The 57,671-nt window shown below is 43.4% G+C and carries 34 protein-coding genes, 2 tRNA genes, 2 rRNA genes and 1 riboswitch (1 of these 39 running past the window's edge); of the genes, 21 read left to right on the top strand and 17 right to left on the bottom strand.

Features of this window, described 5'->3' with window-relative positions; all coding sequences use genetic code 11:
- Together HMPREF1532_RS18140 and HMPREF1532_RS18135 are read left to right on the top strand one after the other, a co-directional pair.
- A protein-coding gene (locus HMPREF1532_RS18140; RefSeq protein WP_005933253.1) for a WD40 repeat domain-containing protein crosses the window boundary here: on the top strand, nucleotides 1-1,975 show its 3' portion. It extends 131 nt beyond the left edge of the window; 1,975 of the gene's 2,106 nt are visible here — the last part of the coding sequence; the start codon falls outside the window, past its left edge; it ends in the stop codon at nucleotides 1,973-1,975.
- 7 nt (nucleotides 1,976-1,982) lie between these two features.
- Nucleotides 1,983-4,769, top strand: coding sequence for a caspase family protein (locus tag HMPREF1532_RS18135; RefSeq protein ID WP_005933250.1), 2,787 nt, complete (start codon nucleotides 1,983-1,985; stop codon nucleotides 4,767-4,769).
- Between the two features lie 158 nt (nucleotides 4,770-4,927).
- Here HMPREF1532_RS18135 and HMPREF1532_RS18130 read toward each other — a convergent pair whose 3' ends face one another.
- The 3 genes from HMPREF1532_RS18130 to HMPREF1532_RS18120 all read right to left on the bottom strand — a co-directional run bounded on the left by HMPREF1532_RS18130 (nucleotide 4,928) and on the right by HMPREF1532_RS18120 (nucleotide 10,015).
- Nucleotides 4,928-6,091, bottom strand: a complete 1,164-nt coding sequence (locus tag HMPREF1532_RS18130; RefSeq protein ID WP_005933247.1) for a M24 family metallopeptidase — start codon at nucleotides 6,089-6,091, stop codon at nucleotides 4,928-4,930.
- A gap of 160 nt (nucleotides 6,092-6,251) precedes the next feature.
- On the bottom strand, nucleotides 6,252-7,589 hold the full coding sequence (gene gdhA, locus HMPREF1532_RS18125) for an NADP-specific glutamate dehydrogenase (RefSeq protein WP_005933243.1): 1,338 nt from the start codon (nucleotides 7,587-7,589) through the stop codon (nucleotides 6,252-6,254).
- 314 nt (nucleotides 7,590-7,903) lie between these two features.
- Nucleotides 7,904-10,015, bottom strand: coding sequence for a prolyl oligopeptidase family serine peptidase (locus HMPREF1532_RS18120; protein ID WP_005933241.1), 2,112 nt, complete (start codon nucleotides 10,013-10,015; stop codon nucleotides 7,904-7,906).
- 161 nt (nucleotides 10,016-10,176) lie between these two features.
- Here HMPREF1532_RS18120 and HMPREF1532_RS18115 point away from each other — a divergent pair, with 161 nt between their 5' ends.
- Entirely contained in the window at nucleotides 10,177-13,146 is a 2,970-nt protein-coding gene (locus HMPREF1532_RS18115; RefSeq protein ID WP_025819774.1) for a PEP/pyruvate-binding domain-containing protein, read from the top strand.
- Nucleotide 13,147: 1 nt separating this feature from the next.
- On the opposite strand, the gene HMPREF1532_RS18110 is transcribed toward HMPREF1532_RS18115, so the two are convergent.
- From HMPREF1532_RS18110 to HMPREF1532_RS18090, 6 genes are all read right to left on the bottom strand, one after another.
- A complete protein-coding gene (locus HMPREF1532_RS18110; protein ID WP_005933235.1) occupies nucleotides 13,148-14,728 on the bottom strand; it encodes an ATP-binding protein in 1,581 nt (526 codons plus the stop codon).
- A gap of 701 nt (nucleotides 14,729-15,429) precedes the next feature.
- A complete protein-coding gene (locus HMPREF1532_RS18105) occupies nucleotides 15,430-16,764 on the bottom strand; it encodes an NADP-specific glutamate dehydrogenase (RefSeq protein ID WP_005933232.1) in 1,335 nt (444 codons plus the stop codon).
- Nucleotides 16,765-16,928: 164 nt separating this feature from the next.
- Entirely contained in the window at nucleotides 16,929-17,105 is a 177-nt protein-coding gene (locus tag HMPREF1532_RS21390; RefSeq protein WP_005933230.1) for a hypothetical protein, read from the bottom strand.
- A complete protein-coding gene (locus HMPREF1532_RS18100) occupies nucleotides 17,102-19,390 on the bottom strand; it encodes an NADP-dependent malic enzyme (protein ID WP_005933229.1) in 2,289 nt (762 codons plus the stop codon). The genes HMPREF1532_RS21390 and HMPREF1532_RS18100 overlap by 4 nt, the downstream gene beginning before the upstream one ends.
- Nucleotides 19,391-19,555: 165 nt before the next feature.
- The gene (locus HMPREF1532_RS18095) at nucleotides 19,556-20,041 is read right to left on the bottom strand and encodes a PepSY-like domain-containing protein (protein ID WP_005933227.1); all 486 of its coding nucleotides are present in this window, start codon (nucleotides 20,039-20,041) and stop codon (nucleotides 19,556-19,558) included.
- Between the two features lie 274 nt (nucleotides 20,042-20,315).
- Nucleotides 20,316-21,164 (bottom strand): AraC family transcriptional regulator, encoded by an 849-nt coding sequence (locus HMPREF1532_RS18090; protein ID WP_005933225.1) that lies wholly within the window; start codon nucleotides 21,162-21,164, stop codon nucleotides 20,316-20,318.
- Between the two features lie 148 nt (nucleotides 21,165-21,312).
- Here HMPREF1532_RS18090 and HMPREF1532_RS18085 point away from each other — a divergent pair, with 148 nt between their 5' ends.
- The 5 genes from HMPREF1532_RS18085 (at nucleotide 21,313) to HMPREF1532_RS18065 (ending at nucleotide 29,028) form a co-directional block, all read left to right on the top strand.
- Nucleotides 21,313-22,515, top strand: a complete 1,203-nt coding sequence (locus HMPREF1532_RS18085; protein ID WP_025819778.1) for a multidrug effflux MFS transporter — start codon at nucleotides 21,313-21,315, stop codon at nucleotides 22,513-22,515.
- A 21-nt stretch (nucleotides 22,516-22,536) separates the two neighbouring features.
- Entirely contained in the window at nucleotides 22,537-23,655 is a 1,119-nt protein-coding gene (locus HMPREF1532_RS18080) for an efflux RND transporter periplasmic adaptor subunit (RefSeq protein ID WP_005933221.1), read from the top strand.
- A 138-nt stretch (nucleotides 23,656-23,793) separates the two neighbouring features.
- Nucleotides 23,794-26,991 carry an efflux RND transporter permease subunit gene (locus HMPREF1532_RS18075; RefSeq protein WP_005933217.1) on the top strand — a complete coding sequence of 1,066 codons (3,198 nt, stop codon included), beginning with the start codon at nucleotides 23,794-23,796 and terminating at the stop codon, nucleotides 26,989-26,991.
- A gap of 30 nt (nucleotides 26,992-27,021) precedes the next feature.
- On the top strand, nucleotides 27,022-28,398 hold the full coding sequence (locus tag HMPREF1532_RS18070; RefSeq protein WP_025819780.1) for a TolC family protein: 1,377 nt from the start codon (nucleotides 27,022-27,024) through the stop codon (nucleotides 28,396-28,398).
- A gap of 21 nt (nucleotides 28,399-28,419) precedes the next feature.
- Nucleotides 28,420-29,028 (top strand): TetR/AcrR family transcriptional regulator, encoded by a 609-nt coding sequence (locus tag HMPREF1532_RS18065; protein ID WP_005933210.1) that lies wholly within the window; start codon nucleotides 28,420-28,422, stop codon nucleotides 29,026-29,028.
- Nucleotides 29,029-29,197: 169 nt separating this feature from the next.
- Here the strand turns inward: HMPREF1532_RS18065 and HMPREF1532_RS18060 are convergent, their stop codons facing one another.
- The gene (locus HMPREF1532_RS18060) at nucleotides 29,198-30,538 is read right to left on the bottom strand and encodes an MATE family efflux transporter (protein ID WP_227096914.1); all 1,341 of its coding nucleotides are present in this window, start codon (nucleotides 30,536-30,538) and stop codon (nucleotides 29,198-29,200) included.
- Between the two features lie 82 nt (nucleotides 30,539-30,620).
- On the bottom strand, nucleotides 30,621-31,277 hold the full coding sequence (locus HMPREF1532_RS18055; RefSeq protein WP_005933205.1) for an HAD family hydrolase: 657 nt from the start codon (nucleotides 31,275-31,277) through the stop codon (nucleotides 30,621-30,623).
- Nucleotides 31,278-32,068: 791 nt separating this feature from the next.
- On the opposite strand from HMPREF1532_RS18055, the gene HMPREF1532_RS18050 reads away from it, so the two are divergent.
- The 4 genes from HMPREF1532_RS18050 to HMPREF1532_RS18035 are packed head-to-tail and all read left to right on the top strand — an operon-like array spanning nucleotide 32,069 to nucleotide 39,911.
- Nucleotides 32,069-33,307 (top strand): T9SS type A sorting domain-containing protein, encoded by a 1,239-nt coding sequence (locus HMPREF1532_RS18050; protein WP_005933202.1) that lies wholly within the window; start codon nucleotides 32,069-32,071, stop codon nucleotides 33,305-33,307.
- A 59-nt stretch (nucleotides 33,308-33,366) separates the two neighbouring features.
- Nucleotides 33,367-33,900 (top strand): leucine-rich repeat protein, encoded by a 534-nt coding sequence (locus HMPREF1532_RS18045; RefSeq protein ID WP_005933199.1) that lies wholly within the window; start codon nucleotides 33,367-33,369, stop codon nucleotides 33,898-33,900.
- Between the two features lie 24 nt (nucleotides 33,901-33,924).
- Nucleotides 33,925-35,016 carry a leucine-rich repeat protein gene (locus tag HMPREF1532_RS18040; protein ID WP_005933196.1) on the top strand — a complete coding sequence of 364 codons (1,092 nt, stop codon included), beginning with the start codon at nucleotides 33,925-33,927 and terminating at the stop codon, nucleotides 35,014-35,016.
- 8 nt (nucleotides 35,017-35,024) lie between these two features.
- Nucleotides 35,025-39,911 (top strand): C25 family cysteine peptidase, encoded by a 4,887-nt coding sequence (locus HMPREF1532_RS18035; RefSeq protein ID WP_005933193.1) that lies wholly within the window; start codon nucleotides 35,025-35,027, stop codon nucleotides 39,909-39,911.
- 107 nt (nucleotides 39,912-40,018) lie between these two features.
- Here the strand turns inward: HMPREF1532_RS18035 and HMPREF1532_RS18030 are convergent, their stop codons facing one another.
- Entirely contained in the window at nucleotides 40,019-41,299 is a 1,281-nt protein-coding gene (locus tag HMPREF1532_RS18030) for an O-acetylhomoserine aminocarboxypropyltransferase/cysteine synthase family protein (protein ID WP_005933191.1), read from the bottom strand.
- Nucleotides 41,300-41,676: 377 nt separating this feature from the next.
- On the opposite strand from HMPREF1532_RS18030, the gene HMPREF1532_RS18025 reads away from it, so the two are divergent.
- The gene (locus tag HMPREF1532_RS18025; RefSeq protein WP_005933189.1) at nucleotides 41,677-42,726 is read left to right on the top strand and encodes an N-acetylmuramoyl-L-alanine amidase family protein; all 1,050 of its coding nucleotides are present in this window, start codon (nucleotides 41,677-41,679) and stop codon (nucleotides 42,724-42,726) included.
- Nucleotides 42,727-42,813: 87 nt separating this feature from the next.
- A complete protein-coding gene (locus tag HMPREF1532_RS18020) occupies nucleotides 42,814-43,767 on the top strand; it encodes a homocysteine S-methyltransferase family protein (RefSeq protein ID WP_005933188.1) in 954 nt (317 codons plus the stop codon).
- 162 nt (nucleotides 43,768-43,929) lie between these two features.
- Here the strand turns inward: HMPREF1532_RS18020 and HMPREF1532_RS18015 are convergent, their stop codons facing one another.
- The 4 genes from HMPREF1532_RS18015 to hdhA form a co-directional block, all read right to left on the bottom strand.
- Entirely contained in the window at nucleotides 43,930-45,465 is a 1,536-nt protein-coding gene (locus tag HMPREF1532_RS18015; RefSeq protein ID WP_025819790.1) for an acyl-CoA carboxylase subunit beta, read from the bottom strand.
- Nucleotides 45,465-45,974: an acyl-CoA carboxylase biotin carboxyl carrier protein subunit gene (locus HMPREF1532_RS18010; RefSeq protein WP_005933184.1), complete on the bottom strand. Its 510-nt coding sequence runs from the start codon at nucleotides 45,972-45,974 to the stop codon at nucleotides 45,465-45,467. Before HMPREF1532_RS18010 ends, HMPREF1532_RS18015 begins: the two co-directional genes overlap by 1 nt.
- A 12-nt stretch (nucleotides 45,975-45,986) precedes the next feature.
- A complete protein-coding gene (accC, locus tag HMPREF1532_RS18005) occupies nucleotides 45,987-47,501 on the bottom strand; it encodes an acetyl-CoA carboxylase biotin carboxylase subunit (protein WP_005933180.1) in 1,515 nt (504 codons plus the stop codon).
- A 130-nt stretch (nucleotides 47,502-47,631) separates the two neighbouring features.
- Nucleotides 47,632-47,847, bottom strand: a riboswitch (cobalamin riboswitch).
- Between the two features lie 230 nt (nucleotides 47,848-48,077).
- A complete protein-coding gene (gene hdhA / locus HMPREF1532_RS17995) occupies nucleotides 48,078-48,857 on the bottom strand; it encodes a 7alpha-hydroxysteroid dehydrogenase (protein WP_005933176.1) in 780 nt (259 codons plus the stop codon).
- Between the two features lie 154 nt (nucleotides 48,858-49,011).
- Here hdhA and HMPREF1532_RS17990 point away from each other — a divergent pair, with 154 nt between their 5' ends.
- Nucleotides 49,012-50,319 carry an SIR2 family protein gene (locus tag HMPREF1532_RS17990; protein WP_005933173.1) on the top strand — a complete coding sequence of 436 codons (1,308 nt, stop codon included), beginning with the start codon at nucleotides 49,012-49,014 and terminating at the stop codon, nucleotides 50,317-50,319.
- Between the two features lie 278 nt (nucleotides 50,320-50,597).
- On the opposite strand, the gene HMPREF1532_RS17985 is transcribed toward HMPREF1532_RS17990, so the two are convergent.
- Nucleotides 50,598-51,230: a hypothetical protein gene (locus tag HMPREF1532_RS17985; protein ID WP_005933171.1), complete on the bottom strand. Its 633-nt coding sequence runs from the start codon at nucleotides 51,228-51,230 to the stop codon at nucleotides 50,598-50,600.
- Between the two features lie 215 nt (nucleotides 51,231-51,445).
- Here HMPREF1532_RS17985 and HMPREF1532_RS17980 point away from each other — a divergent pair, with 215 nt between their 5' ends.
- The 6 genes from HMPREF1532_RS17980 to HMPREF1532_RS17955 all read left to right on the top strand — a co-directional run.
- On the top strand, nucleotides 51,446-52,306 hold the full coding sequence (locus HMPREF1532_RS17980; protein ID WP_005933167.1) for a DUF6845 domain-containing protein: 861 nt from the start codon (nucleotides 51,446-51,448) through the stop codon (nucleotides 52,304-52,306).
- A gap of 55 nt (nucleotides 52,307-52,361) precedes the next feature.
- Nucleotides 52,362-52,826, top strand: a complete 465-nt coding sequence (locus HMPREF1532_RS17975) for a MaoC family dehydratase (protein ID WP_005933164.1) — start codon at nucleotides 52,362-52,364, stop codon at nucleotides 52,824-52,826.
- A gap of 1,437 nt (nucleotides 52,827-54,263) precedes the next feature.
- Nucleotides 54,264-55,786, top strand: a 16S ribosomal RNA gene (locus HMPREF1532_RS17970).
- A 153-nt stretch (nucleotides 55,787-55,939) separates the two neighbouring features.
- Nucleotides 55,940-56,013, top strand: a tRNA-Ile gene (locus HMPREF1532_RS17965).
- A gap of 82 nt (nucleotides 56,014-56,095) precedes the next feature.
- A tRNA-Ala gene (locus HMPREF1532_RS17960) sits at nucleotides 56,096-56,169 on the top strand.
- A 192-nt stretch (nucleotides 56,170-56,361) separates the two neighbouring features.
- Nucleotides 56,362-57,671, top strand: a 23S ribosomal RNA gene (locus tag HMPREF1532_RS17955); the annotation flags it as partial.

The raw sequence follows: 57,671 nt of genomic DNA, 5'->3' as shown, positions 1-57,671 counted from the left end.
GGCATTTGACAATACGACTTTCTGTACCGCTTATCTGTCGGACGGAGTCATGTATACAATGCGTGATATTGCTATTACGGAGTTGAGAAACATCGATCGCATTGCTTTCAATCCGACAGGCAGTTCATTGGCTGTATTGCGTCCCAAGAAGCCGATTGCGATCTTTTCTTTCCGTGAAAGGAACAAAAAACTGTTTGAACTGAAAGACAAAAGGAAGGGATTGAAAGAGAAACCGCTGATGCTGGCCATGTGTTACGGAAGTGACGCGCGCAATTTCATTGCTTCCAATTCTTTGGGGGAGATAATCGTTTATGACACCAAAGCCTATTTGCCACAGGCTTACATTAAATGTAGTGCTCCGGCTACGGCGTTAGCATTGAGTTCCAACAATTATTTCATCGCTTCGGCTGTGGGGAAAAATATTGTTATCTGGAATTTCCAGACAAAAGAACAGCGTACTTCCATTCCGATGCCGGCAACGGTTAAGGAGGTTGCCTTTTCGACCGATGCTTCTTTATTGGCTGCAACTACCGATGACAACCGCCTGACGATCATCGATACGAAGAACTGGGAGAAAGTCGATATTTTCGATAAATTGGGTGGAAAGCTGACTTCTCCTTCTTTCCATCCGGAAGGAAAATATGTGAGTGTGGTTCGTGACAATAAGGATATTGTGATTGTGAACTTGAAAAACAGTGTGGTTGAGCAGGAATTGTCGGAGGCACAGCCGGGCGTAGTGGGTACCCGTTTCTTCAAGAACAATCAGAATAGTGAGGTATTCCTGCTCTCCAACCGTCCTTATAAAATGGTGTTCTGGGATGCCAACGGATTGAATCCTTTCTACGGGAAGATCATGAGTAAGGAAGTAGACGCCAAAATGAACGAATGGGTGAAGATGATGCAGGGGGAATCGATGGAAGATTATGCGATCCGCGTAAACGATGAATCCCGTTTGAAACAACAGCAGATGTTTGCACAGGAAGTGGCTACCGAACTTGCCGGAGACCGTATTGCTATCGATAATCCGTTTATCGGCGACTATGACGCTTCAAGCAATATGCTGAATATCGGATTCAAGCAACTGCCTTCTATCGCTCTGGAAGTGCCTGCCGGGGAAGCGGAAGGTTTCGGGGACGCAAAGAACCTGAAATTCGAAAATGCTGTTTATGTGCTGAATGACAAGGATGAGTTTGAACTTGCTTATGTAGAAGTGAAGAACGAAACTACCAATAAGGTATACATCTATGATAATATCGGGCGTACCAAATTGACCGCATTGGAAGCCGATGCAAACTTCGTTCCGCTCGAAATTATGCAGCAGGCTACCCGTGAGGAGGTTCAATTGAAAGAAATCAAGGAACAGGTAGTGGAAGAGAAAAAACAGGATAAGCTGATTACGGACAATACGCAGATCAATGTGAAAACAGAGGTTGTGCCGGGTGTGGACGCCGATGGAAAGAAGATTCTGAATTACAAGGTCGGCTATCAGTATGAAGTTATCAATAAGGAGTTTTCTGCAAAAGAAGATTTTCCTTCCGGTGGATATAACATTGAGAAGTCGAATGCGGCGATGTCTTTGATGAAGATTATTAAGAATGCTTTTGAAGGCGATTTCTCTAAGTACCTTGCCGAAGGGAAGCAAGTGAAGGTGATTATTACCGGTTCGGCCGATGCCAGTCCGATTCGCGGGCGCATTGCCTATGACGGGCGTTATGGTGAATTTACCGACGAACCTTATTACAAGGACGGGAATCTGGACAATATAACGGTTACCAAATCATCGGGTATTACCCAGAATGAACAGTTGGCGTTGCTGCGTGCCGCCGGAGTACACAGCTATATCGAAAAGAATGTAACGACACTGAATAATACAAAGAATGACTACGAATATCATGTGGAAGTGGCCAAAGAACGTGGTGGGGAATTCCGCAAGATCAATGTAGAATTCGTGATTATGGACGCATTCCAACAATAAACAAACAATGAAAAGACTTATTTTACTGACAATCATTCTCACTGCGGGGGCGGTAACAGGCAGGATAGCGGCACAGGATGCCGCTTCTGTTTCCAAACGGGCCAACCAGCAGTATGTGCTTTTTGAAAGCGAGCGCGATAAAGGAACGAACATAACTGCCATGTACGATTATCTGCTGGAGAGTTATGTCAACTTCATAAAAATAGTGGAGGCACCGGATAACGGTCAGTATCTGGAAGGGGCGAAGAATCGTTTGCGCTCCTTGTATCCTTACCTGTTGAATGGTGCAGTGTATTACTCGGAGCAGAAACAACCGGCAAAGGCGTTGGACTTTGCATCGGCTTATATCGATATGCCCCAGTTGGCGATATTCCGTAGTGAGCTGTTGCCTAAGGACAACCGTTATGCTTCGGTGGTATATTATGCGGCCGTTTCGGCTTACAACCTGCAAAAGAACGAGCTGGCCTTGAAGTATTTCCAGGAATACCTGAATACCGGTACGGAAGCGCAGGAAAAAGATTGCTACGTGTATATGAATATGATTTACCAGTCGCAGAAGAAGTATGCCGATCAGGAACGTATTTTGTTGAAAGCCAATGAAAAATATCCTGTGTCATTGGATTTTCTTTATAATCTGGTGAATGTGTACATTGCCACCAACGATATGGAAAAGTTACTGGGAGCCATCGATAGGATTCTCGCCGTGGATCCTAATAATGATAAGGTGTTGCCTATCAAAGCGCGTATTCTCGAACGGCAGGGAAAGAACATAGAGGCACTCGATATTTATAAACGTCTCTATGCGCTTTATCCCAATAATTTTGAATTGATGACGGGAGTGGCCCGTGCCAATTTCAATTGTGCGACGGAAATCGTGAACAACGGTGCCACGATTGCCAACGATACGGAATATGCATTGATCCGCCAGCGTGCATCGGGGTATCTTTTGGATGCAAAAGACTTGTTCCTGAAGATTCTGGAGAAAGAGCCTTCTTCCAAAATGTATATGCAGGGGCTTGCCGGCGTATATCAGTATATGGATATGAAAGCCGAGTATGAAGTATTGAATAAGATTATCGAGGACGGTGCTTCTTACACTTTATTTCCGGATCGGTTGCTTGCATACAATGAGTCTCTGAAGAAGACGGAAAATGTGGCGCAGGAGCAGTCGTCTGTTCCGGTTCCGGTAGATCCGGCTATGCTGGTGATACGTGTGGATAGCTTTATAGATGGCAATAACAATAAGGTGATCGATGCCGGTGAGAGTTTCGCCGTGCAGTTTACCGTTGAAAACCAGGGAAAGGGCGATGCTTATAATATCCGTCTCCGTTTGTCCGAACAGCAGGGATATGACCGGTATTTCGATGGCCCGCGAGAATTGGATGGAGGGAATATTCCTGCCGGAACTTCCAAAGAGTATACTTTTCGATATATCGTGAAGCAGGAAATGCCTACTGCATTGGCCCGAATCAATATCTATGCTTTCGAAGCCAATGGGTTCGATGCCGATCCGTCCGAACTGATTGTGAACACGATGGAGTATTCGATGCCGCGTTTGCGGATTGCCGATCATCAGTTCTTTGCGTCCGAAGGTTCTTCCATCACTATCGGTAAGAATGGAAAACTGACTGTTGCCGTACAGAATTTCGGAACGAAAACGGCACACAATGTAAAACTGAATTTTACTTTACCGAAGAATGTTTATACGACCGACAGCCCCGAAATGACAATCGACAGCATTGCACCGGGAGATGTGGCTACGTTGGATTACGGCTTTCTTGTGAACAAACGCTTTGACGGAGACTCCATAGCCGTGGTACTGGCAGTTACGGAATCTACCCGTTCTTCTGCCATCAACGAGGCTTATAAGGTGAAAGTGGGTGAATACCTCACTGCGGCAAGTACCATGAATCTGAGCGGAAACGTTGTTGCCCGCAGGGCGGTTGCCAAAGATTTCTCGTTGACTTTCAAGAGTGAGTTGATGGAAGATATTCCGGTAGGGGCCGTCAATCGTCACCGGTATGCACTGATTATCGGTAATGAGGATTATAGCATGACCGGTGCCAATGCAGAAATCAATGTGCCTTATGCTGTGAATGATGCGATGGTGTTCCGTGAATATTGTGTACGTACGTTCGGGGTACCCGACAATCAGATAAAGGTAGTTCCTAATGCCACGGCGGGTATGATGCACGAACAGCTCGATTGGTTAGTGAATGTGGCAAGTACCGATCCGGAAGCGGAGTTGATATTCTATTATTCCGGTCATGGTAATAATGACGAAGCCACGAAAGAGCCTTATCTGTTGCCGGTGGATATTACCGGTAAGAATATCCGTCTGGGAATTTCACTGACCGAATTGTATAGGGAACTGGCTACTTATCCGGTGAAAGGGGCTTATGTTTTTCTGGATGCCTGTTTCAGTGGCGGCTATAAGAGTGCTGCCCCTTTACTTGCCCAGAAAGGAGTGCGTGTAGTACCGAAGGTCGGATTGCCACAGGGGAAAACGTTGAGTTTCTCTTCAAGTAGCGGCGACCAGACATCCAGCGTTTATCACGATAAGAAGCAGGGGTATTACACCTACTTCCTGATTAAGACCATTAAAGATGCGCGGGGAGATCTCTCAATGAAAGATTTGTTTGAGAGAACGAGCGCAGCCGTGAAAAAGGCAACCGCTATGATCGGTAAAATGCAAGAACCGCAATGCATGGTTTCGCCTACCTGGTTTGGCTGGGAAAGTTTAAGATTGGAAACCCCGGTAGAACCGGCTCCTGTTGCTCCTCAGGGCGAGTAGGGACTGAATAAGGAGTATAAATCCGGATAAATACGGTGCGGTAGGATTATATGCTTTAAGTAAGAAAGGCTGCGAATGATGGAGTACATCGGTCGTAGCCTTTCTTTATGTGGTAATTTCCAAGATACGGTAGCTCACAGGCTTATTATATCGGATACTTATTTCAATTCGATAATCTCTTCGTTACAGATGGTTAGTTTTTCTACTCCTTCGCTGGTTACCACCCATGAGTTTTCGATTCCTACAGGGCCTATGCCCGGTAATACGATTTTCGGTTCGAGTGCAAATACCATGCCCGGTTCCAATTCCTGCTTCATGCGTGGTGCCAGCACCGGCATTTCATTTATTTCCAACCCGATGCCATGACCGATAAAGCGTGCCTGTTGGCTGATTCCCATGAAATATTCTGCAAATCCCGCTTTTGTAACCATGTCGATAGCCGTATTGTATAAATCTTCGCATACGGTTCCCGGTTTGGCTAACGAAGCGACCTCGTTTTGTATATCCAGACAAACCTGATGTGCTGTGTAAGCTTTTTCATTGAGTTTGCCAATGGAGAAGACACGGCTCATATCGCCCATGTATCCGTTGAAATTCCCTCCTAAATCTACCATTACGCTTTGTCCTTCTTTTAAAAGAGTGTTGTTGACACCGCCGGGTAGAGCAGGATCGAGCCCCTCGCCACCTAAGGCAAAGTCGTATGGGGAGGGAGTGGCGGCATTATCACCGGTCAATACGCTTCCCATGAAAATTTCCATACTCTGGCCGAACACCCGGAAGATACCCAAAGAGCCTTCAAGGCGCATCAAGCGTTCAATTTCGATGGATAGTTCACGGTCGGTCATTCCCGGACGATAAACAGAGGGAATCCGGTCGTATGCTTTGGCGTGTGCAATGCCCGAACGGCGAAACATTTCGATTTCAATGGCTGTCTTGGTGCTGCGTGCCTGACGGATAACCGGGGTTCCATTGACAACTTCTGCATCAGGGAATAAAGCTGCCAGCCGTATGTATTCCGTGTAAGGCAGTTCGTCACCTTCCAACATCAGTTTGGTAGGCATAGGTAATTTTTCTTCCTTCAGAATACCCGGAATCTGTTCCGGTTTACGGACAGAGAAAATATGTTCTCCCGAAATGGTATTCGGGCGCTTTATAAACAGACGGGCGGGAGCGTTAAGCGGCAGGTATAGATATCCGCTGACAACGCGGCCATACGTATAGAGCAGATTTACATTGCAAGTGATCAGTGCGGCATCGATGCCTTGTTGGGCCATAAGCCAGCGAATTTTATCGCGGCGTAATTTTAATTCCGGTTGTAACATTTCAATATTATGTTTTTTGATTTCATGATGCAAAGTTAGGTTATTTTAGTTGAAAATGAAACCTTCGGAAAAAAAAGTACGCTACCTACGTCCTGTCACAGGAGGTAAGCAGCGTAAACCACAAATACAAATACAACTAAACAAAGTTTTTACTATCCGATCAGATGATTCCTTGCCCCATCATTGCGTGGGCCACTTTCATGAATCCTGCAATGTTGGCACCTTTCATATAATTGATATAACCGTTATTTTCAGTACCATATTTTACGCATTGGGTATGGATGTCACTCATGATCTGATGGAGATGTTTGTCCACTTCTTCGGCACTCCAGGAGATATGCATTGCGTTTTGGGTCATCTCCAGACCGGAAGTCGCTACACCGCCTGCATTGACAGCTTTACCCGGGCCATACATGATTTTTGCAGCAAGGAAGGTGTCGATTGCTTCGGGACGGCATCCCATGTTCGATACTTCACCTACGCACATAACTCCGTTGGCAACCAGTTGTTTGGCATCCTCTTCGTTTACTTCGTTCTGAGTAGCGCAAGGCATGGCGATATCCACTTTCTGTTCCCAGGGTTTCTTGCCTGCATAGAATGTGGCATTCGGATATTGTTCTGCATAAGGTGCTACGATATCATTGCCACTGGCACGAAGCTCGAGCATATAATCGATCTTTTCGCCGGAGATGCCATCCGGATCATAAATGTAGCCGTCGGGACCGGAGATGGTAACTACTTTCGCTCCCAATTCCGTTGCTTTTGTTGCCGCTCCCCATGCTACGTTACCAAAACCTGAGATAGCCACTGTCTTGCCTTCGAAACTCGTTCCTTTATCTTTCAACATCTGCTGAACAAAATAGCAGGCGCCAAAACCGGTAGCTTCCGGACGAATGAGCGAACCTCCGAATTCCATGCCTTTACCGGTAAAGGTTCCGGTGTGTTCGCGTGTCAGCTTCTTGTACATACCGAACATATAGCCCACTTCACGGCCTCCTACGCCTATGTCACCGGCAGGTACATCCATGTCCGGCCCTATATGACGCCATAGTTCAAGCATGAAGGCCTGGCAGAAGCGCATAATTTCCGCATCGCTTTTACCACGTGGAGAGAAATCGGAACCACCTTTACCGCCGCCCATCGGAAGGGTAGTCAGTGCATTCTTGAAAGTCTGTTCGAAACCTAAGAATTTCAGAATAGACAGGGTTACTGAAGCATGGAAACGGATACCGCCTTTGTACGGGCCGATCGCATTATTGAATTGTACGCGATAACCTAAATTGGTTTGTACTTCACCTTTGTCGTCTACCCACGTCACGCGGAATGTAAAGATGCGATCCGGTTCTACAAGCCTTTCGATTATTTTGGCTTTTTCAAATTCTGGATGTTGATTGTATATATCTTCAATAGAGAGAAGTACTTCTTTGACTGCCTGGAGGTACTCAGATTCACCGGGATGCTTTGCCTCAAGAGAGGACATAATTTTCTGAATATTCATAATACTATGTTTTAAAAGGTTAATTCTGATAAAATGTCAACTGGTGACACTGCAAATATAGGAAAACTTTTCAATATATGTATGTTTTATGAATATATTTTCGCTAAATAATGATAAAATGATAGTTAGGGGGTGGGCAGATCAAAGGGATTATGATTAGACAAGAGGAAGGGATTTACGATTAGACGATTTACTATTTACGATTGAAGCAACTACTATATTCCGTAATAATATAAGGATATATGGGAGTTTGTGTAATTTCAATCGTAAATAGTAAATCGTCTAATCGTAAATCCCTTCCTCTTATTCTTTTTTTAGAATGCGGGCTTCATTTTTAGGTTGTACATGATAAACCCATAAATATCGGCTTGTTCCTCCAATACTTTGGCCATCGGTTTACCTGCCCCATGTCCGGCTTTACTGTCGATACGGATAATCGTCGGATTGGTGCCGTCATTGCATTCCTGCAAGGTGGCGGCGAATTTAAATGAATGCGCAGGAACCACGCGATCGTCATGGTCGGCTGTTGTAACCATGGTTGCCGGATATTTAGTGCCGGGTTTCAGGTTGTGTAACGGGGAGTAACCTTTCAAGTATTCGAACATTTCTTGGCTGTCTTCACTTGTGCCGTAGTCGCTTGCCCAGTTCCAGCCGATTGTGAATTTATGATAACGAAGCATATCCATTACTCCTACCTGCGGGATGGCTACTTTGAACAGGTCGGGACGCTGAGTCATGCACGCACCTACCAGCAGACCGCCGTTCGAACCGCCTACGATGGCAATTTTATCCGGATTGGTGTATTTGTTATTGATAAGATATTCGGCTGCTGATATAAAGTCATTGAATACATTCTGCTTTTGCATTTTGGTACCGGCTATGTGCCATTCCTCGCCGTATTCGCTACCGCCACGCAGATTGACCTGTGCATAGATACCTCCGTTTTCCAGGAACGGGATGCGGGAAGTTGTAAATCCGGGATTGAGACTGATGCCAAAACCGCCATAGCCATAAAGGAATACCGGATTGTTTCCATTTCTTTCCAGGTCTTTCTTATAAGTAAGGAACATCGGAATCATGATACCATCTTTACTGGGGAAGAATGCTTGTTCCGTTACAAAGTCATCGGAGTTGAATTCTACTTTCGGAGCGCGGTAGAGCTCGTAAGAATTCTTATCCATGTCATATTTATAAATAGTGCCCGGAGTAGTGAAAGAGGTGAATACAAAGAAACATTCTTTGTCGTCTTTCGTGCCGCTAAAACCGACGGAACCTAATGACGGAAGCTTGATTTCGTGCATGTGTTCTCCTTTTTGGCTGTAAACATAAGCATGATTGGAGGCATCCTTGTCATAAGTCAGGAATAGTTTTCCTCCGATGACTTCTGCGCTCGACAGAACAGATTCCATCTCAGGTATGAGTTCTTTCCAGTTTTCAAGTTTCGGATTATTGATATCGGCTACCATAATCCGGTTTTTAGGTGCGCCGTAATTGGTGAATATATAGACATTATTATCGATAACTTCAATCGGAGAATATTGATAATCAAAGTCTGTAGTCAACTGTATAAAAGGAGCATTGGCTTTCTTCAAGTCCTTTATGAACAGATTGTTACCTCTTCCTGCACCGGATTCGTATACAAAGAGAATCCGTTCGTCTTCGCTTGTGCCGGTATAATAGAAACGTTTCGGATATGCCGGATTCTGATAAATCAACTTATCCTCTGTCTGGGGAGTACCTATCTTATGATAATATACCTTATGGTTTTCGTTTACGTTAGAGAATTCTTTGCCTTTTACCGGGGCATCATAGGCGCTATAGTAGAAACCGTCTCCCTGCCAGGCTGCTCCTGTAAACTTTGCCCATTCGATGTGGTCGTCGAGCAACTGGCCGGTAGCGGTATCCAGCACGTATATTTCCGTCCAGTCCGACCCGCTGCGTGAAATGGTGTAAGCAGCATATTTTCCATCATGGGAGAAAGAAAGGCCTGTCAATGCTACCGTGCCATCGTCCGATAATTTATTCGGGTCGAGGAATACACGCGGTTCTCCTTCGAGTGAATCCTGCACGTAGAGCACGCTTTGGTTCTGGAGACCGTCATTTTTGTAAAAGTAATACTTACCGTGTTTTTTGAATGGCGCACCTATTTTTTCATAATTAGCGAGGTTGGTCAACCGCTCCAATAACTGTTTTCTGAAAGGAATCTGAGCCAGATATTCGTTGGTTACCTTGTTTTCTGCCTCTACCCAGGCGGCCGTAGCTGCACTCGTATCATTTTCCAGCCAACGATAAGGATCGGCTACTTCCGTTCCGAAATATACGTCTACGGTGTCTACTTTCTCCGCTTTGGGGTAAGTTAACTTCTTTTGTTGAGGTGTACATGACATAACCATGATTCCACTAAGTAATAGGATTGTTTTTTTCATTGTTAATAAGTTGTTTGTATTGACTTAAAATACAAATATAGAGAGAAGTAATGAAATTACCGCCTTTGTTATCTAAAAATTCATTTCTCTTCTCTCTTCATTTGCATTTCACGATAAAAGAAGCGAACTTTGTCTGTCGATTTTTAACCACAGGAAAACCCATGCTCAGTAAATACAAATTAAACCAGCTTTATTTCAAAGATACGCAGTTTGCCAATCTGATGACGCGGCGTATATTCAATGTTTTGTTGATTGCTAATCCATACGACGCATTTATGCTTGAGGATGACGGGCGCATCGATGAAAAGATCTTCAATGAATATACCTCTCTTTCCCTTCGTTATCCCCCTCGCTTTTCGCAGGTTTCTACAGAAGAAGAGGCATTGACGCTGCTTGAAAATATGACATTTGATCTCGTTATCTGTATGCCGAGTACGGGTGATAATGACAGTTTTGATATCGGAAGGCATATCAAGAGCTTGTACGAACATATTCCTATCGTGATTCTTACCCCGTTCAGCCATGGCATTACGGCGCGTATTGCCGATGAGGATCTGAGTGCGTTCGATTACGTGTTCTGTTGGTTGGGCAATACGGATTTGCTGGTGTCCATCATCAAGTTGATAGAAGATAAAATGAATTTGGAGCATGATGTGGCGGAAGTGGGAGTGCAGTTGATCCTGTTGGTTGAAGACGGCATCCGTTTTTACTCTTCTGTGCTTCCCAATCTGTATAAATTCGTTTTGAAGCAAAGCCAGGAGTTTTCTACGGAGGCTTTGAATGCCCACCAACGGACGTTGCGTATGCGTGGGCGTCCTAAAATAGTGCTGGCGCGTACCTATGACGAGGCTATCACGATATATGAGAAATATAAGAATAATATACTGGGAGTAATCACCGATGTTCGTTTTCCTCGTGTGGAGCGTGGCGAGAAAGACGGGCTGGCTGGTATTAAACTTTGTGCTGCTATCCGGAGGGAAGACCCGTTTGTGCCTCTTATCATCCAGTCGTCCGAGTCGGAAAATGCTTTGTATGCGGCGAAGTATGGTGCCAGCTTTATCGATAAGAACTCCAAAAAGATGGACGTGGATTTGCGTCGCATTGTATCCGATAATTTCGGCTTCGGTGATTTTGTTTTCCGTAATCCGGAAACAGGGGAGGAGATTGCCCGTGTGCGGAATCTGAAAGAGTTACAGAATATTCTGTTTGCCGTGCCTGCCGAATCGTTTTTGTATCATATTTCCCGCAATCATGTATCCCGTTGGCTGTATTCGCGCGCCATGTTCCCGGTTGCCGAATTTCTTAAACCGATCACCTGGAACAGTCTTCAGGATGTGGACGCTCACCGGCGGATTATCTTTGAAGCCATTGTGAAATACCGCAAGATGAAGAATCAGGGAGTGGTTGCCGTTTTCAAGCGCGACCGTTTCGACCGTTATTCCAATTTTGCCCGTATCGGTGATGGCTCTTTGGGTGGAAAAGGCCGTGGTCTGGCTTTCATTGACAATATGGTGAAGCGGCATCCGGAATTTGAGGAGTTTGAGAATGCCCGTGTTGCCATTCCGAAGACAGTGGTGCTCTGTACCGATGTCTTTGACGAGTTTATGGATAGCAACAATCTGTATCAGGTAGCTCTTTCGGATGCCGATGATGATGTCATTCTTCGCTATTTTCTGAAAGCGAAGCTGCCCGACCGTCTGGTAGAGGATTTCTTCACGTTCTTCGATGTGGTGAAGTCGCCCATTGCCATTCGTTCGTCTTCGCTCCTTGAAGATTCTCACTACCAGCCGTTTGCCGGTATTTATAATACTTATATGATTCCTTATCTGGATGATAAATATGAGATGCTCCGGATGCTTTCCGATGCAATCAAAGGAGTATATGCTTCAGTTTATTTCAAGGATAGCAAGGCATATATGCAGGCAACGTCCAATGTGATCGATCAGGAAAAGATGGCCGTTATTCTGCAAGAAGTAGTCGGCAATCAATATGGTGACCGTTATTATCCGTCCATGTCGGGTGTAGCCCGTTCGCTTAATTACTACCCTCTCGGAGACGAAAAGGCGGAAGAGGGTACGGTGAATCTGGCTCTCGGTCTCGGAAAGTATATTGTGGAAGGAGGAATGACGCTTCGTTTCTCTCCCTATCATCCCAATCAGGTGTTGCAGACCAGTGAGATGGAGATTGCCCTGAAAGAGACACAGACCCGCTTCTATGCGTTGGATTTAAAGAATGCCGGTGAAGATTTTTCCATTGACGACGGATTTAATCTGCTGAAACTTCACGTCAAAGAGGCGGAAAAAGACGGTTCGTTGCGTTATCTTGCTTCTACTTATGATCCTTATGACCAGATCATCCGGGACGGACTTTATCCGGGTGGGCGTAAGGTGATTACTTTTGCCAATATCTTGCAACACGACGTGTTCCCATTGGCGCGTATCCTGCAATTGGTTCTGAAGTATGGCGAACGTGAGATGCGCCGTCCTGTGGAGATTGAATTTGCAGCGACCATGAGCCGTGAGCAGGATAAGACCGGTACTTTTTATCTTTTACAGATACGCCCGATCGTCGATACGAAGGAGATGCTGGATGAGGATCTCACAGCCATTCCGGACGAAGATGTCATTCTGCGTTCCAACAATTCTTTGGGACATGGCATTATGAATGAGGTGTATGATATTGTTTATGTCAAAACCGATGGGTACAGTGCTTCTAATAACCAGACCATTGCTTGGGAAATAGAAAAAATGAATCAGCAGTTCCTTAATGAAGGAAAGAATTATGTGCTGGTTGGTCCCGGAAGGTGGGGAAGCAGTGATACCTGGTTGGGTATTCCTGTCAAGTGGCCGCATATCTCAGCAGCTCGTGTTATCGTTGAGGCCGGATTGACCAATTACCGGGTAGATCCGAGTCAAGGTACTCATTTCTTCCAGAACCTGACTTCGTTTGGAGTGGGATATTTCACCATCAATGCTTTTATGAATGATGGAGTTTATAATCAGGACTTCCTGAACGCACAGCCGGCCGTTGAAGAAACAAAGTTCTTGCGGCATGTGCGTTTTGAAAAGCCGATAGTGGTAAAAATGGATGGTAAGAAGAAACAAGGAGTGGTGATGATGCCGGAAATGTGAATTACTCCGTTAACCAACGGTTGAGGTTACGTTTCTCGGCACTGAACTCTACTCCTATCTTTATGAGTTTACGCCCGTCTGCCTGATAAGGAATCAAGTATCCTTTATCGTCTATTTGCTGTAAGGCTTCTTCGGCCGTACCATTAAGTTTGAACTCAAAAACATAGATGTATTGGAGGGTCCTCACTACAGCATCCGCCCGCCCGCGACTGCTGCGTACTTCGACATCTGTGAACTGCCCCATGAGTTTGAAGACGAGATAGAATACTACCTGATAATGGCGTTCGGTCTTCGTGTTAAGCTCATAAGGGAAGTCTGCAAAAAAGGCTTCCATGCGGTTTAGAAAAGCTTCGACGTCGCCTGTTTCCAACTCATGGACAAACTTGCCTATGTAAAAAGCCGTGTCCCTCTCGGAGACAGGTGTATAAAAAGGAGCGGCAAAATTGAGAAAGCCGTATTCCACCTCTTCGTTCGGAAATCCGAGCGTGTATATGCGGAAGCGTTCATCAAATTTCTTGATAGTCAGGTAACCGCTTTGATAAACCATGGGGATGGGATTGTGTATATCCGCCCGATCGTCACTGAGCGATGTGGCAGAGACTTCGATACCATCGAGTTCCCGTAGGTCGTAGTCTGTTTTCTTCAACATTTCCACCAGGAAAGTGGGCGTACCACTGGCAAACCAATAACTGCCGAAGCTGAGTTTGGAAAGGGCGCTGAGCACACTGAACGGGTTGTACATCGGAGTGAATTCTTCATCGTGGGTGAAGCGGTATCCGTCGTACATCTGCGTCATTTTCTCCATAACTCCGGGATGGTCTGTCTTATTCTTTTCTGTCATTTGCAGAAGTTCGGGCGCAAAGGTCGCTTCTATTTCCGAGCGGGTCATCCCGCAAAGGGTATTGTAGGCAGAGTCAAAACTGATGTCATTCAACTGGTTAAGGTTGCTGAAGATTCCCATTTGAGCAAACTTAGTTACCCCGGTGATAAAAACAAATTGTAGCCAGGGATCGGCACTTTTTAATACAGAGTAAAAAGCAGTCAGTGTCTCACGGAAGTCGGCTTGCAATGCTTCGTCGTGAAAGGAGCGCAGCAAGGGTTTGTCATATTCGTCGATGAGCACTACCACGCGGCGTCCTGTCTGTTCATAGGCGTTGCGGATAACATTCATAAAACGAATGGAGTAACTGGGATTGGCACTGGTAATGCCATAGCGGGCTTCCCAATGTTTTAATTGGCTAACGAGTAAGTTCTCCAACTTTTCGCGGCTATCATACTTCTCGGCATTGAGGTCGAGATGCAGTACCGGATACTTGAACCAATCTTGTTCCAATTGTTCAATAGCAAGACCTTTGAAAAGTTCTTTTTTCCCCTCGAAATAAGCTTCGAAAGTAGAGAGCAGCAGGCTTTTACCGAAACGACGCGGACGGCTTAGAAAACAGGGATTTCCTGCTTTTATCAATCGATAGGCTAACGCAGTTTTATCCACATAAAGAAATCCTTCACTACGTAATTTCTCAAAGCTCTGTATTCCTATCGGGAGTTTTCGGAGCGGACTGTTGGGAATGATGGTTGTACTCATACTGCTCATTTGATTTTGTCAAATGCAAATATACGAAAAAAAGACAGATACAACGAGTGATAGCTTTGATGAAAATAAATTTCGGACCTGTTGGAGGAGGCTTCATCCGTTAGATAAGATACGGATATCTTTCTGAGCATTTTATTGCATTATTCACATGAAATTTCCCCCCCCTCATCTCCTTCACCTTTCTTGCTTAATCGCCTTATTCATCGGAAATAGAGGGTGAAGGCCCGCTCCAGTTCTCCCGTCCTCATACAAATGTCTCTTAAGCACCGGGCATACAGTTCGTAAGCAATATGCATACGGATGTTGAGCACCAAGCATACGGATGACGGGCACGGTACTTGGCAATACAGGGTGGGTCTTCACCCTGTATTGCCGATGAATAAGGCGATTAAGCAAAAAAGGTGAAGGGAGTGAAGGGGTAAAAATATGCGGAATAGGCAGTCTGAAGAATAAAAAAACGTTTACTGGAGAAAAAGATGCTACATCTTTTTTTTTAACATCAAGAGCTTTTTTAAAAACCTGTACATCTTTCTATTGTAGTCTGCTACGTCTTTTTTTGAAAGATGCTATATTTTTCAAAAAAGATGCTACGTCTTTTCATGGGCAGGTGAAATAAAGAAAAGCCGTCTCCAATTTCGGAAACGGCTTTTCTGTTATAAATGACTATAGCTTTTGAAAAACGGGCTTGCTGATTATAATATACCCTGAGCCATCATAGCTTTGGCTACTTTCATAAATCCGGCAACGTTGGCGCCTTTCACATAGTTCACATAGCCGTCGGCTTCAGTACCATATTGTACGCAGGCTTCGTGGATGTTCTTCATGATGCTCTTCAATTTTTCGTCTACCTCTTCAGAGCTCCAACTCAGTTTGATAGAGTTCTGGGTCATTTCCAGACCGGATACGGATACACCACCGGCATTGGCTGCTTTACCCGGAGCATACAGGATTTTTGCATCCTGGAATACTTTGATGGCTTCCGGAGTAGAAGGCATGTTTGCACCTTCGGATACGGCCATTACACCATTGGCAACCAATTTGCGGGCATCGTCACCATTGATTTCGTTCTGAGTGGCAGAAGGCAAAGCGATGTCACCTTTTTCACCCCAAGGACGGGCTCCTTCTACATATTTACAACCGTAAGTTTCTGCATATTCGCGGATACGGCCACGGTAGAGGTTTTTCAATTCCATGATGTAGTCCAGTTTTGCGCGGTCGATACCGTCCGGATCATAGATGTAACCGTCTGAATCGGACATGGTAACTACTTTACCACCCAACTCCAGTACTTTTTCTGCTGTATATTGAGCCACATTACCGGAACCGGAGATCAGACAAACTTTACCTTTCAAGTCAGCACCTTTTCTCTTCAGCATTTCCATCAAGAAGTAGATGTTACCGTAACCGGTAGCTTCCGGACGAATCAGTGAACCACCGAATTCACGGCCTTTTCCTGTGAATGTTCCTGTAAATTCGTGAGTCAGTTTTTTGTACATACCGAACATGAAACCTACTTCACGGCCACCTACACCGATATCGCCTGCCGGTACGTCGGTCTCAGGACCGATATGGCGCCACAACTCTAACATGAATGCCTGTACGAAACGCATTACCTCTGCGTTTGACTTGCCACGTGGAGAAAAGTCGGAACCGCCTTTGCCACCACCCATCGGCAGTGTAGTCAGTGAATTCTTGAATGTTTGCTCAAAGGCAAGGAATTTAAGGATACTGAGGTTTACAGAAGCATGGAAACGGATACCGCCTTTGTACGGGCCGATAGCGTTGTTGTGCTGAACGCGGTAACCCATGTTAGTCTGTACGTTACCTTTGTCGTCTACCCAAGTTACACGGAATTGATATACTCTGTCTGGAATGCAAAGACGTTCTATCAGATTGGCTTTGTCGAATTCAGGGTGTTTGTTGTATTCTTCTTCAATGGTAGAAAGTACTTCCTCTACTGCCTGATGATACTCCGGTTCATTGGGGAACCTTCTCTTTAAATCTTCTAATACCTTAGCTGCATTCATAATTGTTTTCTTTTATAAGTTGAGTTTATAAGTTTGCGAATATTGTTCTCTCTTGCGGTTGCAAAAGTAAATATAAAAATTGAACTTGCAAACATTTTATAAAGAAAAACGGGATAAAATATCAAAAATGATATTTTATCCCGCAAAAATAGAATAAAAAGATATTATTTATTCTTTTTAAGTGATTTGTAAACGGGAATGAATACTAATGCTGCCGAAATGATAAGCATTACTATTGTTGGGCCGTCAATACGTTCGGCATATACCAATACTATATAGCAAAGCGCCACCCAAAGCAGGATGATGCAAACTATTTGTGATCTGGATAGCGGACGTTTCATTTACCTGCTTTTTTCTTGTCTACAATCGCGTCGATAACAGCTACTGCCGTAATGTTTACGATGTCGCGCACGGAGCTTTCGATGTCGGTAAAGTGAATCGGTTTGTTCAGTCCCATCTGTATCGGGCCGATGAATTCCGTATCCGGATCCATCGCCTGCAATAACTGATATCCTGCATTGGCAGAACTCAGGTTCGGGAATACCAACGTATTGACATCTTTGCCGTAGAGACGTGTAAACGGATATTTAGAGTCACGAAGTGTACGGTTCATGGCAAAGTTCACCTGCATTTCACCGTCAATGGCCAATTCCGGGTATTCTTTCTGCATGTATGCCACTGCTTCATGTACTTTAAGCGGGCTACCTGCCTGATCGGAACCGAAATTGGAGTAACTCAACATGGCAATCGCCGGTGTATGGTTGAAGAACCGGACAGTCTGGTCTGCTAATTTGGCTATATCTATTAAAGTGGAAGCATCCGGATGCCGGTTGATCAAAGTATCTGCCAGGAAGTAAGTTCCTTTTTTGGAATTCAGGATGTGCATGGTCCCGAAATGATTGTATTCCGGGCGGATGCCGATCACCTCTTTGGCTACTTTGATGGTATTGCTGTATTTGGTATACAATCCGGTGATGAATGCGTCGGCATCTCCGGTTTCCACCATCATCATACCGAAGTAGTTACGTTCGAACATTTTGTCATTGGCTTCATCGTAGGTGGCTCCTTCGCGGGCACGTTTCTGTGAAAGGATCTGTGCGTAACGTTCGCGGCGTTCTGCTTCGCGGTCATGGCGCAGATTGACGATTTCGATACCTTCCAGACTTAGGTCGAGTTCTTTTGCCAGTTTCTCGATACGTTCTTCGTTACCTAATATAATAGGATGGCAGATACCCTCCGCTTTTGCTTCTACGGCAGCTTTCAGCATGTTCGGGTGACCGCCTTCGGCAAATACGACACGTTGCGGGTGGCGGCGTGCCGTGTCATAGAGTTGGCGGGTAAGCTGGGATTCTTGTCCCATGAGTTCGCGGAGATGTGTTTTGTATCCATCCCAGTCTTCGATATTCTTACGGGCTACGCCGCTTTCCATAGCAGCACGGGCTACGGCGATGGAAACTTCCGTTATCAGACGTGGATCTACCGGTTTCGGTATGAAGTATTCCGGGCCGAACGTGAAATTGTTTACATGATAAGCTTCATTTACCACATCGGGTACAGGCTGCTTGGCCAGATTGGCAATTGCGTGTACGGCAGCTATTTTCATCTCTTCGTTGATCGCTTTTGCCTGCGTATCCAGAGCACCACGGAAGATATACGGGAAACCGATTACGTTGTTAATCTGATTCGGATAATCGGAACGTCCGGTTGCCATCAGCACGTCCGGACGGGCGGACATGGCATCTTCATAAGAGATTTCCGGTGTCGGATTGGCCAGGGCGAATACGATAGGAGAAGGAGCCATACTGCGTACCATGTCTTGCGACAGCACGTTGCCTTTAGACAGGCCTAAGAAAACGTCTGCTCCCTTGATGGCTTCTGCTAAGGTATGGATATCCGTACGGTCGGTGGCGAAATAACGCTTTTGTTCGTTCAGATCGGTACGCGCTTTGCTGATTACGCCTTTACTGTCCAGCATGACAATGTTTTCAAGGCGTGCGCCGAGTGATACGTATAGTTTGGTACACGATACGGCAGAGGCGCCGGCACCGTTTACTACGATTTTTACATCTTCAATTTTTTTACCGGCCACTTGCAAGGCATTTACCAGTCCGGCACTCGAGATGATGGCCGTTCCGTGTTGGTCATCGTGCATTACGGGAATGTCGAGTTCCTCTTTCAGGCGGCGTTCTATTTCGAAACATTCCGGAGCTTTGATATCTTCGAGGTTGATACCTCCGAAAGTCGGTGCAATGGCTTTGACAGCCTCGATAAATTTATCCGGGTCTTTTTCATCGACTTCGATGTCGAATACATCGATACCGGCATAGATTTTAAACAGAAGGCCTTTTCCTTCCATTACCGGTTTGCCGCTCAGTGCACCTATATCTCCCAAACCGAGGACGGCTGTTCCATTGGAGATAACAGCTACCAGATTGCCTTTGGCTGTATATTTATAAGCATCCTGCGGGTTCTTTTCAATTTCAAGACATGGTTCGGCCACACCGGGCGAGTAAGCAAGCGATAAGTCGGTTTGTGTACTGTAGGGTTTGGTTGGAACTACTTCAATTTTACCGGGTTTGCCCTGTGAGTGATAGAGCAAAGCGGCTTCTTTCGTTATTTTTGCCATGATAGTGCGTTTTAATAAAAGTTATCATTTGTCTGCAAATGTAGGAATAAAAGTTAGAAACTGTAGTCTATCTGTCATAAATTCTATTAAACTAATAACATAAAGGCACGAAAAGAAGAACGATACTTCTTCTTTTCGTGCCTTTATTGCATATTTATAACAAAGTTACTGTATGAATGTTTTCGGTCCGAGGATGTCGTACATGTCGCTTACATTCCGGGTACGCAGTATTTCTCCGTTAGGGGCATAAAAAAGCTGATATTTAATGTCTACGTTCGGCTGTCCCACTTTGATGACGATGATCGGCTCCCATTTCGGAAACTCTACGTAAGTTACATCCAGGACTTCCCAGGCAGCATAGTTACTGGCTGCAAAGGCATTATATACAGGAGGGGTAAGGCGGTCCGTACTTATCAGTTCAGTCTGTATCATCACCCATTGCGCCTGTGTGTTGAACCAGACATTTTTCTCAAGGCCGTTCATCATGAAGTCGGCACAGTAATAACCGTCATCCTGCGACCAGGCTATGTCCTTGGCATCGGGATACATCTTTTTGAGTGCGGCCTGTACATTGGCCGGTGAATATCCGGCAAAGGCGGTGGTGGTAACTGCCAGCATGGCCAGCAATATACCGAATTTTAATTTTATCATAGTTAAAACAGTTTGGGTTAAGTGACTTTTGCCGATTAGAACAGCCAACCGTGAGAATTTGTTTTCTATGTTACCGCCGGTTTATGCAACATTATAATGTAGAGGAATGGTAAAGTCTATATTTTGGCTATATAGAAGTCTATATTTTTGCCATATAAAAGTCTATACCTTTACTCTGTAAAAAAGGTATATTTTTATATGCATTGATTATCAATGCATTATTTCGGATTGTTGGATTCTCCGATACTGACTTCATTAACAGGCCGGTTTGTCGTTATGTACCTGCTGTTTTCCGGTAATCTCCCGGTGACATTCCTTCATACCGTTTGAAATAACGTCCTAAATAGGATTGGTCGGGAAAACCCAGACGATCGGCTATTTCCTGCATACTTAATTCGGTGGATTGCAGTAAGACTTTTATTTCAAGGATCACATGTTGATCGATGATCTGCTTGGCCGAGGCACCATTGGTAATACTGCGGCAGATTCCGGTGAGGTACTTGGTGGAGATACAGAGGCGATCGGCATAAAAAGATACCTCACGCTCCGTGAGACAGTTTTCATGAATGAGTGCGATGAACTTTTTGAAAAGTTCGTCCTGGCGGTTGTGACCTTCCATATCGTCGCGGGTAAAGAAACGATGAACTTTGTCATACACATCGAGCAGAAAGCTTTGCAGGTGATTGCGGGCTATCTGATAGCGGAAGTTATGGTCTTTATCGGCATAAAGGGAGATAGTGGCTTCCAGTAACCGGTTGATATTAGCTGTAAATTCATCGGGCAGTGTGAAGCAAGGTTTCTCTTTCAGAAAATGAAAAAAAGAGGGTTCGAGACGCAGACAAGCTTCACGAAACATATCACTGTGGGCTGCGAAATAAGAAACACGAAAATCGTTACTTTGTCCGGCAAGACTGATGACTGTGCCGGGGAGAAGAATCATTTGGGTATTTCGTATTATTTCATGTCGTTCAAGATCGATAAGTACCTGTCCCCAACCACTGTGGCAGAAAATAATAATCATACAGTCGAGTTTATACAGCCGACGGTGAAAAACTGCCAGATTGCTTGTGCCGGCTACGAACGGGCGTTCCCTTGAAAGGATGAGAGGGTTTTTATATTCCATAAGTAGTTCTTTATTTCACCTGCAAAAGTAGAGTTTTTTAGGGAATTTACGCTAATTTGTTCCAAAAATGAACAAAACTGTAAACAGTATGAAAAGTTTTCATCCGAAGAAAGCCGTTACCTTTGCCACGATCAAAAAAAGTAGAAAAATGGAGAATAGGAAATATAATTCAAGAAGGTTTGTCCTTGTATTTGCAGCATTGCTGTCGGCATTCGGCCCGTTTATGACCGATTTGTATCTGCCGGCTTTTCCGGAATTGATGGAATATTTCGGTACGACTACTTCCCTGATACAACTCAGTTTGACTTTTGGCGTGATCGGTTTGGCTGCCGGGCAGCTGGTTATCGGTCCGTTGAGTGATAAGTACGGGCGTCGTCGTCCGTTGATTTTATCTTTGACGGTGTTTGTAGTATCCACGCTTATTTGCTTATTATGCCGGGACGTGATTACATTTATCTGTTTCCGTCTTTTGCAGGGTATTGCTGCTGCCGGAGGAGTAGTGATTTCCCGTTCGATAGCTGTCGATCTATATGAAGGAAAAGAATTCACTCGTTTTTTTGCCATGCTGAGTGCTGTGCAGGGGTTGGCACCGATTGTAGCTCCTATTGCCGGTGGATTATTGTTAGGGATAACAGACTGGAGGGGTATTTTTGCAGTACTTCTTTTAATTGGTGTGGCGATCTTGGCGGCTGCTTTCCGTTTTCGCGAGTCGTTGCCCGAAGAACGCAGGCAAACAGGGAGTGTACTGGCCACTTTTGCAAATTTTCGTTCGGTGTTGGGTAATAAGCATTTTGTGTGCTACATGCTGATACAGTCGTTTGCAATGGGAGTATTGTTTGCATATATTTCCTCATCCCCGTTTATTTTTCAGACGGAATACGGGTTAACTCCGGTGATGTACAGCGTTTGTTTTGCTTTCAACGGATTGGCGATTATGACGGGAAATTTGATAGTTCCGAGATTTGGAAGCGAAGAACGGGCATTGGGTATAGGAGCCTGTTGTCTGCTGATAGCTTCGCTTGTATTGGCCGTTTGCCTGATGGGCGGCTGGTCTGTGGTTGCGATAGAAATAGGATTTTTGGTATTGCTTTTTTGTGTGGGCATGGTGCTGCCCACCTCTACCTCGCTGGCATTGGCATTGGAAAGAAAGAATTCGGGGAATGCTTCGGCGATGTTGGGATTCTTTCAATTTACTTTCGCCGGTTTGGTAGCTCCGTTAGTGGGACTGGGCGAGGTTTCGGTTGCTACAAGTTGGGTAATTGTCATAGCCAGTTGTGCAACGTGCGGATTGGTAGGGCTTTTATTAATGGCGACTTCTCATACTTTTTTTCAGAACACATCATATAAATAGTTTTTTTTTAATAGTTAGAACATGAAGAATCAGGTAAACAGATTGTTGCAAACGGCATTGGCCGTTTGCTGTTTGGTAGTGGCAAGTTGCCAGCAGGCACCTCCCGCTCAGGTAGAGGCAGAATACGAAGTAATGACCATCGCTCCGGCGGACAGAACGCTGACAAGTGTTTATTCTGCCACCATTCGTGGACGGCAAGACATTGAGATCTATCCGCAGGTATCCGGTTTTCTTACGAAGGTGTGTGTCACCGAAGGAGAACACGTACGTCAGGGGCAGACTCTTTTTATCATTGACCAAGTGGCTTACGAAGCTGCTTTGCAGACAGCCCAAGCCAATGTGAAGGCTGCTGAGGCCTCACTTGCTACGGCACAGTTGACTTATGACAGCAAACAGGAACTTTTCCGCCAGAATGTGGTTTCGGAATTCGATCTTAGTACGGCGCATAATTCATTGCTGACAGCTAAAGCCCAATTGGCGCAGATGAAAGCACAGGAGGTAAGTGCCCGTAACAATTTGTCATATACAGTTGTGAAAAGCCCGTCGAACGGGGTAGTGGGCACGTTGCCTTACCGGGTAGGGGCTTTGGTAAGTGCCAGCCTTCCGGAACCTTTGACTACCGTTTCGGATAATTCCGACATGTACGTGTATTTCTCTATGACGGAAAATCAATTGCTCAATCTTATCCGGCGTTACGGTTCCAAAGAGGAAGCGTTGAAGCAGATGCCCGAAATCGATCTGATGTTGAATGACAATTCGGCTTATTCGCAAAAGGGGAAAATCGAAACGATCAGTGGTGTGATAGACCGTTCGACAGGAACTGTGAGTCTGCGTGCCGTATTCCCCAATAAGGAGGGATTATTGCATAGCGGTGGTGCAGGTAATGTGGTTATCCCTGTTCAGAAAAACGGTGCGGTGGTCATTCCGCAGGCAGCGACATTCGAAATACAGGACAAAGTTTATGTCTATAAAGTGGTAGACGGCAAAGCACAGTCAACTCCTGTACAGGTAACCCGTGTGAACGGTGGTAAAGAATTTATTGTTGATGAGGGGCTTACAGCCGGTGAAGTCATTGTGACCGAAGGAGTGGGATTGCTCCGTGAAGGGACACCGATCAAGGCAAAGAATAATAATAAATAATGCGCTGATTTGCCAATATGCCAATGTGCCAATTAATGAATTAAGAGTGAAAGAATTAATAATGAATCGATGTGATGGCAATGGGATAATGTGGTAATTGGATAATGTGCTAAATAATAATTTAGATAGAACGATTATATGAATTTAAGAACTTTTATTGAGCGGCCGGTACTATCCGCCGTCATCTCCATAACGATTGTCGTTGTCGGCATCATCGGATTGTTCTCCTTGCCCGTAGAACAATATCCGGATATTGCGCCGCCAACTATTATGGTCTCCACCAGCTATTTCGGCGCCAGTGCAGAGACTTTGCAGAAAAGTGTGATTGCTCCGTTGGAAGAGGCCATCAACGGTGTGGAAGACATGACTTATATGACCTCTTCTGCTACGAATGCGGGATCGGTTACCATTACGGTCTATTTTAAACAGGGTACTGATCCCGACATGGCAGCGGTGAATGTGCAGAACCGTGTTTCTAAGGCCACCGGGCAGCTTCCGGCAGAAGTGACTCAGGTGGGTGTTACCACCAGCAAGCGTCAGACGAGTATTCTTCAGATGTTCTCTCTGCATAGCCCGGACGACTCTTACGATGAGGCATTTCTTGCCAACTATATCAGTATTAACCTGAAACCGGAGATTCTCCGTATCAGTGGTGTGGGTGATATGATGATTATGGGTGGTGACTATAGTTTGCGTATCTGGATGAAACCGGATGTGATGGCACAGTATAAACTGATTCCTTCGGATGTCACTGCCGTGTTGGCCGAGCAGAACATCGAATCGGCTACCGGTTCGTTCGGTGAGAATTCGGATGAGACTTATCAGTATACCATGAAGTTCAAAGGGCGTAGGGTTACTCCGGAGGAATTCGGTGAAATCGTAATCCGTTCTACAGACAATGGTGAAGTACTGAAACTGAAAGATATTGCCGAAGTGGAACTGGGACAGGAAAGTTATGCCTACAAGGGTACCACGGACGGACACAATGGTGTGTCCTGTATGGTTTTCCAGACGGCCGGCTCCAATGCGACGGAGGTGAACAACAATATTGATAAATTTTTGGAAGAGGCACGGAAGGATTTGCCGAAAGGGGTAGAGCTGACGCAGCTGATGTCATCCAATGACTTCCTTTATGCATCTATTCATGAAGTGGTTAAGACACTGATCGAGGCCATTATTTTGGTTATTCTGGTGGTATATGTGTTCTTGCAGGATATCCGTTCTACACTTATTCCGTTGGTAGGAATCGTTGTATCGCTTATCGGTACGTTTGCTTTCATGGCATTGGCCGGTTTCAGTATCAACCTGATAACCTTGTTTGCTCTTGTTTTGGTGATCGGTACGGTGGTGGATGACGCCATTGTCGTCGTCGAGGCCGTGCAGGCGCGATTCGATGTAGGCTACAAATCTTCTTATATGGCCAGTATCGATGCCATGAAGGGAATTAGCAATGCAGTTATCACCTCTTCACTGGTGTTTATGGCGGTATTTATTCCGGTATCGTTTATGAGTGGTACTTCCGGAACTTTCTATACCCAGTTCGGATTGACAATGGCGGTGGCCGTAGGTATCTCGGCTGTGAACGCCCTGACATTGAGCCCGGCACTTTGTGCATTATTGCTCAAACCTTATATTAATGAAGACGGAACACAGAAGAATAACTTTGCCGCCCGTTTCCGTAAGGCGTTCAATGCTGCTTTTAACGTGGTGGTAGAGAAATATAAGAATATTGTATTGTTCTTTATCAAACGCAGATGGCTGACATGGTCATTGCTGGTTTGTTCCATTATTCTGCTGGCATTCCTGATGAATACGACTAAAACCAGTCTTGTGCCCGATGAAGACCAAGGGGTTGTTTTTGTCAATGTAAGTACGGCTGCCGGTAGTTCGTTGAAAACAACCGATGATGTGATTACACGCATCGAAAAGCGTTTGGAAGCAATTCCGCAGGTGAAACATGTACAGAAGGTGGCCGGCTACGGATTATTGTCCGGGCAGGGTAGTTCGTTCGGTATGTTGATCTTGAAACTGAAACCTTGGGACGAACGTCCGGGGAAGGAGGATAACGTACAAGCGGTTATCGAGCAAGTCTATGGAAGTACGATGGATATTAAGGATGCTACCGTATTTGCCATTTCTCCGGGTATGATTCCGGGATACGGTATGGGTAATGCCTTGGAAATGCATGTGCAAGATAAACAGGGAGGTGATGTGACTACTTTCTTCCAGACTACACAGCAATATTTAGGTGCTTTGAACCAGCGTCCGGAGATTGCTATGGCTTACTCCACATTTGATGTGCGCTATCCGCAGTGGATGGTAGAGGTAGATCCTTCCAAGTGTAAACGTGCAGGCATCACTGCCGATCAGGTACTCAGTACTTTATCAGGATATTACGGCGGACAATATGTATCCAACTTCAATCGTTTCTCGAAGGTTTATAAAGTGATGATACAATCCGATCCTAAATATCGTCTGGATGAGGCATCGTTGGACAATACTTTTGTACGCATGTCCAATGGAGAGATGGCACCGCTCAGTCAGTTTGTGACTTTAACCCGTGTGTATGGCGCCGAAACGTTGAGCCGTTTCAATATGTACAATTCTATTGCAGTGAATGCCATGCCGGCCGAGGGATACAGTACGGGTGATGCCATGCGTGCCGTACAGGAGACGGCCGTAACAGCCTTGCCTAAGGGATATGGCTATGACTATGGAGGTATTACCCGTGAGGAAAATCAGCAGAGCGGTACTACAATTATCATCTTTGCCATTTGCTTCCTGATGATTTATCTCATTCTGAGTGCCCTTTATGAGAGTTTCATCATTCCGTTTGCCGTGTTGCTCAGTGTGCCGTGCGGTCTGATGGGTAGTTTCCTTTTTGCCCGTATATTCGGACTGGAGAACAATATCTATTTGCAGACAGGGCTTATCATGTTGATCGGTTTGCTTGCCAAAACCGCTATCTTGCTGACAGAGTATGCAGCCGAACGTCGTAAGGCCGGTATGGGGCTGATCGCTTCTGCCGTGAGTGCAGCCAAAGCCCGTTTCCGTCCTATTTTGATGACAGTGTTGACAATGATATTCGGTCTTTTCCCTCTGGTGGTAGCCAGTGGAGTAGGAGCCAACGGTAACCGTTCATTGGGAACCGGTGTCGTAGGCGGTATGTTTGTCGGTACGTTGGCATTGCTTTTCATTGTACCTTCGCTCTTCATTGCTTTCCAATGGCTTCAGGAAAAGCTACATCCCGTGCAGGCCGAACCGTCTCAGGATTGGCAGATTGCAGAAGAAAAGCAGGAAAGTGACCGGGAGAAAAGGGAAGCCGGAAAAGAATAATAAATAGAGCTAATTATGAAGATACGAAATATGAGAAAACAAATTTTATTGTTTGTAGCCGTTGCTTTTACATTGAGCAGTTGCGGCATCTATTCCAAATATAAACCTGTTTCGGAAGTACCGGACGGACTGTATGGCAGCACTGATGAGAGTGCTGCCCAGACAGCCGATACTGCCAACTTTGGCAATCTGGCGTGGCGGGAAGTTTTTTCCGATCCTTTTTTGCAGACATTGATTGATTCGGCGTTGGTTCGTAATACCGATTTGCAGACAGCCCAATTGCGGGTGAAAGAAGCGGAAGCGGCCTTGATGACTTCCAAACTCTCTTATCTGCCGTCTCTGTTTTTGGCGCCGGAAGGTTCTATCAGTAGTTTTGACGGTGCAAAGGCTACCAAGACTTATTCGTTGCCTGCTACTGCTTCATGGGAGATCGATCTCTTCGGACGTCTGACCAATGCCAAACGGGGTGCGAAAGCTGCGCTTCTGCAAAGCCGGGAATATGAACAGGCGGTACAGACACAATTGGTGGCATCGGTGGCAAACGTGTATTACACGTTGTTGATGCTCGATGCCCAATATGAAATTGCAACAGCTACCGAAAAAGCCTGGAAGGAGAGTGTGGCTGCCACCCGTGCCATGAAAGCTGCCGGCATGGTGACAGAAGCCGGACTGGCACAAACCGAGGCTACCTATTACAATATATGTACTACCGTGCTCGATTTGAAAGAGCAAATCAACCAGACGCAAAATAGCTTGTCATTGATTCTGGCCGAGGTCCCCCATGATATTCAGCGTGGTAAACTTGCCGGACAGCAGTTACCGGAGACTTTTGCTACGGGAATTCCTTTGCAGATGTTATCCAACCGGCCCGATGTGCGGAGTGCCGAACTTTCACTGGCACAGGCCTTTTATTCTACGAATGCCGCCCGTTCGGCTTTCTATCCTTCCATTACATTGGGTGGTAGTGCAGGCTGGACCAACAGTGCCGGTTCGATGATTGTGAATCCGGGCAAACTGCTGGCTTCGGTATTCGGATCGTTGACGCAACCCTTGTTTAACAAGGGAGCTAATATCGCCCAACTGAAGATAGCGAAAGCACAGCAGGAAGAAGCGAGTTTAGCTTTCCAGCAAACATTGCTTGCTGCCGGAAGCGAAGTGAATGATGCTTTGACGCAGGTACAAACTGCACGCAGCAAATCCATTTACTTCGACAAGCAGGTAGCTTCATTGGAAAATGCCGCCCGCAGTACCCGCTTGCTGATGCAGCACGGCAACACTACCTATCTGGAGGTCTTGACTGCCCAGCAGACATTACTCAATGCGCAACTCTCTCAGGTAGCCAACCGGTTTACCGAAATTCAAGGAGTTATCACCCTATATCAAGCACTTGGTGGCGGGCGAATGTAAAACAGGCAGAGAGGAGGTATTATGATGAAAGCCGAAACAACCCGTCGGCTTGTTGTTGATCATACGAAGCGAGAGATGATTCGTCAAGGTATCAGCCGTTTGACAATGGATATCATTGCTCAAGGGTTAGGGATGTCGAAACGAACACTTTACCAACTCTTTCCCAGCAAGGTCTGTCTTGTACAGATTTGTCTGGCAGACATTGCTGGGGAAAAAAAACGGACTCTGTTGGCCCGGGCAGATAATGACCGGTCGTGTGTGAAAACGTTGTTCGATATTGTTGGCGGGTATGTCGATCTGATGTATTCTATGGGAAGGGTGCTACTGACCGATTTGGCACAGGAGACGGATTACCAATCGTTCTCGAAGCGAGAAGAATATTTCTGGTTGCAGCAATTTGCAGATGTATTAAATCGTTGTAAGGCCTGTGGATATCTGCTTCCCGATGTCGATCCCGATCGCTTTGCGAATGATTTGCTTGTCCTTCTTTATGAGAATAGTTTGCGTGGTGCACGTTATACTACACAATGGTTGTTTTGTCAAGCGTTGTTGCGTGGTATATTCCGGACGAATGCTATTCCTTTGATTGATGAATATATGGAAGAACATGATCTTGCAGTACATGCCTGATCTCTTCAATATTTTAAAAAAGATGCAGCAACTTGATGCAAAGATGCTGCGTCTTTTTTTTATAGATTTTATTTCCTGAAATCAATAATGAATAAAACGCGCAGCCAATCGGCACATTAATAAGACAGCGCAGCCAATTGGCACATTGGCATATTGCCGCATTGGCACATTATTTATCCGTTTTCAGCTCTTTCAGTACACTGCATGTCAACGGTATGGCCAACAGGAAAGAAAGTAAGTCTGCCATTGCCTGGCACATTTCCACTCCTTGCAGTCCGAAGAAGCGGGGCAACAGGAAGATAAGCGGAATGAAGAACAGTCCTTGGCGTGCCGAAGAGAGTAGTGTGGCACGTACCGGTTTGCGGATAGTCTGCAGCATCATGTTACTCATAATGATCCATGAACCGAGAGGCAAGGTAATAAATTGCCATTTCAATGCTGCCGATCCTATGGAGACAACCTCTGCATCTCCTTTACGGAAAAGTTCTATCACATCCGGTGCAAAGGCAATTCCTGTGATTGTGACGGTCAGCAGAAAAATAAATCCTACTTTTACACAAAACCAGAATCCTTCCCGTACGCGACTGTTCAGTCCTGCTCCGTAATTGAATCCGCACACGGGCTGGAATCCTTGTCCGAATCCGATAAGGAAAGAGTTGATGAACATACAGACCCGTGTGACGATAGACATCCCGGCAATGGCGGCATCTCCGAAATTACCGGCCGCCACATTCAATAAGATAGTAGATCCCGATGCCAGGCCCTGACGAAAGAGGGAAGGGGTTCCTCCGTCGATAATCTCTTTGAAAAATCTCCAGGTAGGGGTGAAATGCTTGTATCGGATGATGATATTATTTCCCCGGCGTGCCATATACAGTAGCAGTGAGAAACTGCACATCTGGCTGATGATGGTAGCTAATGCCGCTCCCGATATCCCCATTCCGAAAGTGAAAATCAGTAACGGGTCCAACACGATGTTCACTACCGCACCGGTGACGATACCCACCATGGCATAGGCGGCATTTCCTTGAAAACGCATCTGATTGTTCAGCACCAGCGAAGCCGTCATGAAAGGTGCGCCGATCAGGATAATGCCTAAATATTTTTCTGTGTAAGGCAGGATGGTAGGGGTAGACCCCAATGCGACGGAGAGTGGCGTTAACAGCAACAAGCCGACAACGGCAATGACTACTCCCATGAACAGGGCAAAGAAAAATCCTGTAGCCGCCATTTTTTCCGCATTATCCGTTTCTTGTGCTCCCAACTTTCGTGAGATGTAGTTTCCCGATCCGTGTCCGAAAAAAAATCCCACAGCCTGAATGATAGACATGACGGAGAACACGATGCCTACTGCTGCTGTCGACTGTGTGTTGATCTTCCCGACGAAATAAGTGTCTGCTATATTATAAAAGGAGGTGACCAGCATACTGATAATTGTCGGTACGGCCAGTTTACCGATTAATCCCGGAATGGGAGCGGTAGTCATCTGTGTAAAATTATCTTTCTTCATCGCTGTAAGGCGGCACTTCCGTGTCTTTATCGCTTTGTAAATTCGTACAAAGATACGCATCCCTGCGGATATACGGGTGGCATTAGACGATCAGATTACGGTCTACTTCATCAAAATTACGAATAATTAGATAATCTGCCCAGTCGGAATAATCGTCATTATTTGAGTTGACGGCAATAATGCATCCTGCATCCGCATTCTTGGCCGCCTGAAGTCCGGCAACAGCATCTTCAAAAACAATTACTTCGTCCGGTTGTTTTCCAATCACCGACATGGCAATCCGGTAAATTTGTGGATCGGGTTTTCCTTTTATCTGTCCGTTGTTGTACACTATCCTGTCGTAATCGAACCATTTGCCTATTCCCAAATGCTCGAAGTAGAAGTCCACATTCTCTTTGTCGGAAGCGGTGGCAATGGTGAACGGAACCTTTCTTTCTTGAAGAAAATCGAGGAAGTCAGGAGCACCCGGTGCCAGCATCATTTCGGTTTCCAGGCATAATTGCCGGTATAAAGTCTCTTTTTCATCAACGAGCGCACGTATCTCTTCTGCCGGATGTTCGCGTTGGAAAAGACTGTTGAAAATATCCCTGTTATTCTTTCCGTGAAAGGTGGCGAAGAACTCATGATCGGACAAATGCATGCCCCGTTTTTCCAGAAACATGTTCCAAGCTTTATTGTGTAAGGGAGTATCCCAGAACAATGTACCGTTAAAGTCGAATATCACACCAGAGTATTTCATAACAGAATGGTTAGATGGATTTGGATTTATATATGCAAAGGTGGAAAAAGAAAGGTAGACGGGCAATGATATAAATCAAGAAATGAGGTTTCAATAATTTTTGTTTTCAATTATTGGAATTTTTTGTCGTATATGTTGTATGCTTATAACGGTTCTTATTGGCAGGAAGAATTTATTATTTTTCAAATACATAATAGTTGAAAATAACATGTAGTTTACCCGATAAAAACGTTAAAATTCATCTTTTTCTTTTATAATTGATTTTCCAGGACAATATATGTTAAATGATTACACTATTGTAGTTGAGTTGTGTTTTATTTTATTATTTTTATGATAAATTTAAAAAATAGGCAACCATGCTCACGTAGGGATACAAGTTCTCTTCTCTGAGCCTGTAATGAAAATGCTTCGGAGTGAATATAATAAAGTCCGACTATTTGTTTAGTTGACTTTTAATAAACGCCCAAACGGACTTACATAGCCTAAAATAGTCCTTTGACATGCAGATATTTGGAAAATCATCAACTTGATGAAGTTTATCCACATGCATCTGACATTAATCTACATGGAGCGCTTTAACAACCTCTGTAGCGGGTCTTTGTTGCTGCGCGTATGAAAACTATGGTTTCGAGCTCTTCCCTTAAAAACTCTTCCTTTTTTGTTTTATCCCGAAATGGGATTACGGTATTTGACATGAAGCGGTTATAATGAACCGCAGGCTTGTTTGAATTTTAACCGTCCACTTCTTGTGAACACTTATGAATATGTTTAACAATTTAAGTTTAATTATTATGAAACGATGTATTATTTCCGCATGCCTGATAATGGTGTGTTCTTTGGTGTTTGCACAGGTAAAAGTGGGTTCGGATGGTAAAGTAGCTATCGGAACTGATACTGCTGCTCCTTTATCCATATTAAGTGTGAATAGTAAGGGAGAAGCCGATAGCGATATTATTATCGAATCGACCAACTCGATGGCTCTGACGGCAATACACAATCCTACGGAAAGATTAACGGGTTGGGCAAGAGGCTGCAATACCGGTATTGCGTTGTCACCCCATACATTTAATGTGGGAACTTTGGGCTCTGCATATTCTCACTCCGCTTTAAGTAGTGGAAGGGGATTTGGTTTGTTCGGTACAGCAGGCAATTATACATCAGGTTACAACTATGGTGTTTTAGGAATGCTTTATGGAACTAACAATGGTGCAGGCATCTATGGTACTTCTGTTCATAGTGATTATGGTGTGCCGATAAACGGTCGTTATGCAGGTTATTTCCGGGGAAATGTGTATGTGACTGGTAGTATTTATAGTGTTTTGTTGACTCCTGCAACAACTTCGACCAATCTTTCAACTCTATCCGCCCAATCGGAATCGGAAGAAGGCACAATGACGAAATTGAGCCGGTTGAACACAGTTCAATATAATATGCAGTCTCCTTTCAATACGGCAGCCCCAGCTACTTTTATTGCCACTGATACGGTAGCTCCGGCTGTGCAGCTCTCGGCGGATGAAGCTCTGATTTATTCACGGGTTCATTATGGCCTTATTGCCCAAGAATTAAAGGAGGAATATCCCAGCCTCGTTTATGAAAACGAACAGGGAGATTTAAGTATAAACTATATAGAGATGATTCCTCTCTTGGTACAATCCATTCAGGAGTTGACGGTAGAGATAAACCGGCTGAAATCGAAAAGCCAATCTCCTCTCTCAAGAAGTGTAGATGAGGAAGATGGAGAAGTCGAGGACGGTCTTATGGATAAATTAGAATCCGAATTGTTTCAGAATACTCCCAATCCATTTAGTGATAATACTGTAATTAAATATGTCATTCCGCAAGATGCACAAAATGCTAACTTGCTAATTTATGATATGAATGGCAAACAAATCGAGCAATTTGTTTTAACTCAAAAAGGTATGGGATCTATTGTATTGGAGGGGAGTCATTTGGAAGCCGGAATGTACCTGTATTCTCTGATTGTTGATAGCAAAGTGATTGATGTGAAAAGAATGATCTTAACAAATTAATAGGATAAAAACTATGCCATTGTAATTGTAAAATTGTAATTCATGAATGATAGAATATTATGAATAAGATTATATGTTTATTATTGTTTACATTTTGGGGCATTTTATCGTATTCACAAAATGTAGTGACTGATGGTGTTATCTTCTCAATAGATGGAAAGACTCTGATAAAGTATCCTACAGACAAGTTCTATAAAGAATATATAATACCTGAAGGTACGGAAATCATAGATAGAAAAGCATTTGTAGGAGCTCAAATAGGGAAAGTGACATTGCCAACTACATTAACTCATATAAACGATTCTGCGTTTTATAATGGTCCATCTGATTTCATTCTTACAGGGAAATTCCCCATTATTGGAAATCGTGTTTGGCCCAATGATAGGCGTTTTGAAGTTACTGAGAGCAATCCTTATTGTCGAGTATCGGACGATGGTTTTGTTTATTCTAAAGATGGAAAAACTGTACATATAGTTCCTATAGATATACGTGGTTATTTAGAAGATATTGAAATAATTGATAGATATGCTTTTCAAGATTGTTACTTCCGTTATGGATATATGAAGATGGCGATGGAAAAGTTATCAAATTGAATATTTAATTAGTAATAGAATGTTATGAAAAAAATTACATGTCTTTTATTGTTTACATTTTGGGGTACCTTGTTATATTCTCAGAATATGGTTGTTGATGGGGTCACTTTTTCTGCGGATGGGAAGACGTTGATAAAATATCCGAAAGATAAAGTGGATGAAGAGTATGTGGTTCCGGAAGGGACACAGATAATTGAAACAGAGGCTTTTGATCAAGTAGAATTGTTGTCACATATTATTTTACCTTTTTCTTTAAAGGAGATAAGAAACAATGCTTTTTTTAAATGTTTTGTTTTAAAGGCTGTGACTTGGAGTAATTTTCCCTCGATTGTGGGTAGGGATATTTTTTACGAATCTCCAATACGGGAATTTTATGTGTCAGATGGTGCTGATTGTGTAGTGGTAAACAATGTTCTTTTTTCTATGGATCAAAAGAAGCTGTTACGTTATCCTCCAAGAAGAGAAAAATCACAAGAAGAATCTGAAAATCCTACATATTTCACAGAATATGTAATTCCGGAAGGTACTGAAGTAATAAATAGATTAGCGTTTGATAGAGTTTTTTTGTATAGTGTAACTTTGCCGTCAACTCTAAAAACAGTAGAGGAAGGTGCTTTTTGGGTAGAACCACGTGTGCCTGTCGGTAGAAATAATCAAGAAACCAATCGTGATAATGATTTTGATTGGGATTTGGAATATCGGGACATGGATGTAGTTGTTTGTAACGCAATTGTACCTCCTGTGCTGATTGGCTATCCATTTGCGAATACATACTGGACAAGATTGTATGTTCCTAAAGAGAGTTTCGATGCTTATTGCTATGCACCGGGCTGGATGAAGTTTAGGGATATAAATCACAAACTCAATCCGGCTTCAGTTAATGACATTTCATTATCTGGCTTGAGAGTTTTTTTAGATGGTGACAACTTGAATATAACGGGTATGCGGAAAATATCAGAAGTAAGATTATATGCATTAAATGGTATTTTATTATTAGAAGAAATCATAAATGATAATTCGTGTAATTTAAAAATAGATAATCTGTCACATGGATTATTACTCTTAGAGGTGGTTTATGAAGATGGAACAAGGGAAAAGATAAAACTCCATAAATAAATTGATTTATGAAAAAGATATTAGTTTGTTTGATAGCTATTGTAGTTGTCATGAATTTGAGTGCACAAGTGGAAGGTACGATACAATGGAGGCCTGAGATAGATTTTACTTATCAGGTAAATGGTGAATATGTAGAAATATCATCTGAAACCGGATATGTTGATGAACCGGGAATGCCTCAGATTCCATATTGTGTGAAAACATTTCTTATACCTGTGAATACTCAGCCAGCAATACAGATAAAGTATGTAAATAGAAAGTTACAAAAAAAGGATATTTTATTATATCCGGTCCAACCGCCAATTCCTATTGGAGAAAGTATCTTATCATGGGTAGAGCCCAATAGTGATATTTATAACTCATCGAATCCTTTTCCAGGAAAGTATGCCGAAATTGTATCAGATAGGATGGATTTTGGTTACCATCTTGTAACGGTGAGATTTTATCCAATTGAGTATATTCCTAAACAGAGGGAACTGTATACTTGTGATATTGCTTATTCTTTAACTTTTTCGATGGCTAAAAAGTTAGCTTCTACTTCAATAATAGAAAAGCAATCGGAATACTTAAGTCAATTAGATGAGGACTATATTCGATCAATTATTGATAATAAGGAGATGTTGTCAGAGATTACTCCGAACATAAAAGCATCTTTCAGAAAAGGGCGTTTGGGCGCAATGGTAAGCGCAGCAGAAAAAAATGCTAATTCAGATGTGGATAATTATCTGCCGGAGTATCTGATTATAACGAATGAAACGTTGAAAGAGAAATTCCGGATATTGGCTGATTGGAAAACTAAAAAAGGGATACCTGCTATTATAGAAACAGTAGAGGAAATTTCTACCACATATACAGGAAGTGATATTCAAGAAAAAATTCGTAACTATTTGGTTGATGTTAAACGTAACTATGGTTCTATGTTCGTATTACTTGGAGGAGATACAAATGTTATACCCGCTCGTGTAAAGAAATCAAGAGATTCAGATAATAAAGATTGGGTTGCAGTTGATTTTTATTATACTTGTGTAGATAATGGAAACTGGAATAAGAATGGGAATAATATATATTATGAAGCTGATAAAATAGATTTTGAAGATAGTAAAGATTGGGGAGTATCATTTAAATTAGGAAGAGCCCCGGTGGAAACATTAGAAGAGGCAGAGATATTTGTCAATAAAGTAATTCATTATGAAAAAGCAGATTTAAATATTGATTATTCATATATAAATAATTCGGTAGCAGCTGACGCCTTTATTTCTAAAAACGAAAATACCGGTTATTTATCTAATGAAAAAAGAAGTGAAATTGCAAGTTTTTATTCTGAGACAAATCTGAATCGTTGGTTGATTTATGATCATTATAACTGTAAAAGTAATATTGCTACTTGTAGTAATAAACATAGTGTATATGAAGATCAGTCCGGTAAAGGAGAAGAATTGAATAAGGTCCATTTTGTAAGCGCTTTACAAAATGGTGGAAATTCGGGTTTAAACCATTTTCACCTTGTTTATCACATGGACCATTCTTCGCCGGAAGGAATGGGAACTTCTTCTAAGGATAAGAATGAATCAATATCCAATTGGGATGTGGATAATTTGAATAATGGATATTATTATCAAATAGTTATGTCGGGTGGCTGTTCGCCGGCAGACATAACAAAAGATTGCATAGCGGAACATTTTATAAATAATCCTCAAGGTGGAGCTGTTGCATTTATTGGTAATGCCGATACAGGCTGGGCAAATGAACATGTTCATTTAGGCCAATTTTTGTCTGAACTTTATAAAACGTCTGCTAATGCGACCAATAGATATGATTTGTCCATTCTTCATCAGAAGGCACTTGAAAATATTAAATATAAAAATCTTAAATTAGCTAATTGTGCTTTGCATCTTTTAGGTGATCCTGAAATGCAGGTATGGAGTGATGTTCCAAAAACGATGAATGTTACATTAATGCCTGCTTCCTTAACAACGGGTGAGAATATGATAATGGTAAACATAAATGGTTTACCACAAAATGAAACTGCCAGAATTTGCATTCAAAAAAAGGATGAACTGTATATTGTTGATCAATTGGCTAATGGAAGTCATACTATTAATGTATCTGTACAGACATTGGGAGTTGTGAATATAACAGTCACTGCCCATAATTTCAGACCTGTGGAAAGAGATGTTCAAGTATCGCAAAATGGTAGTGAGTCTACTATTGCTGTTGAAGATCTAATTTACAATGATAAAGGAACTGGTGTAAGTATAGGAAATGGTGACGGACAATTGGATGCTGGGGAAACGATTGAATTGACTGTAAAATTGAGAAATACCGGAAACAGCGCATTAAATGGAGTAACAGCATCTTTAATAAGTACATCCGATGATATAGAGATCGTGAATGCTAATGCTACATTTGGGAATATTGCCGGTAATACTGCTGTGAGATCTGTCACTCCGTTCGTTTTCAAAATAAATAAAGATAGTGGTGAACATTTGAGAAATAACTCCAGTGGAATAAACTTGAATCTACAAATATCAGTAAATGGTGAAACTAAAATTCAACCGCTTAAGATAGATAATATTTATGCTCCTAAAATAGAAATAGGGAATCAAAAAATTACTTGGACGAGTAATGGAAACACTACAGTAGAAGCGGGTGAAACTGTGAAGATGAATATTGATTTAATGAATGTAGGACAGGCCGAAGCTACAGGACTGAAAGCTGTACTTATTTCGAATAATTTGCAGGTGTCATGTTCATCTACGCCAATCGTGTATCCTTCTATTGCCTTTTCTGAGACTAAAACAAATACAATTGCTTTTCAGTTCCAGACATCAAGCAGTTATGCGGGGATATTGAGTTTCACATTACAAGTAAGTAATGAGTATGGAAGGACTTGGAACTTTCCAGTAAATCCATTGTCAAGACCCTCTGTGATTAAAACATCGACTCTTGATTTTCAGCCTTATGCTTCTTCTATCAATGTGTATTGGACACCTGTCAAGGAGGTGGCCGGATATAATATATACCGTAGTGACAATGGAGAAAATGGCATTTATCGGAGATTGAATAGATTTCCATTGAAGGCTGCATATTATTTAGATGATAGCCTTGCCGAACGAACATTGTATTATTATAAGGTTGCAGCAATTTCAACAAACGGAAATGAAAGTGAATGGAGTGCGGCTTACCGGACATGGACTTCTTATCCGGTTGTTAGTCCATTCCCCAAAAGATTAGCTACCGGTGTTTATTCATCTGTATCTTGTCCAAATATTGCAGATGTGGATAATGACGGCAAACAAGAGATATTCTGGATCTATGAAGATCGGTATGATACTCATACAAGTTACATAATGGGATTTCGTCCTTCGGGCGAAGAGTTATATGATATCGATGGAAATGTGACCACGGTAAGTGGTTTTGCTAAAACACCAACAATGTTGACAGGGCAAGTGGCTTTTGGAGATTTGTCCGGAAATGGGGAACAAAATATAGTAGCATCTACTTGGGAAGATGATAAAAAATATCAGGAAAAAAGAGCAGTCTATTGTTATTCTCCGTTTGATAGGGATGGGGACCATAAACCTGATTTGTTGTGGGAAAAGCGAATTCCTTATTCAATGTTTCAAAGTCCGGTCATTGCCAATTTGGATGGTAGTGCCGATGGTACAATGGAGGTTATTGTAAAATCGCATCAAACTTCTGATATCTTTATTCTGGATCATGACGGAAATGAAGTGAGACGTTTGAATCCTAACGTTCATGTTACGAATGGAAAAGACCATAATCGTTCAGCTTTAACAGTAGCCGATCTTGATGGTGACGGTCAGATGGAAATAATAGCTTCGTATGATTCTTTAGGAATTTATATTTGGCGGCAGGATGGAACTCCTTTTACGACGAATCCGTTTTGGGGAGCAGGAATTCCCAGATTAGCTTCTGCTCCGGTGGTGTGCGATTTAAATGAAGATGGTAAAAAGGAGATATTGTTTTCTCAACGGCAAATGGCAGAAAGTAAGGTATTTGCTATTAGTTTGGATGGGGATAAAACAGTTGCAGGGTGGGATGGAAGTCAGACAATTCCGTATACAGTCAATGCTGTTGGATCTACTTTAGATCATACTTTATCAGTGGGTGATATAAACAATGACGGGCATTTGGAGGTGGTTATATTGGGGCATGAAACGGTAAAAGCATGGACACATACAGGGAAGCTTATTTTTAGCAAATCGATTAAAGGCTTATTTCCACAAGAAAATTATGCGTCTAATATGAATACTCCAATTTTGGCCGATGTGGATGGAGATGCTGTACCTGATATTGTATTCTGCTGCAACAATTATATTTATGCTTTACATAATGACGGTAGTGATATAATCGGATTTCCGATAATATCGGATGAGAAATTTTTAGATACTCCTTGCGTGGCAGATATTGATAATGATGGTAAAAGCGAGTTAATAGCCGGTAATGAACATGAATTGTATGTCTGGAAAACCGATGGTGTTCCTACGGCCATAGAGTGGGGTGTTAAGCGTGGAAATCCACAGAATACGAATGAATATTTCCCGACTGTTTGCCAGCCGACACTGATAAATTCCAATGAAGTATGGGACGGGGAATCACCCTGCGGAAATGTAGTGTTGCAGTCGGGGCGATTACTTATTCCTGCCGGTAAAACGATGGTGCTGAATAAAACTTTTTCTGTGATCGTCCGTTCCGGTGCTGTGCTTGAAGTAGATGGTGGAAGTATTTTGAATGCAAGGCTTGTCGTGCAAAAAGGCGGCACGGTCATCGTCAAGAACAATGGTTTAATCAAGTTACGAGCAGGCTCCGACTTTGACATGGAAAAAGGGGCTATACTTGATTTCTCTTTTGGAGCAATTGACATACCTTGATAAAAGAACAGAATCAGCAGTAGGATAAATATAATTAAGAGATGAACCACAAACACTATCGGTTCATCTCTTAATTTTTACTTGTCCTGTCTCTTTCCGTGAAATACTTATGCGTTCAGCGCTTGCTCTATATCGGCAATGATATCTTCGGCATTCTCGATGCCTACACTGAAACGGATGAGGTCGGGGCGAACTCCGGCTTCCATCAGTTGCTCGTCTGTCAATTGCCGGTGAGTATGGCTGGCAGGATGCAGTACACAGGTACGTGCATCGGCTACATGCGTAACGATGGCAGCTAATTTCAGCGAATCCATGAATTTAATAGATACGTCGCGTCCGCCTTTCAGACCGAAGGAGATGACACCGCAGGAACCGTTCGGAAGGTATTTCTGAGCCAGTTCATAATATTTATTACCCGGAAGGCCGCAATAGTTTACCCATGCCACTCGGTCGTCATTCGACAGGTATTCGGCCACTTTCTGTGCATTACGGCAATGTTGAGGCATGCGAAGGTGAAGTGTCTCCAATCCTAAATTGAGCAGGAAAGCATTTTGCGGGCTTTGTATACTGCCGAGGTCACGCATCAGTTGGGCAGTTGCTTTGGTGATATAGGCCATTTTACCGAATGCCTTGGTATAGGTCAGTCCATGATAAGATTCGTCCGGAGTACACAATCCGGGGAATTTATCGGCATGGGCATTCCAATCGAAATTGCCGCTATCAACAATACAGCCGCCTACACTCGTGGCATGTCCGTCCATGTATTTGGTGGTGGAATGTACCACGATGTCTGCTCCCCATTCAAAAGGACGGCAGTTGATCGGAGTAGGGAAAGTATTGTCTACGATCAGAGGTACACCGTGATTGTGAGCTATGCGGGCAAACTTTTCAATGTCGAGCACTTCAAGAGAGGGATTCGAGATGGTTTCGCCGAACAGGGCTTTCGTGTTCGGGCGGAAAGCAGCCGAAATCTCTTCTTCGCTGGCATCAGGACTGATAAAGGTAACATCGATACCGAGCTTTTTCAGCGTTACACCGAAGAGGTTGAATGTGCCGCCATAGATGGCTGAAGAACACACGAAGTGATCGCCTGCCTGACAGATATTGAATATGGCATAGAAATTGGCTGCCTGGCCACTGGATGTCAACATTGCTCCTACACCTCCTTCAAGAGCGGCTATCTTGGCAGCCACTGCATCGTTGGTGGGGTTTTGCAAACGGGTATAGAAATATCCACTGTCTTCAAGGTCGAAAAGACGGGCCATCTGCTCGCTGGTTTCATATTTGAAAGTAGTACTCTGATAAATGGGCAGCACACGGGGCTCACCCTTTTTAGGAGTCCATCCTGCTTGTACACACAGGGTTTCGGGCTTGAATTGTTTTGCCATAATTGTTATTGTAGTTACAGTTTTATTTCTTTAAAAAGTTATATCGATGCAAAAGTAGAGAAAATAATTGGTTTAAAACATTATCTTTGCGAGTGAAATATATAATAATGTACCAATGTGCTAATATGCCAATGTGCCAATTAAGAATGGGGACAATTGAATAATATAGCAATGAAACGGAATATATGGATCATTTGGCGCAGCTGATTGGTGCATTGGTATATTCTTTAATTTGTGCATTTGCCTATTAGTACATTGATTCATTGTCTATTATTTCATTCTTTCAATTGGTACATTAGCACATTGGCACATTATTTAATTGGCACATTGGCATATTAGCATATTGGCACATTATTTAATTGGCACATTATTTTATTATGAATAAATATTGTATTCTTCTGTTTTTCTGCTTTTTGTTTTCTGTATCTGCTTTGTGGGGGCAGCAGAAGGCGACTCCGAAACCCGGTGAAGGTATTTCTACTTTCCTGTTGCGGCACAATCGTGCACCGAAGAAGTATTATGACGATTTTATCAAATTGAATGAGGCTAAATTAGGAAAGGGGCAGACATTAAAGTTGGGAGTGACTTATTTGATTCCTCCTGTGAAAAAAAAGGTTCCGGCTTCTGTAACGACTGCCGGAAGCGCTGCCAAGAAAGAAAATACAGGAAAAAAACAACCGCCCCGGAAGACGGAAAGAAATGAGCCGCTTTTTGGAAAACTTCTGGCAAATGTGAAGGTGACTTCCAACCGGCTGGCAGGGGCGTGCTTTTATGTAGTCAGTGGGCATGGCGGCCCCGATCCTGGAGCTATCGGAAGAGTGGGAAAGCACGAACTGCATGAAGATGAATATGCCTATGATATTGCTTTGAGATTGGCACGTAACCTGATGCAGGAAGGGGCGGAAGTACATATCATCATTCAGGATGCAAAGGATGGTATTCGTGATGATGCCTATCTGTCGAACAGTAAGCGTGAAACCTGTATGGGTGCTCCCATTCCCTTGAATCAGGTACAGCGTCTTCAGCAACGTTGTGATAAGATCAATGCTCTGTATCGTAATGACCGGAAAAAGTATAAATATTGCCGTGCCATTTTTATCCATGTCGATAGTCGCAGCAAGGGCAAGCAGACCGATGTGTTTTTTTATCATTCCAACCGCAGGGCGGAAAGTAAGAAACTGGCAAACAGGATGAAAGACACTTTTGAGTCAAAGTATGGCAAGCACCAGCCCAATCGTGGTTTTACGGGTACGGTGAGCGGACGGAATCTGTATGTATTGACACGTGCTATCCCTGTATCTGTGTTTGTGGAACTGGGAAATATTCAAAATTCACTCGATCAAAAAAGACTGGTGATACCTTCTAACCGACAGGCACTTGCGAATTGGTTGATGGAGGGTTTTCTGAAAGATTATAAAGGGATGTGAATATAACAAGAACGGATAACCGTACTGTGAGAATAAGTTCTATATTTGTCCGGAAATGCAAAGTAAGAACCTAAAAACTCACCTTACATGAATCAACTCTCTTTTGTCGATGCGTATCGGACTTTCCCTTACATCCTTACCGAAGGAGCTATTGTAGAGCGTTTACGCCATGAATTTCATATCCCTTTGGACGAACATCTTGTTCATGCCGCTTTGATTTATGACGATGCTCATCGTGATACGCTGGCAGGTCTTTACAAGCAATACATCGATATTGCCGCCAGTCACGATTTGCCTCTGATGCTGATGACACCCACCCGCAGGGCAAATGTCGAAAATATTGCTGTTTCTGCTTATCGGAATCGGAGTGTCATTCCCGATAATGTCCGTTTTCTTTTGCAACTGCGCGCATCGGCCCTTTCACCTGTTTATATCGGTGGTCTGGCAGGTTGTCGCGGTGATGCTTATGATGGTCGCTATCATTTTTCCGTAGAAGAGGCGATGCAGTTTCATTATCCTACGGTTCGTGCAATGGCTGAAGCGGGAGTCGATTTTCTGTTTGCAGGTATTATGCCCCAGCTTACCGAAACGATCGGCATGGCCAATGCAATGGCGGCAACCGGTTTGCCTTATATTATCAGCTTTATGGTTCGGCGCGACGGACGGCTGATGGATGGCACTTTTATTCATGATGCCATCGATACCGTAGATAAAGAGACGACCACCCGTCCTTTGTGCTATATGGCAAACTGTGTACATCCCGATGTTTTGCATCAGGCATTATCACATCCGAGGAATGATACTTTTTTAGTTCGCGAACGCTTTCGGGGTATCCAGGCCAATGCTTCCGCGTTGAGTCCCGAAGAATTGAATGGCCGTACCGATTTACTTTCTTCTTCTCCCGATGAACTGTCTGACAGATTGATGACCCTGTTATGGGATTTCCCGTTGAAGATATGTGGCGGATGTTGTGGTACGAATGAGCAGCATCTTCGGAATTTTGCAGAGATGCTGACTTTGAATAGTGTGCCGATATGCTAATGAAAGAATGAAGAAATGAATAATTAAAGAATGAAAAATTAAAGAATAATCTGTCAATTGGTTGTGTAGAAAAGATATTGGATATATTTCCTACGTTTTACACATTAACAATTATAGCTTCGTTTTCATTCTTTAATTATTCATTCTTTCATTTTTTTATAATCAAAGCGGCATATTGCCGTGTTTTTTCGGCGGATTGGTCTGCATCTTGTTTTCTGTCATGTCTAATGCTTGGATCAAGCGCTTACGGGTCTGTTTCGGCAAGATGATTTCATCGATAAAACCAAGTTCGGCGGCTTGATACGGAGTGGCAAATTTCTCTTTGTATGCTTCCAGTTCTTTGGCTTTGGTTTCTGCATCTGCTTTGCGGAACAGGATGTTTACAGCACCTTCGGCTCCCATTACGGCAATTTCTGCATTGGGATAGGCAAAATTTACATCAGCTCCGGTCTGTTTGGAGTTCATTACGATATAAGCGCCGCCATAAGCTTTGCGGGTGATTACTGTGATTTTGGGCACAGTGGCTTCTGCAAATGCATATACGATTTTTGCTCCGTGACGGATAATGCCGTTGTTCTCTTGAGTATATCCCGGCAGGAAGCCCGGAACGTCTTCAAATGTTATCAACGGTATGTTGAAACAATCGCAGAAACGGATAAAACGGCTTGCCTTGTCGCTGGCATCGATATCGAGCACTCCCGCCAGATAAGCCGGCTGATTGGCAACAATGCCTACCGAACGTCCACCCAGACGGGCGAATCCGATAATGATATTTTTGGCAAAGTAGGGCATTACTTCAAAGAAATATCCATTGTCTACCACGCGTTCGATGATCTCTTTCATGTCATAGGGAACATTCGGATCTGTAGGGACGATGGTATTCAGAGACTCGTCTTCACGATTGATTTCATCTGTACAAGGTTGCTTGCGTGTCTCGTCCATATTGTTTTGTGGCAGGAAAGAGAGCAATTCGCGGATGGACATCAGCAGTTCTTCTTCGCTATTGGCCATGAAGTGGGTCACACCGCTTTTGCTGCTATGCGTCATGGCACCGCCCAATTCTTCCTTGCTTACTTCTTCATGGATAACGGTTTTTACTACATCCGGTCCGGTAACGAACATATGACTTTTCTCTTTTACCATAAAGATGAAGTCCGTCAGTGCCGGAGAGTAGCAGGCACCTCCTGCACAAGGGCCGAGAATGGCGGAGATTTGCGGAATTACTCCACTTGCGATCGTATTCTGGTAGAATATATCGGCATAGCCTGAAAGACTCTCGATGCCTTCCTGAATACGTGCGCCTCCCGAATCATTCAAGGCAATGATCGGTGCACCGTTCTTGAGAGCCAACTGTTGCACCTTTACGATTTTTCTTGCGTTGGATGCCGACAGAGAACCGCCGTATACGGTGAAATCGTATGCATATACGAATACCTGGCGTCCGTCTATCTTTCCGTAGCCCGAAACAACTCCGTCTCCCGGAATCTTATTCTTGTCCATGCCATAGTTGGTACAACGGTGCACCATCAGTTTGTCCAGTTCCACAAACGTGCCTTTGTCCAGCAGCATGTCGATCCGTTCACGGGCGGTCATTTTCCCGCTTTCATGCTGTTTCTCTATCTTGTCGATGCCTCCACCGAGGGAAGCCATACGGTCACGCTCTTCGAACGTGGCATATGCTTTATTCATTTCCTCCATTATTCTATTGTTTCAAGGGTTATCAATGTCTGGTCACCGGTGATGTTGTCACCTTCTTGTACCAGAATTTCTTTAATGCGGCAATCTGAAGTCACTTTGTAATTGCTCTGCATTTTCATGGCTTCGATGACGATGGCTGTTTCGCCGGCTTTCATTTTTTGTCCTGCAGTAACAGGGATTTTTACCACCTTTCCCGGCATTGGCGAGGTGATGCGGTCATTTTGTTCCTCTTCCCCTTTTTTACGCATGCGCAGGTATTTGGCCTGGCTGTCTACGATGTCGATGTTGAAGCTGCTGTAGTGTGTATTCACTTTGTAGCTTTTTCCGTTATCGCTGCGAATCAGTTGGGCATTGGCACTGCGGCCGTCCATAAGGATGTTGCAGGTTCCGTTTTCCGCCATGACGACATCGGCTTCAAACGTTTTTCCGTCAATGGTGAGTACCACCTTGTTATCTTGTTTGCTGACCAGTTCTATTTCGGCCACGCGGTTTCCTATATGAATTTCCATAATTGATGTTATTTATATTCTGAGCACCCCTTTATGCAATCCGAACTCTTTCCACTTGCTGATCGGACGGTTGTCGGCTGCCAGTCCACTGTTGTTCTCTTCAAGGTTCATCAGATAGTCCATGTATGCGGCAATCATGGCAATGTTTTCGGCGCGTTCGCTGGTACGGGTGATGCTTTGTTGCAGCAATTCTCCGTTTTTTGCAATGAATCCCGTGTTGTAGTTTCCTTCTACAAAATCCGGGGTATCCATGATGGCACGCAGGTAGCTGATGTTGTTTTTTACGCCGGTCAGTTTATATTCGTGAAGCACACGGCGCATACGTTCGATGGCATATTCGCGTGTCGTAGCCCATACAATCAGTTTACCGATCATCGGGTCGTAATATATCGGAATCTCATAGCCTTCGTATACGTAACTGTCGATACGTACGCCGATGCCGTTCGGCTCGGTAATTTGCTTGATAACACCCGGACTGGGCATGAAATTCATTTCCGTGTCTTCTGCACAGATACGGCATTCGATGGCATGTCCGCGCTGTCTGATATCCTCTTGTTTTAATTGCATCACCTGTCCGTCGGCCACTTTAATCTGCTCTTTTACGAGGTCCACACCGATTACTTCTTCGGTAATCGGGTGCTCCACCTGCAGGCGGGTATTCATTTCCAGGAAATAATAATTGCGATGTTTATCGACAAGGAATTCAATAGTGCCCGCACCGATGTAGTTTACGGCTTTGGCGGCAGCTACTGCTTTTTCACCCATATCCTTACGGAGCTCCGGAGTAATGAACACCGAAGGGCTCTCTTCTACTATTTTCTGATTGCGGCGCTGAACCGAACATTCGCGTTCGCAGAGGTGAATTACATTGCCATGTTTGTCGCCCAATATTTGGAACTCGATATGATGCGGTTCTTCTACGAATTTCTCCAGATATACCGTATCGTCTCCGAATGAAGAAAGCGATTCGCTCTTTGCCGTGGTATAAGCTTCTTCCACTTCGCCGGCGTTATGAATGAGTCGCATGCCTTTGCCACCGCCACCCATCGATGCTTTCAGCATGACCGGATAACCGATCTTGTTACACAATTCTACGGCTTCTTCCACGCTTTTCAAGTTCTCCTGTGTTCCCGGAACTACCGGTACACCCGCTTCTGTCATTTTGATACGGGCGGATATTTTGTCTCCCATTGCTTCCATGGTTTCCGGTTCCGGACCGATGAAAATAATGCCTTCTTCGCGGCAGCGACGGGCAAATGTTGCATTCTCGGACAGGAAACCGTATCCGGGATGGATCGCGTCTGCATGGCATGATTTGGCCACTTCGATGATTTTTTCTATATTCAGATAACTCTCTTTGGATGCGGCCGGGCCGATGCAGTAAGCTTCATCGGCATAGAGCACATGCTTTGCGGTGCGGTCTGCCTCTGAGAAAACAGCGATACTCGTTATTTCCATCTCCCGGCAGGAGCGCATTACCCTTACGGCAATTTCTCCGCGATTGGCAACTAAGATTCTTTTTATCATATTCATTTCTCAATTAAATGCATATATTAGTGCTTTTCCACCCTGCGGATACACTCCACCCGATGAAACACAGTATTTTTACGATTTGGGGCTTAACAGCGATACTTTCCTTTCTAACCCACGAGACAGGAAAATATATATCCGAATGGCAGGTCTTCTGACTGACTCTCATCTTACAAGCCTTCCCGATGGATTTTTCACCTCCATCAGTGGCACGAATCCGGTTAATTTGTAAGATGTTTCACAGAGCTTCACAGCAGCGGGACTGTCCGGGAGTTACACCCGATTCCCTTTTAATCTTCCTCCGTTGACCACGGATTTCAAACCAATTCGGGCGCAAATATAGAAAATTATTGAATAAAGCGAATCTTTTTTGCACGAAAGTTTGCTTTTTGTGCAATCCGAACTGTGAAAGCATAAGGTCCGGACGTCTGAAATGCCATCTTTTCAATGGCAGGCTTCTATTGACTGATTATACCAGTCGTAAATCATATTTATGTTTAAAAACCTTACAATGCCGGTATTTGTTGGCTGAAGAAACTTTATAGAAAAAGGTTATTATTCTTAAAGTTGAGATTATACAGGTTCTGCTGTCGGATTGTGTATTGTCAATCCGCCGTCTGCTATAATTGTCTGGCCGGTGATGTAACGTGCATCATCTGAAGCAAGAAAGGCAATGGTTGCAGCGATGTCCTGCGGTTCTCCTAAATAGGGAGTTGCACATTGGCTGAGGAAAATGTTCCGTACATCTTCATTCAAATTGTTTAAAGCGGCAGGTGTGAGAACCAATCCCGGGGCTACAGCATTGCAACGGATATTTTTCTTGCCTGTCTGGGTTGCAATATATTTGGTAAGATTGATAACTCCTGCTTTGCTGGCACCGTAAAGCGTACCGTTTGAATCGGCTGTAATACCGCTGATGGAAGCCACATTGACAATGTTACCACCGCCATGTGTTTTCATTACGGGAATGACTAACTGTGAGAGATACATGGTACAGGAAAGGTTTAAATGAAAGGCTTCATCAAAATAGTCTATGTCCAGCTTTTCGATGCTTGTATCTCGTTTCGGGTCGGTTCCACCGACATTGTTTATCAGAATATCGATCTGCCCGTATTCTTTTATAGCAAAAGCAATCAGCTCTTTACAACTTTGTAATTCCGTGGCTGAGAAATAAACGGAACGTACATCTGCTCCTGAAAGAGTCAGTTCGGCAGCAAGTTTGTCTGCCCTTTCTTTTGAGTAATCTGCAATAACAACTTTACCGCCTTCGGAGACGATACGACGGGTGGTTGCTTCGCCTATACCACCGGCAGCACCGGTAATAACAGCTACTTTATTTTCAAATCTGTTCATATGGAATGTTTTTGGGTATTGTTACATTCAAAACAATATGGAAATGGAAAAGATTACTGCTTTAATTTCTCTTTAATATGATTTCCATTTTTTGTATTAAAATAAATATTTATATATTCGCACCATATACAACATCATAAAAGCAACACCGAAGATGAAACCTGCATACAAGAAACTTGAATTTGGAAGTTTTGCAGAAATAGAAGTCTATAAAGCATTTAGCAGTTTAATCGGTTCTGATGAAACGATAGAACGGGAGAAATTTATGTTTGCTGGGGGAACCAGAGGCTATTACGCTGACATTGTACTCCCTCATGGATGTAAAAGACTGAAAATGCCTCCAAAAACAATTGTGGAAATCAAAGGTACTTTACTGTTTGACACGATACATCGATATCTGGAAATGTATAAGACGAATAAAACGGATTGGGGTGTTTCTGCTTTTTGTATCGTTTATATCAATAGCCATGTTCCAGATGAATTTATTGCAAAATATGACAACAAAGATTTTAGAATTATATCTTTAAATGAGATACTTTGTTCATCTGATACCAACGCTGATACGGTTGAAGAGTTCCATGAAGAATGGGAAGATGAACGTGATAATCTGATAACAAAAGCTCGTGATAAGTTTTCCATTGGAAAGAATACATTGTTTCTTGGAGCGGGAGTCAGCATTGATGCCGGCCTTCCGACATGGGATGAATTGTTGAAAAAGATGTTGCATAAATACAAAAGGCGGAAACACAATATAGGCAGAGGTGATTATAAACGTGTCGAAAAAGTGTGTGCAGGTTCATCTATAATAACTGCACGGTATATCAGAACAGGGTTGGGAGTTTCCACATCTGATAAAGAGTTTGATAACATGATTCATTCTATTTTGTATAAGAAGGTCAATCAATCACAGTTGATTAATGAGATAACTAATATGGTGGTGAGTAACAAAGTAGAAAGTGTTGTAACTTATAATTATGATGACTTGATAGAAATAGAATTATCAAAAAAAGGTGTTCCTAATTTTTCTGTTTTTGGGGGTAATAGGGCTTTGTATGGAGAACTTCCTGTATATCATGTGCACGGTATAGTCACGATGGATGCAAAAAGCGGAATATATTCTACTCCTGTTTTGTCCGAAGAAGATTATCATAATATTTACAAAGAAGCATTTCATTGGTCGAATATTGAGCAGTTACATGCGTTGGACAGGACCACGTGCTTTTTTATAGGATTTTCCACGAGCGATCCGAACCTGCGAAGATTGTTGGAAATTTCGCAAAGTAAAGGAGACGGTGGAAAAAATCACTATGTTTTTCTTCGTAGAAGCAATTTTTCTAATGATAGTAATAGAGATATGGAAAATCTTACTATTCTAAAAAATATGATGAACGACTTAGGACTGAATGTAATTTGGTTTAAGGATTTTAATGAACTTCCTCAATTACTAAAAAGAATTTATTAATTCTGCCATTTGCTCGCTTTTCTGCAAAAAGTAGTACGGGGCGTTCACTGGGCTTTCAATATGAAATGTGAATGATTATGTTAAATGTTAACTTTTTGAATGCAAAATGTTAATAGAAAGGTTGCAGCATTAAACCATGTTATAATATAGCTTGTATGGGCTCTTAAATTTGCTAATGATGGAAAAGGCAGTATCTTTGTACTGTGTTTTTTTCATAAGTATTAGATTTAAGGTTAACAAGGATTGGTTGCGCGTGATGCGTAGCCATTTTTTGTTTATCAGAATCTATATCCCAGTCCGATTCTGAATGTCGGGTATATTCCCGAATACCCATTGGATGACCCGAAGTAGCCGACTCCTCCTGCCAGGTCGAATAGAAAATGTTTCCACACCCGGCGGAATCCCCAGTACGGAGTGACATTATATATATGTGCAGCTTCCCAGCCACTTGTGATTGCTATTGGAAAAGAATATCCCAAGTTTACGGATAGGTATCCTCCGGAGTTTCCAAAAGTACGTTTGTTTTTCCGGTGTCTTTTTTGCAGGTTATAATAGAAACGCGGTTCGACAGATATATTTCCGCTTATCAGATGGTAGTCTTTGGTTGTGATGTAGATTTCGTTGAGTGAGTTTACGTCCAGACCTAACATCCACCCGTAGGTATACGAACTTCCTGCACTGAAAAGTACTGTTCCGCGAGGAGAGAAAGCATATTCGTAGCTATATGCCAATCCAATGCCGTTTAGCTCAATACTATGACCGGATGTGGTTTGGTTTTGGATGGATTTATCATTGATCTTTCCGTCGGAAGATTCTGCATACGTGGGGCCAGCCAGCGAGAAAAACAAGATAATGAAAGATACTTTGTAAAGTGCTTGGAGGCGATAGGGGAGAAACTTAATTTTTTTCATATATTTCTGTTTTCTGTTTATGAATTAAATGTTTTGTTTATAAAGACAGTTTTAAAGTGAAAAGTCCCTATGGCGGCTATTGATTATTTGTCGGAATATCATGATTATTTTCTGATTTATTAAAGAAATGGAAAGCAAAAAGCAATTTATATTGTTATTAGTGCGATGTCGGTCTGCTTTTGGCTGCCTATTTACAAATTTATTAAAAAAAGAATATGAGAAAAAATCTATTGTGTTTTGCAGCGCTGATAAGTGCTTTTTTGTTTGCTTCCTGTTCTGGAGGTAGTAAGAGTAAGTCTGTTTCTGCCACGACGGCAGATGTTGAAAATGCGGCTGAGGTAATTCAGTATTATAATACTTCGCTCAATGTTTTGAGCAATATGGTGAAAGAAAAAGATATGAATGCAGTTTTGGGATATATGGAACAAAAGGGTAAGGTGCCCACAGTGCTTGCCATTGCTCCGCCTGCTGTTTCGGAAAAAGATACTCTCGCCTTGATGAATCCGGGCAGTTGCTTTAATGAGGCGACCCGGCAGAATTTGAAACAAAGTTATGTCGGGCTGTTCAATGCGCGGACGAAGTTTTATGCAAATTTTGACAGGTATTTGTCTTATCTGAAAGCAAAAGACTATTCTAAAGCCGATAAACTTTTGGATGTTAACTATCAGTTAAGTAAGGAGATGGCTGAATACAAACAGAATGTTTTTGATATTTTGAGCCCTTTCACCGAACAGGCAGAGCAGGTGGTTCTGGCAGATAATCCGTTGAAAGATCAGATAATGGCAGTTCGTAAAATGTCTTCTACAATGCAGAGTATAATCAATTTGTATGCTCGTAGGCCGGTTTTTGAAGGTGCTCGTATCGATTATAAATTAATTGAATTGAAAGATCAGTTAGAGGCTGCTAAGAAACTTCCGGCTATTACCGGAGATGAGAGTGCGATGAAATCTTATCAGGCTTTTCTGGATCAGGTTGAAATTTTTATCAGCAAAGTACAGAAAGTGAGCGAAAAAGCAGAGTATACCGATGCCGATTATGAGATGTTGACCAGTGCATACGAAACATCTGTCATCTAAATCCTGAAAAAAATGTATCTTTGTACCGGTTTTATACTTTTAATAGATTAAGATTATGAATAAAGTGATTATTAATTCGTATGCGGATTTTGAGAAACTGGTAGGTCAGCAGATTGGAGTTTCTGATTATTTGGAAGTCCCTCAGGACCGTATTAGTCTTTTTGCAGATGCAACGCTGGACCATCAATGGATTCATGTAGATACAGAACGTGCTAAGACGGACAGTCCTTATCACAGTACTATTGCGCATGGTTATCTTACTTTATCTCTTCTCCCATATTTGTGGAGCCAGATTATCGAGGTGAATAATCTGAAAATGATGATTAATTATGGGATGGATAAGATGAAGTTTGGACAAGCGGTATTGGCTGGGCAGAGTGTTCGTTTGGTTGCAAGTCTTCATTCATTGACTAATCTCCGTGGTGTGGCTAAAGCCGAGATTAAATTTGCTATTGAAATTAAGGATCAACCCAAGAAAGCACTCGAGGGTATTGCCATATTTTTGTACTACTTCAATTAACGAAGTGTGGGTGAGTCTGTGAAGCAATATATCGAAACACCTTGTTTGCTTCTTCGTGATTGGAAAAAAGGGGTACTGTTCACTATTTGAAGTGTGCCCCAAAAGTTTTATGTCTAACTTTTGGGGTGCACTTCATTTTTTGCCTTGTCCACTCTTTTGCCTTGTCCACAATTTTGTGTAAATATCAAACTTCAGTATTCAAGTTTTATACTTGATTCCTGTTTTTTTCCTCATTCCGTTTTTTCTTTTAATCTGTGTTTTTTTCTGTTCCCACAAAATAGTAGGCAGTAGCCACAAAATAGTGAGCATCCTCTTTTTAACATCGTTAATTTCTTTTTTTTATCCCCTTCTGTATCCGGCCTTCATTTCCCCTTCCTGTCAATATTTGTCACAAGGCTTCTTCCTTTCTCCATCCTGAAAGGCTCCTTTTCTCTATTGAAAAATAGATACATCCGTCTTCTTTCTTAATGTGCTGTTTACCAACCTCTTGCCTTTTCTTCTTTTTTCCCGTAGAGAATCTCCCCGTTCCTCTACGAGTCTCCCTTCCTTCCTCTACGGGTTTCCGTCCTTTTCCCGTAGAGTCTTCCTTCCCTTGTTTCTAATCCGTTACATCCCCCTCTTTCCTCCCTTCCTTTCCCTTTCTCCTTGTGTAATGATAAATGCTTCTCCATGCGGCAACGGATTCTTTTCCACAAACCTTCCCTTCCTTTCAATCCGTTTCTTTCTTCATCGTCCCCTTTTTTCCTTCATTTTTCCCTTTTCACGCGCGTATATATATTATAATGTGTAGCCCTTTTTCCCTTCCTTTCCCTTTCTCTGTTTTTATGTTCTACAACATGTTTCATAATCAGCCCCTTACATATTTATTTTCATTTTATTCAAAAATAAACATTGAAATCTTTTGCTTGTATCGTAAAAAGGCCTACTTTTGCATCCGCTTAGCTGAAGAGCCTGAGCCTGTTTCTTTGACATATTGAAAGCGCATTCTCCAAGTTAACGGTTTAAACAAAAAAACTCCCTGAAAGTTTTGGAAGTAAAACAATAAATTCGTTATCTTTGCAGTCCGGTTCGCAAAAAAAAAGGTCGGTTTGGTGTGTCGGTTCTTTCTTTCCCTTTCGCAAGAGAGTCTTAGAGTAGAAAATCCGCAACCCGAAAAAAAACTTCCGAAATATTTGGCAGTTTAAAATAAACCCCTTACCTTTGCACCCGCTTTTGAAAACAAAGCAACCATAGTTCTTTGAAATATTGATAAACAATACAAGTAGTACGATTCTGTCTTATTAAGTTATGACAGATTAAAATTTAGAACCGTCAATACTTATAGTATAGGTATTAGAATGACGTCAATAGATTTACGGTATCCTGAACAGAGCAATATACTGCCGCGTTTTAATTGTTGATTCATTAATGATTGATTCGTGCAGTCACAATACTTTTACAATGAAGAGTTTGATCCTGGCTCAGGATGAACGCTAGCTACAGGCTTAACACATGCAAGTCGAGGGGCATCAGGGTGTAGCAATACACCGCTGGCGACCGGCGCACGGGTGAGTAACACGTATCCAACCTGCCCTTTACTCGGGGATAGCCTTTCGAAAGAAAGATTAATACCCGATGGTATAACATGACCTCCTGGTTTTGTTATTAAAGAATTTCGGTAGAGGATGGGGATGCGTTCCATTAGGCAGTTGGCGGGGTAACGGCCCACCAAACCTTCGATGGATAGGGGTTCTGAGAGGAAGGTCCCCCACATTGGAACTGAGACACGGTCCAAACTCCTACGGGAGGCAGCAGTGAGGAATATTGGTCAATGGGCGAGAGCCTGAACCAGCCAAGTAGCGTGAAGGATGACCGCCCTATGGGTTGTAAACTTCTTTTATATGGGAATAAAGGGTGCCACGTGTGGCATTTTGTATGTACCATATGAATAAGGATCGGCTAACTCCGTGCCAGCAGCCGCGGTAATACGGAGGATCCGAGCGTTATCCGGATTTATTGGGTTTAAAGGGAGCGTAGGTGGACATGTAAGTCAGTTGTGAAAGTTTGCGGCTCAACCGTAAAATTGCAGTTGATACTGCGTGTCTTGAGTACAGTAGAGGTGGGCGGAATTCGTGGTGTAGCGGTGAAATGCTTAGATATCACGAAGAACTCCGATTGCGAAGGCAGCTCACTGGACTGCAACTGACACTGATGCTCGAAAGTGTGGGTATCAAACAGGATTAGATACCCTGGTAGTCCACACAGTAAACGATGAATACTCGCTGTTTGCGATATACAGTAAGCGGCCAAGCGAAAGCATTAAGTATTCCACCTGGGGAGTACGCCGGCAACGGTGAAACTCAAAGGAATTGACGGGGGCCCGCACAAGCGGAGGAACATGTGGTTTAATTCGATGATACGCGAGGAACCTTACCCGGGCTTAAATTGCAAATGAATATGCCGGAAACGGCATAGCCGCAAGGCATTTGTGAAGGTGCTGCATGGTTGTCGTCAGCTCGTGCCGTGAGGTGTCGGCTTAAGTGCCATAACGAGCGCAACCCTTATCTTCAGTTACTAACAGGTTATGCTGAGGACTCTGGAGAGACTGCCGTCGTAAGATGTGAGGAAGGTGGGGATGACGTCAAATCAGCACGGCCCTTACGTCCGGGGCTACACACGTGTTACAATGGGGGGTACAGAAGGCCGCTACACAGCGATGTGATGCCAATCCCTAAAGCCCCTCTCAGTTCGGATCGAAGTCTGCAACCCGACTTCGTGAAGCTGGATTCGCTAGTAATCGCGCATCAGCCACGGCGCGGTGAATACGTTCCCGGGCCTTGTACACACCGCCCGTCAAGCCATGGGAGCCGGGGGTACCTGAAGTACGTAACCGCAAGGAGCGTCCTAGGGTAAAACTGGTGACTGGGGCTAAGTCGTAACAAGGTAGCCGTACCGGAAGGTGCGGCTGGAACACCTCCTTTCTGGAGCGATGCCGTAAAGGGCGTCCATTTCCGGTTCTGAATGTACTACTGGTACTTGTTTATTTATAGCATATAGATCGACCGTCTATATTATATTATAGATAGAGATAAACAAGAGAAAGAAGAAGCCGAGCCGCATGGCGAGGTTGAACTAGTCCTATAGCTCAGTTGGTTAGAGCGCTACACTGATAATGTAGAGGTCGGCAGTTCAACTCTGCCTGGGACTACTTCCGCAAGTCGACGCCTGGTGGATTGCGAGCCTGAAATTACACTTTCAACTCTCAACTTCCAACTTTCAACTTGTACGAAGGGGGATTAGCTCAGCTGGCTAGAGCATCTGCCTTGCACGCAGAGGGTCAACGGTTCGAATCCGTTATTCTCCACTCCGCTTCGGATTGCCGGTTGTCAAAGGACGACTGACAGTTTAGGGCAAACGATCTTTGACATGATGTACAAAAAGTAAATTTTAGTAAAGAGCTAAAAGTATATATCAAACCGTAGTGTTTCGATTTTGGATTCCTGATTATTAATTTTTAAATTCTTAATTATTGATTTCAAATCGATCCGGTGATATAAAGAAAGTAAGAAAGGGCGCATGGCGGATGCCTTGGCTCTCGGAGGCGATGAAGGACGTGATAAGCTGCGATAAGCTGCGGGTAGGTGCAAATAACCTTTGATCCGCGGATTTCCGAATGGGACAACCCAACCGGTTGAAGACCGGTTATCTATCCAATGATAGAGGCTAACGCAGGGAACTGAAACATCTTAGTACCTGCAGGAAAAGAAAATAAACAATGATTCCCCTAGTAGTGGCGAGCGAACGGGGATTAGCCCAAACCATGGATGTCACGGCATCCATGGGGTTGTAGGACCACGATGTCGCACGACATCTGACGAGTAGAACGATCTGGAAAGTTCGACCATAGACGGTGATAGTCCGGTACACGAAGTCAGACGAAGCGTAGTGGTATCCTGAGTAGCGCGGAGCACGAGGAATTCTGCGTGACCCAGCCGGGACCATCCGGTAAGGCTAAATACTCCCGAGAGACCGATAGCGAACCAGTACTGTGAAGGAAAGGTGAAAAGCACTTCGAATAGAAGAGTGAAATAGTCCCTGAAACCGTGCGCCTACAAGCGGTCGGAGCTGTTTTAAACAGTGACGGCGTGCCTTTTGCATAATGAACCTACGAGTTACTTTTACTGGCAAGGTTAAGCATCTTGAGATGTGTATCCGAAGCGAAAGCGAGTCTGAACAGGGCGTATAGTCAGTAGGAGTAGACGCGAAACCAAGTGATCTACCCTTGGGCAGGTTGAAGGTTAGGTAACACTAACTGGAGGACCGAACCGATAAGCGTTGAAAAGCTTCCGGATGACCTGAGGGTGGGGGTGAAAGGCTAATCAAACTTGGAGATAGCTCGTACTCCCCGAAATGCATTTAGGTGCAGCCTTGTGAGTTACTAATGTGAGGTAGAGCGACTGATAAGATGCGAGGGCTTCGCCGCCTATCAAGTCTTGATAAACTCCGAATGCGCATTAGTCCTATCACAGGAGTGAGGGCATGGGTGCTAAGGTCCATGTCCGAAAGGAGAAGAATCCAGACCATCAGCTAAGGTCCCCAAATAAATGCTAAGTTGAACTAACGAAGTCAGATTGCTAAGACAGCTAGGATGTTGGCTTGGAAGCAGCCATTCATTTAAAGAGTGCGTAACAGCTCACTAGTCGAGGAGTTTGGCGTGGATAATAATCGGGCATCAAGCATTTTACCGAAGCTATGGGATACGTAAGTATCGGTAGGGGAGCATTCCACTCGGCGTCGAAGGTGAAGCGCGAGCTTTGCTGGAGCGTGTGGAAAAGCAAATGTAGGTATAAGTAACGATAAAGGGGG

This window comes from Bacteroides salyersiae WAL 10018 = DSM 18765 = JCM 12988 (assembly GCF_000381365.1).
In the GTDB taxonomy this organism is placed as follows: domain Bacteria; phylum Bacteroidota; class Bacteroidia; order Bacteroidales; family Bacteroidaceae; genus Bacteroides; species Bacteroides salyersiae.
The sequence above is the reverse complement of the archived record's forward strand: the minus strand, read 5'-3'. Positions and strand labels throughout refer to the sequence as shown.

Excerpts from the sequence above, each read along its gene's own strand:
- HMPREF1532_RS18135 (WP_005933250.1), top strand. The coding sequence starts at position 1,983 with ATGAAAAGACTTATTTTACTGACAATCATTCTCACTGCGGGGGCGGTA.
- HMPREF1532_RS18130 (WP_005933247.1), bottom strand. The coding sequence starts at position 6,091 with ATGTTACAACCGGAATTAAAATTACGCCGCGATAAAATTCGCTGGCTT.
- gdhA (WP_005933243.1), bottom strand. The coding sequence starts at position 7,589 with ATGAATATTCAGAAAATTATGTCCTCTCTTGAGGCAAAGCATCCCGGT.
- HMPREF1532_RS18120 (WP_005933241.1), bottom strand. The coding sequence starts at position 10,015 with ATGAAAAAAACAATCCTATTACTTAGTGGAATCATGGTTATGTCATGT.
- HMPREF1532_RS18115 (WP_025819774.1), top strand. The coding sequence starts at position 10,177 with ATGCTCAGTAAATACAAATTAAACCAGCTTTATTTCAAAGATACGCAG.
- HMPREF1532_RS18110 (WP_005933235.1), bottom strand. The coding sequence starts at position 14,728 with ATGAGTACAACCATCATTCCCAACAGTCCGCTCCGAAAACTCCCGATA.
- HMPREF1532_RS18105 (WP_005933232.1), bottom strand. The coding sequence starts at position 16,764 with ATGAATGCAGCTAAGGTATTAGAAGATTTAAAGAGAAGGTTCCCCAAT.
- HMPREF1532_RS21390 (WP_005933230.1), bottom strand. The coding sequence starts at position 17,105 with ATGAAACGTCCGCTATCCAGATCACAAATAGTTTGCATCATCCTGCTT.
- HMPREF1532_RS18100 (WP_005933229.1), bottom strand. The coding sequence starts at position 19,390 with ATGGCAAAAATAACGAAAGAAGCCGCTTTGCTCTATCACTCACAGGGC.
- HMPREF1532_RS18095 (WP_005933227.1), bottom strand. The coding sequence starts at position 20,041 with ATGATAAAATTAAAATTCGGTATATTGCTGGCCATGCTGGCAGTTACC.
- HMPREF1532_RS18090 (WP_005933225.1), bottom strand. The coding sequence starts at position 21,164 with ATGGAATATAAAAACCCTCTCATCCTTTCAAGGGAACGCCCGTTCGTA.
- HMPREF1532_RS18085 (WP_025819778.1), top strand. The coding sequence starts at position 21,313 with ATGGAGAATAGGAAATATAATTCAAGAAGGTTTGTCCTTGTATTTGCA.
- HMPREF1532_RS18080 (WP_005933221.1), top strand. The coding sequence starts at position 22,537 with ATGAAGAATCAGGTAAACAGATTGTTGCAAACGGCATTGGCCGTTTGC.
- HMPREF1532_RS18075 (WP_005933217.1), top strand. The coding sequence starts at position 23,794 with ATGAATTTAAGAACTTTTATTGAGCGGCCGGTACTATCCGCCGTCATC.
- HMPREF1532_RS18070 (WP_025819780.1), top strand. The coding sequence starts at position 27,022 with ATGAGAAAACAAATTTTATTGTTTGTAGCCGTTGCTTTTACATTGAGC.
- HMPREF1532_RS18065 (WP_005933210.1), top strand. The coding sequence starts at position 28,420 with ATGATGAAAGCCGAAACAACCCGTCGGCTTGTTGTTGATCATACGAAG.
- HMPREF1532_RS18060 (WP_227096914.1), bottom strand. The coding sequence starts at position 30,538 with ATGAAGAAAGATAATTTTACACAGATGACTACCGCTCCCATTCCGGGA.
- HMPREF1532_RS18055 (WP_005933205.1), bottom strand. The coding sequence starts at position 31,277 with ATGAAATACTCTGGTGTGATATTCGACTTTAACGGTACATTGTTCTGG.
- HMPREF1532_RS18050 (WP_005933202.1), top strand. The coding sequence starts at position 32,069 with ATGAAACGATGTATTATTTCCGCATGCCTGATAATGGTGTGTTCTTTG.
- HMPREF1532_RS18045 (WP_005933199.1), top strand. The coding sequence starts at position 33,367 with ATGAATAAGATTATATGTTTATTATTGTTTACATTTTGGGGCATTTTA.
- HMPREF1532_RS18040 (WP_005933196.1), top strand. The coding sequence starts at position 33,925 with ATGAAAAAAATTACATGTCTTTTATTGTTTACATTTTGGGGTACCTTG.
- HMPREF1532_RS18035 (WP_005933193.1), top strand. The coding sequence starts at position 35,025 with ATGAAAAAGATATTAGTTTGTTTGATAGCTATTGTAGTTGTCATGAAT.
- HMPREF1532_RS18030 (WP_005933191.1), bottom strand. The coding sequence starts at position 41,299 with ATGGCAAAACAATTCAAGCCCGAAACCCTGTGTGTACAAGCAGGATGG.
- HMPREF1532_RS18025 (WP_005933189.1), top strand. The coding sequence starts at position 41,677 with ATGAATAAATATTGTATTCTTCTGTTTTTCTGCTTTTTGTTTTCTGTA.
- HMPREF1532_RS18020 (WP_005933188.1), top strand. The coding sequence starts at position 42,814 with ATGAATCAACTCTCTTTTGTCGATGCGTATCGGACTTTCCCTTACATC.
- HMPREF1532_RS18015 (WP_025819790.1), bottom strand. The coding sequence starts at position 45,465 with ATGGAGGAAATGAATAAAGCATATGCCACGTTCGAAGAGCGTGACCGT.
- HMPREF1532_RS18010 (WP_005933184.1), bottom strand. The coding sequence starts at position 45,974 with ATGGAAATTCATATAGGAAACCGCGTGGCCGAAATAGAACTGGTCAGC.
- accC (WP_005933180.1), bottom strand. The coding sequence starts at position 47,501 with ATGATAAAAAGAATCTTAGTTGCCAATCGCGGAGAAATTGCCGTAAGG.
- hdhA (WP_005933176.1), bottom strand. The coding sequence starts at position 48,857 with ATGAACAGATTTGAAAATAAAGTAGCTGTTATTACCGGTGCTGCCGGT.
- HMPREF1532_RS17990 (WP_005933173.1), top strand. The coding sequence starts at position 49,012 with ATGAAACCTGCATACAAGAAACTTGAATTTGGAAGTTTTGCAGAAATA.
- HMPREF1532_RS17985 (WP_005933171.1), bottom strand. The coding sequence starts at position 51,230 with ATGAAAAAAATTAAGTTTCTCCCCTATCGCCTCCAAGCACTTTACAAA.
- HMPREF1532_RS17980 (WP_005933167.1), top strand. The coding sequence starts at position 51,446 with ATGAGAAAAAATCTATTGTGTTTTGCAGCGCTGATAAGTGCTTTTTTG.
- HMPREF1532_RS17975 (WP_005933164.1), top strand. The coding sequence starts at position 52,362 with ATGAATAAAGTGATTATTAATTCGTATGCGGATTTTGAGAAACTGGTA.